This is a genomic window from Enterococcus sp. DIV1298c, assembly GCF_017316315.1.
Taxonomy (GTDB): Bacteria; Bacillota; Bacilli; order Lactobacillales; family Enterococcaceae; genus Enterococcus_B; species Enterococcus_B mangumiae.
Window position 1 is genome coordinate 57,672 of sequence record NZ_JAFLWG010000044.1, and the last position, 42,657, is coordinate 100,328.

General features: G+C 38.3%; 40 protein-coding genes (1 of these 40 cut by a window edge). 25 read left to right on the plus strand and 15 right to left on the minus strand.

From position 1 onward, the window contains the following. The 6 genes from JZO83_RS10660 to JZO83_RS10685 all read right to left on the minus strand — a co-directional run. On the minus strand, positions 1-255 hold the 5' portion of the coding sequence (locus tag JZO83_RS10660) for an ECF transporter S component (RefSeq protein WP_207115724.1). 243 nt of this gene lie to the left of the window's left edge; 255 of the gene's 498 nt are visible here — the first part of the coding sequence; its start codon is at positions 253-255; the stop codon falls past the left edge of the window. Positions 256-259: 4 nt separating this feature from the next. Next, a complete protein-coding gene (locus JZO83_RS10665; protein WP_207115725.1) occupies positions 260-1,051 on the minus strand; it encodes a bifunctional hydroxymethylpyrimidine kinase/phosphomethylpyrimidine kinase in 792 nt (263 codons plus the stop codon). Between the two features lie 230 nt (positions 1,052-1,281). Further along, positions 1,282-2,811: an acyl-CoA synthetase gene (locus JZO83_RS10670; RefSeq protein WP_207115726.1), complete on the minus strand. Its 1,530-nt coding sequence runs from the start codon at positions 2,809-2,811 to the stop codon at positions 1,282-1,284. Between the two features lie 304 nt (positions 2,812-3,115). Next, the gene (locus JZO83_RS10675) at positions 3,116-4,114 is read right to left on the minus strand and encodes a tyrosine-type recombinase/integrase (protein WP_207115727.1); all 999 of its coding nucleotides are present in this window, start codon (positions 4,112-4,114) and stop codon (positions 3,116-3,118) included. Positions 4,115-4,372: 258 nt separating this feature from the next. Next, a complete protein-coding gene (locus JZO83_RS10680; RefSeq protein WP_207115728.1) occupies positions 4,373-5,683 on the minus strand; it encodes a HAMP domain-containing sensor histidine kinase in 1,311 nt (436 codons plus the stop codon). Positions 5,684-5,687: 4 nt separating this feature from the next. Then, the gene (locus tag JZO83_RS10685; protein ID WP_207115729.1) at positions 5,688-6,362 is read right to left on the minus strand and encodes a response regulator transcription factor; all 675 of its coding nucleotides are present in this window, start codon (positions 6,360-6,362) and stop codon (positions 5,688-5,690) included. A 142-nt stretch (positions 6,363-6,504) separates the two neighbouring features. Between JZO83_RS10685 and JZO83_RS10690 the strand changes: the two genes are divergently transcribed. From JZO83_RS10690 to JZO83_RS10720, 7 genes are all read left to right on the plus strand, one after another. Then, positions 6,505-7,230 carry a polyphosphate polymerase domain-containing protein gene (locus JZO83_RS10690; RefSeq protein ID WP_207115730.1) on the plus strand — a complete coding sequence of 242 codons (726 nt, stop codon included), beginning with the start codon at positions 6,505-6,507 and terminating at the stop codon, positions 7,228-7,230. Beyond that, positions 7,220-7,894, plus strand: coding sequence for a DUF4956 domain-containing protein (locus tag JZO83_RS10695; RefSeq protein ID WP_207115731.1), 675 nt, complete (start codon positions 7,220-7,222; stop codon positions 7,892-7,894). The genes JZO83_RS10690 and JZO83_RS10695 overlap by 11 nt, the downstream gene beginning before the upstream one ends. A gap of 15 nt (positions 7,895-7,909) precedes the next feature. Then, the gene (locus JZO83_RS10700) at positions 7,910-9,754 is read left to right on the plus strand and encodes a carbohydrate-binding domain-containing protein (protein WP_207115732.1); all 1,845 of its coding nucleotides are present in this window, start codon (positions 7,910-7,912) and stop codon (positions 9,752-9,754) included. Between the two features lie 279 nt (positions 9,755-10,033). Beyond that, entirely contained in the window at positions 10,034-11,107 is a 1,074-nt protein-coding gene (locus JZO83_RS10705) for an ABC transporter permease (protein WP_207115733.1), read from the plus strand. 4 nt (positions 11,108-11,111) lie between these two features. Continuing rightward, entirely contained in the window at positions 11,112-11,795 is a 684-nt protein-coding gene (locus JZO83_RS10710; protein ID WP_207115734.1) for an ABC transporter ATP-binding protein, read from the plus strand. Positions 11,796-11,814: 19 nt separating this feature from the next. Continuing rightward, positions 11,815-12,432: a TetR family transcriptional regulator gene (locus tag JZO83_RS10715; RefSeq protein WP_207115735.1), complete on the plus strand. Its 618-nt coding sequence runs from the start codon at positions 11,815-11,817 to the stop codon at positions 12,430-12,432. Between the two features lie 178 nt (positions 12,433-12,610). Then, positions 12,611-13,189, plus strand: coding sequence for a histidine phosphatase family protein (locus JZO83_RS10720; RefSeq protein WP_206854112.1), 579 nt, complete (start codon positions 12,611-12,613; stop codon positions 13,187-13,189). A gap of 75 nt (positions 13,190-13,264) precedes the next feature. Here JZO83_RS10720 and JZO83_RS10725 read toward each other — a convergent pair whose 3' ends face one another. After that, positions 13,265-14,146: a MurR/RpiR family transcriptional regulator gene (locus tag JZO83_RS10725; protein WP_207115736.1), complete on the minus strand. Its 882-nt coding sequence runs from the start codon at positions 14,144-14,146 to the stop codon at positions 13,265-13,267. A gap of 211 nt (positions 14,147-14,357) precedes the next feature. Between JZO83_RS10725 and JZO83_RS10730 the strand changes: the two genes are divergently transcribed. From JZO83_RS10730 to JZO83_RS10800, 15 genes are all read left to right on the plus strand, one after another. Next, positions 14,358-15,395, plus strand: coding sequence for a Gfo/Idh/MocA family oxidoreductase (locus tag JZO83_RS10730; RefSeq protein ID WP_207115737.1), 1,038 nt, complete (start codon positions 14,358-14,360; stop codon positions 15,393-15,395). 510 nt (positions 15,396-15,905) lie between these two features. After that, positions 15,906-16,676 (plus strand): SDR family NAD(P)-dependent oxidoreductase, encoded by a 771-nt coding sequence (locus JZO83_RS10735; protein WP_207115738.1) that lies wholly within the window; start codon positions 15,906-15,908, stop codon positions 16,674-16,676. Further along, positions 16,673-17,272, plus strand: a complete 600-nt coding sequence (locus JZO83_RS10740; RefSeq protein WP_207115739.1) for a TetR/AcrR family transcriptional regulator — start codon at positions 16,673-16,675, stop codon at positions 17,270-17,272. Before JZO83_RS10735 ends, JZO83_RS10740 begins: the two co-directional genes overlap by 4 nt. 68 nt (positions 17,273-17,340) lie before the next feature. Further along, a complete protein-coding gene (locus JZO83_RS10745) occupies positions 17,341-18,543 on the plus strand; it encodes an NADH:flavin oxidoreductase/NADH oxidase family protein (protein WP_207115740.1) in 1,203 nt (400 codons plus the stop codon). A 197-nt stretch (positions 18,544-18,740) separates the two neighbouring features. Beyond that, positions 18,741-19,775 (plus strand): LacI family DNA-binding transcriptional regulator, encoded by a 1,035-nt coding sequence (locus JZO83_RS10750; protein WP_207115741.1) that lies wholly within the window; start codon positions 18,741-18,743, stop codon positions 19,773-19,775. Positions 19,776-19,907: 132 nt separating this feature from the next. Beyond that, on the plus strand, positions 19,908-21,242 hold the full coding sequence (locus JZO83_RS10755) for a PTS sugar transporter subunit IIC (protein ID WP_206854101.1): 1,335 nt from the start codon (positions 19,908-19,910) through the stop codon (positions 21,240-21,242). A gap of 12 nt (positions 21,243-21,254) precedes the next feature. Further along, positions 21,255-21,692, plus strand: coding sequence for a DUF3284 domain-containing protein (locus JZO83_RS10760; protein ID WP_206854098.1), 438 nt, complete (start codon positions 21,255-21,257; stop codon positions 21,690-21,692). A gap of 71 nt (positions 21,693-21,763) precedes the next feature. Further along, positions 21,764-24,010, plus strand: coding sequence for an alpha-galactosidase (locus JZO83_RS10765; protein WP_206854094.1), 2,247 nt, complete (start codon positions 21,764-21,766; stop codon positions 24,008-24,010). Beyond that, on the plus strand, positions 24,007-26,058 hold the full coding sequence (locus tag JZO83_RS10770) for a beta-galactosidase (RefSeq protein WP_347401516.1): 2,052 nt from the start codon (positions 24,007-24,009) through the stop codon (positions 26,056-26,058). The genes JZO83_RS10765 and JZO83_RS10770 overlap by 4 nt, the downstream gene beginning before the upstream one ends. Positions 26,059-26,138: 80 nt before the next feature. Continuing rightward, positions 26,139-26,426 carry an rRNA processing protein gene (locus tag JZO83_RS10775; protein WP_206854091.1) on the plus strand — a complete coding sequence of 96 codons (288 nt, stop codon included), beginning with the start codon at positions 26,139-26,141 and terminating at the stop codon, positions 26,424-26,426. Positions 26,427-26,586: 160 nt separating this feature from the next. Continuing rightward, positions 26,587-26,778 (plus strand): hypothetical protein, encoded by a 192-nt coding sequence (locus tag JZO83_RS10780; protein ID WP_207115742.1) that lies wholly within the window; start codon positions 26,587-26,589, stop codon positions 26,776-26,778. 35 nt (positions 26,779-26,813) lie between these two features. Then, positions 26,814-27,158 (plus strand): hypothetical protein, encoded by a 345-nt coding sequence (locus JZO83_RS10785; protein ID WP_206854088.1) that lies wholly within the window; start codon positions 26,814-26,816, stop codon positions 27,156-27,158. Then, on the plus strand, positions 27,155-27,670 hold the full coding sequence (locus JZO83_RS10790; RefSeq protein ID WP_207115743.1) for a hypothetical protein: 516 nt from the start codon (positions 27,155-27,157) through the stop codon (positions 27,668-27,670). Before JZO83_RS10785 ends, JZO83_RS10790 begins: the two co-directional genes overlap by 4 nt. Positions 27,671-27,784: 114 nt before the next feature. Beyond that, positions 27,785-28,729 (plus strand): L-lactate dehydrogenase, encoded by a 945-nt coding sequence (locus JZO83_RS10795; RefSeq protein ID WP_206854082.1) that lies wholly within the window; start codon positions 27,785-27,787, stop codon positions 28,727-28,729. A gap of 115 nt (positions 28,730-28,844) precedes the next feature. After that, positions 28,845-29,084 (plus strand): hypothetical protein, encoded by a 240-nt coding sequence (locus tag JZO83_RS10800; protein WP_206854078.1) that lies wholly within the window; start codon positions 28,845-28,847, stop codon positions 29,082-29,084. 47 nt (positions 29,085-29,131) lie between these two features. Here JZO83_RS10800 and JZO83_RS10805 read toward each other — a convergent pair whose 3' ends face one another. Beyond that, positions 29,132-29,305, minus strand: a complete 174-nt coding sequence (locus JZO83_RS10805; protein ID WP_206854076.1) for a hypothetical protein — start codon at positions 29,303-29,305, stop codon at positions 29,132-29,134. 699 nt (positions 29,306-30,004) lie between these two features. Beyond that, complete coding sequence (locus JZO83_RS10810) at positions 30,005-32,419, minus strand: cation-translocating P-type ATPase (protein WP_207115744.1); 2,415 nt, start codon at positions 32,417-32,419, stop codon at positions 30,005-30,007. Between the two features lie 260 nt (positions 32,420-32,679). On the opposite strand from JZO83_RS10810, the gene JZO83_RS10815 reads away from it, so the two are divergent. Further along, on the plus strand, positions 32,680-33,168 hold the full coding sequence (locus tag JZO83_RS10815) for a GNAT family N-acetyltransferase (protein WP_207115745.1): 489 nt from the start codon (positions 32,680-32,682) through the stop codon (positions 33,166-33,168). 42 nt (positions 33,169-33,210) lie between these two features. Here the strand turns inward: JZO83_RS10815 and JZO83_RS10820 are convergent, their stop codons facing one another. Both JZO83_RS10820 and JZO83_RS10825 read right to left on the minus strand, forming a co-directional pair. Next, complete coding sequence (locus JZO83_RS10820) at positions 33,211-33,525, minus strand: hypothetical protein (protein WP_206854070.1); 315 nt, start codon at positions 33,523-33,525, stop codon at positions 33,211-33,213. 70 nt (positions 33,526-33,595) lie between these two features. After that, positions 33,596-35,767 carry a type IA DNA topoisomerase gene (locus JZO83_RS10825; RefSeq protein ID WP_207115746.1) on the minus strand — a complete coding sequence of 724 codons (2,172 nt, stop codon included), beginning with the start codon at positions 35,765-35,767 and terminating at the stop codon, positions 33,596-33,598. Positions 35,768-36,185: 418 nt separating this feature from the next. Here JZO83_RS10825 and JZO83_RS10830 point away from each other — a divergent pair, with 418 nt between their 5' ends. Both JZO83_RS10830 and JZO83_RS10835 read left to right on the plus strand, forming a co-directional pair. Then, positions 36,186-38,066 carry an RNase A-like domain-containing protein gene (locus JZO83_RS10830; RefSeq protein ID WP_207115747.1) on the plus strand — a complete coding sequence of 627 codons (1,881 nt, stop codon included), beginning with the start codon at positions 36,186-36,188 and terminating at the stop codon, positions 38,064-38,066. Between the two features lie 302 nt (positions 38,067-38,368). After that, a complete protein-coding gene (locus JZO83_RS10835) occupies positions 38,369-38,986 on the plus strand; it encodes a hypothetical protein (RefSeq protein ID WP_207115748.1) in 618 nt (205 codons plus the stop codon). Positions 38,987-39,173: 187 nt separating this feature from the next. On the opposite strand, the gene JZO83_RS10840 is transcribed toward JZO83_RS10835, so the two are convergent. The 4 genes from JZO83_RS10840 to JZO83_RS10855 all read right to left on the minus strand — a co-directional run bounded on the left by JZO83_RS10840 (position 39,174) and on the right by JZO83_RS10855 (position 42,055). Further along, complete coding sequence (locus JZO83_RS10840) at positions 39,174-39,752, minus strand: hypothetical protein (protein WP_207115749.1); 579 nt, start codon at positions 39,750-39,752, stop codon at positions 39,174-39,176. A 20-nt stretch (positions 39,753-39,772) separates the two neighbouring features. After that, complete coding sequence (locus JZO83_RS10845; RefSeq protein WP_207115750.1) at positions 39,773-40,330, minus strand: hypothetical protein; 558 nt, start codon at positions 40,328-40,330, stop codon at positions 39,773-39,775. A 398-nt stretch (positions 40,331-40,728) separates the two neighbouring features. Further along, a complete protein-coding gene (locus JZO83_RS10850) occupies positions 40,729-41,352 on the minus strand; it encodes a hypothetical protein (RefSeq protein ID WP_207115751.1) in 624 nt (207 codons plus the stop codon). An 88-nt stretch (positions 41,353-41,440) separates the two neighbouring features. Next, positions 41,441-42,055 (minus strand): hypothetical protein, encoded by a 615-nt coding sequence (locus tag JZO83_RS10855; protein WP_207115752.1) that lies wholly within the window; start codon positions 42,053-42,055, stop codon positions 41,441-41,443. Between the last annotated feature and the right edge of the window lie 602 nt (positions 42,056-42,657).

The window sequence follows — 42,657 nt, forward strand, 5'->3', positions numbered from 1 at the left end:
TCCTTGTAAACCATGGATCAATAAAGAGAAGATCGCCCATTGGGGATAACCAGCAAGTAAATCAATAAACAAGCCACTTCCTGCACCAACGATCAAGCCGCCCATCGGACCAAAAAGCGCAGCTGCGGTATAAATACCGACTTCACATAGCGTAACAAATCCATTGGTTCCAGGGATTGGGATCAAGATGACTAAAGAGATCCCGACAGTCAAAGCTGTTAACATCGCATAGATAGCAATTCTTTTCGTATTCATTAATTCATTCCACTCCTTTTCCTTGTGACCAAACACTTCCCGTCTGATCCTTCATCATGACACCGTTCAAGATACAGTCATAGACAAAAGCCTTACTGCGTGCAACAGCCTCTGTCAAAGGATAGCCTAAGACAAGATTAGCAGTAATCGCTGAGGCAAACGTACAACCTGCACCGTTGACGGTTTGTTGTTCTAGTTTTTCCCGTCTAAAAGTAATCGTTTCTTTTCCATTGAATAACACATCCAATGCTTCATCCCCGATGATTCCAGTACCGCCTTTGATCACGACGTTTTTCGCACCTAAAGAATGGAGATATTTCGCACAATCCACCATTTGGACAAATGTGTTGACTGGTTGACTATAAAGTAGGGCAGCCTCCTTTAAATTAGGTGTCAAAACATCTGCCAGGGGAAATAGCTCCTGTATCATTTTTTGCATATAGGCTTGATTTAAGGTATCGTTTGTTTCCTTAAATGCAAAGACAGGATCGATCACGATTGGCAGATCTTCAAAATGGGTAAGGAAGTCACGTACAATGTCGATTGCTTCGATTGAATGTAATAACCCGATTTTTATTCCATCTAAATCGGTCATTTGTTTGATCGAATCCAATTGTTTGGCTAACCATTCTGCCGGAATCGTCTCTAAAATAAATGCGCCATCTGAGTCGAGCATGCCGATACAGGTCAATGCACTCATTCCAAAAATATGATGGTTCTCAAATGTCTTTAAATCAGATTGGATCCCACCGCCAGCAAATGGATCCGAGCCGCCGATCGTTAATATTTTTTGCACTTTCATCCCTCCACAAAAAGAGTATACCGTTTTCGAGTTCAAAGAAAAACAGCCAATTGGCAGATTGTTAGGTCAGCCAATTTTTTAAATATGATTGTGATTCAAAATTCAAGTTTGAACGAAAGAAGAGGGAAGAAAAATTAACTCCTTTTGAAGTTTAAAAAGCGATCAAACCATAAAAAAGCAAGCACCTTCTTCAATAGAGGAAGGGTGCTTGCTCAAACTGCTCATTAATTATTTGCTTCTTTGAATTCTTTTTCGATTTGCAAACGTTGCACTTTCATCGTTGCGGTTCTTGGAATATCTTCATAGGCACGTAAGATCGGTTTGTTCAATCGTGGTAATTCATGGACTTGGTTCCACCAGCGATCCCAATCCATCTCTTGATTAGGTGCTAAAGCGATGATTGGTTGTGGTGAATTATCTTTGTCACGAACGATCACGACTTCAGCTAAAAATTCCAAGGAATCTAATAAGTAGTCTTCGATTGCTAACGTACTGTTGATCGTGTCGATCAAATCAACTTGACGATCTTTCAAATGGAGGTGACCTTCATCATCGATGCAACCGTAGTCGCCACTATCCCACCAAACACCATACACGTTTTCTTGGAAGCGAGCATCTTCTTTGTAATAAGTCAATGCACGACCTTTTGAGAGTAAATGGATGTGTCCATCTGTGTTAGCAGGTAGTTCATTACCCGCTTCATCAGTGATCCTTGCTTTCGTCAAGTCGCCTAAACCGACACCCATATCACGTGCATCACTAGTTTTTAGGCTTTCTAACGTATGAGCTTTTAAAATCATTGGCCCACATTCACTTTGTCCGTAAACTTGTAAAAAGATCGCATCTTTAGTCGCTGATGTCTGTAGGAAAACTTCCATTGTTTGATTGTTGATTGCATCAAACGTAGAGTGGTAGTAGCGAATCCCAGAAAAAGCTTCTGGATGCTCTCTAGCAGTAAAGCTCCATTGCACGAAATTATTCGGATGTGTCTCTAAAGCAATTGGCGGATTCTCTAATAATAATTTCACTACATGTTCACCTTGAGGTTCTGCAATCGGCATCATAGGAAAGCCCATTGCCATCAGTGAAGAAATACCGATGTTGAATCGAGAATGAACAGGTGAAATATGAAAAGCAACTAACTTTTTCTCGGCAATTTTAGTAAATACTGTTTTTTGCCATTTTGTCCGCCAGCCCATCGAATGAGCAGAGTGACAAATCAATTTAGGGATACCAGTCGTACCTGAAGTATGAGTCATATAGGAGATCTCATCGTTATCTAATTTCTTTTGTTCTACAGGAGTGGCTGGTTGCTTGATCAAATCAGCGACAGCTAATTGTTTGCTTTTTGTGCCATTCGTGATTCCTGCCACACGTTCGCTTGTAACTTCATCGAATAAGATATAAGGATCTTCCAAGCGATCGACAAATACTTCAAGTGTACTTGTTGGTAAATGGTAAGAAGGCATCACAGGGACAGCACCTAGATAAGACGCAGCGACAGCCATCAAGTACGTGTCAAAAGCAGAACTTTTGTAAATCATGATTTTATCGCCAAGTGATACACCTAAATTCGCAAGTTGATAAGCGCGTGTCAACACTAGCTCATGACATTCCTTGTAAGTGCTTTTAGAACCAAGTTCTGGAAAAGCCACTAAAGTTTGATCAAAAATCATTGGGACATCTGGTGTTCGTTCTGCCGCTTCTTGAAAATTCGTATAAAGATTAAGTGGGGTATAGTCGATTGTTTCCATCTTTCACGCTCCATAAACATATTTGTTAATAAATGTACAAAGTCTTAATTATGATAGCACATCCTTAAACTAAATAACAGAGAAATTTAGTTAATAAGATAGCCGAATGATTGAAAAACATACGATTAAATTTGGCGTAATAAGCTTTAAAAATCTACCGAATATTTTTATATCATCCATAAAATAAGAGTAAATATTTATCTGGTTTTTTCTCCATCTATAGCTCTTTTTTTACAACACTAAGAACTCAAAAATGCAAAAGCGACTTCTTTGAAAAATAAATATTTCTGATCCAACCTGTTTGTCATCGATAGGAGAAGTCACGCATCTTCTCATAAATTTCTTCAAATGAATGAGAACGAACATAGCGATTCCCGCAGAGATAATTCACAGCATCTTTGTCACCTAAATATAGCTCAGTGTAATAGCGGAAAGTTTTTCGACACAATTCCGGTGAAACATTTTTGTACACAGCGATTCGCTCAAGGACCTGGCGGATCGTTCGAGGAGAGATTTGCTCATCGTGAGAAGAGCGGAAAACAAATGACTCACCAGATGATTCTTTTTTATGTTGGTCATAATAATTTGCGAGTATCGGCAGTGCTTCATTGGGAATAGGTACTCGATTCAAGCGGTTCGCTTTTCGATCAACAACCAAAATCTGTTTCGTTAAATCAATGTTTTTCCACTTTAATTCCACAACTTCATGGATCTTCAAGCCACAATAGAGCAGGACAGCCACGATTGCCAGATTTCTTGCACGGTTTTTTCGTTCAAAAAGTGCTTCTCGTGGGGAATTGAATCCTTTTGAAGGAATAAAGAGAGAGTCAAAATCGCTTAATAAAGAAGCATCGATATAACGTGGAGCAGGAGCAGTCGTCTCTGGTAAGCTATCTCCTAATAAGGAAATCTCTTTTTCAATCAAACCTTTTTCATATAAAAAACGTAAAAAATGATTCAAGGCATACTGTTTGCGAGAGATCCCATAATACCCATTTTTAAATTGTTGTTGTGTTTCTTGTGAAGCGGCAGTATGAAAAGCGCGTGTATGAAGGTAAACTTCACTCAAAAAATTTAGATACACTTGTTTTTCCAACTGAATGATCAACTGGTCATCAATCTCTTGTTTATGCGTCTTTCGTAAATAGTCTGTAAATAAATGGAAATCTTTTGCATACTCAAAGCGACTAGCCAACGATAATTTTTTTTGATTTGCTTGTAAAAATTCATTGAAGATCGGAGGCAATTGAAGCATCCGTTGTTTCAATTTTTCTTGTAGCTGTTTTCTTGTTTTCATATCCATGCAAAAAACCTCCATTTCTTATTTGAGAATAGGGAAGAAGCATCTAGTCAAATTTTTCGATAGGATCACTTCAAACCTTTTGCTTATTCGTCTTTTAAGGTAAGCAACAAAATGTATCAATTATTTTTTGCCATAGGTTTATTTTACTACAATTAGCCAATGAATACGAAAAACAAAACCAATAAAAAAACACTTCGTCATAGCATCAGCTATTGATCGAAGTGTCTTTTAACGTGTGATTAAATCTAACAGTGTCGCTTATTTGATAGGCAGCTGGATTTTAAAATCAACGCCTAAAGGTTGATGATCGGCTACCGTCAATTGTCCTTTATGTTGTTCGATCAATTGTTTCGCAATCGCCAAACCAAGACCATAACCGCCAGTTTCTTTTGATCTTGCTTGATCCTCTCGGTAAAAGCGATCAAAAATCCGTTTCTTGTCTTCATCGCTGATCGAAGGGCCGGTATTTTTGACATGGATCACCCAATCTTTGTTCGTGTTCGTTGAGGTGACGATGATTTGATCGTGTGTACTTGTATATTTCAGTGCGTTATCCAACAAAATCACTAAGACTTGATGGAGTTTTTTCGAATCTGCTAAAACGTTGATATCTGCTTGATTATCTAAAAGAAATTCTTTTTGATCAATCGTTGCCATCTCTTGGAAAGGCTTGACCAGCTCGGCAATAAACCCTTTGGTACGTAACTCTTGCTTCGTGAGTGTATCTTGACTTGAGTCATTCCGTGCTAACGTCAACAAGTCCGAAGTCAACCCAGTCAAACGTCTCGTTTCAGACAATGCTTGTGCGATACTTTCAGATTCATCAATGATCGTATGGTTCGGTTTGGTGAATAAATGTTCCAAACTATTTTGGATGATCGTCAAAGGTGTGCGCAACTCATGTGAGGCATTTTCGACAAATTCTCGTTGTCGCCGCCAAGAAGCAAGGATCGGACGCATATTGAGCTTGGATAAATAATAACTGACGCCGATGGAACCTAACCAGAAAACAATCATGCAAAGAATCATGATCGTTTGGAATGTTCGCAAAGAAGAACTGATTTGATTGGTATTTTCTAACACTTGGACATAGGCAACTTCGCCTTGATTTGTTGCTTTTTTGGTGATGGACCGAAAAGTAAGGGGTGTTTCTTGTCCATCTTGCCCCAAATCAATATTTTGGATCGTGTCTAGATGAGTGGTGTCCAGCTTGATTCCTTCGATTTGATTAAACCGTCCGCCGATAGTTTCTTTATTCAATACTTCACCCGAAGCCGACCACAAAATGACTTGCGTATTAAAACGATCACCTTCTGGTAACGAGTCTGCCTGACGAGGCGGGATTTGCGCGTTTAAGAAAGGATCGCCTTGTTGGTACCGTTCGATTTCTAATTGCACCATACGAGAATTGATCGTGCTGTTTTTCAACATCAGATCGGTTTCACGATAGGCGGTCTGGTTCAATAGTTGCAAAATGATTCCGCCAAGCAAAAGAAAGATCACCGCAAATGCTGTCACGTTAGCTGCAAAAAGTTTTTTACGTTGTCTATTTGAAATACTGTCAGTCATAGCATCACTCTCCCTGCAAGATATAGCCAACATTACGTAACGTTTTGATTTCCTTGTCCAAACCCGTTTCACGTAGATGCTTTCTAAGATTACTCATATAGACTTCGACGACAGTGATCGTCGTGTCTGAATCAAATCCCCAAATACGGTCAAAAATCTGTTCTTTTGTCAAAATGATCCCTTTATTTTGCAAAAAATAAACAAGCAGTTCAAATTCTTTCCCTTGGATCGGTAGAAGTTGTTTCTTATATTCGACCGTATTTTGGTGCAAATCGCAGATGATTTCTTGATACGCCAACGAATGTTCATTAAATAATCCCAGCGAACGTTTCAATAATGCTTTGATGCGCATCAGTAATTCTTCCCGATAAAAGGGCTTGGTCAAATAGTCATCCGCGCCGCGCTCAAAGCCTTCGATCTTATCTTCTAAGCCATCTTTCGCTGTCAAGATCAGCACAGGGGTCATCATTTTCTGTTTCCTTAGCTGTGCTAATACTTCATACCCATTCATTTCAGGGATCATCAAATCAAGGACTGCTAGATCATAGACCCCAGATTCTAATTCATATAATCCTTCGCTACCATCATAGACTTGGGTCACTTCACCGATTTCAGAAATGATTTCTTTGATATTCTCCGACAATACGTGATCATCTTCAATCACTAATAATTTAATCATACGTTACACCTCAATTGTTTTAGCATACGTGTTGATTTTACCATGATTAGCATAAAGAAAACTTAAATTTCGGATTAAGTTACGTTTAAGCTAACCTTTGTATGCTAGATGGCATCACTTAAGAAAACCAGGAGGAAAGAAAATGAAATTAAAAAATGTATTTCAACGCAAAGAAACAAAATACCTATTGACTACGACTCAGTTTCATTCGTTTATTGAAGAGTTGAAAAAACAGATGCAGATCGACGATTACGGGTTGCATACGATCTTATCGTTGTACTTTGATACAGCAGACGATCGTTTTATTACAAATTCCATGAATAAGCCGAGATACAAAGAAAAATTCAGGGTGCGAAGTTATGGGGTGCCGACTGATTCATCGCTCGTTTTTTTGGAAATCAAGAAAAAGGTCAATGGCATCGTCTATAAAAGGAGACTTCCGCTAACTTATTCTGAGTATCTAAAATGGCTCCAAACAAAAGACTTTCCTAGCCAAAACCATGAACAGATCCAACAGGAAGTGGATTGGTTATTCAGAAAAAATCCGGATTTATCACCGAAGACACTGATCATTTATGAGCGAATGTCGCTATTTGGCAAAAACGATCCTCACTTTCGTGTTACCTTTGATCAACACATCCGTTTTCGCCAAACAAATCTAAATCTAGCCATCACCGGAGAAGAAAACTTAGTCGCACCAGAGCTTGGCGTATTGATGGAAGTCAAAGCGCTGGGGGCATATCCTTTGTGGTTTGTCGAGTTACTCAATGCGTATCAGCTGAGAAAAGGAAGTTTTTCAAAATACGCAGAAACGTATAAGCGACATTTATTTATTCAAACAAAGGAGGAAAATCAACATGTTATCTAGTTTGATCGAATCAGGTACGACTATTCAACCATTCCAGTTATTGCTATGTATCGCCACCTCACTACTATTAGGTTTATTAGTCGCCTTTATCCATATGCAACGGAATGTCTATACAAAAAGTTTTGTCGTTACTGTTGCAGTCTTACCGATACTCGTTCAATCCGTCATCATGCTAGTAAACGGGAACCTGGGAACAGGGCTAGCAGTTGTTGGTGCGTTCAGCTTGATTCGCTTTCGTTCCGTCGCTGGTGGGTCAAGGGAGATCACGAGTATTTTCTGGTCAATGGGTATCGGGATTGCTACAGGGATGGGCTATGTGACGTATGTACTAATATTTTCAGTGATTGTCGCAATCTTTTTATTAGTACTGTACCTTTCACCATTTGGCAATCAGAATAAAGTAGCTGAAAGAGAATTGAAAGTAACGATCCCAGAAGATTTAGATTATCCTGAACTATTTACTGATATTTTTGAGAAATACACGTATACGCATCACCTCAGTTCAGTCCGAACAACGACAATGGGCAGTCTGTATGAATTACGCTATATCCTCTTATTGAAAGATCACCAACAGGAAAAAGAAATCATTGATCACATCCGCGTTCGTAATGGCAATTTACCGATCGTACTAGGCAAAGTAGCAACAAATCGCGAGGAATTATAAAGAGGAGGAACGCGCATGAAAAAAATCTATTCATTGATTACCGCCAGCCTATTATTGACCGCCTGTTCTTCAGCAGATTCGACTTCTTCGAATCAGGCGAGTACAGACGCGTCCGAAGCAAGTACGGCGACAACGCTGTCTACTGATGCGACAACGACAGAACAACAAACGACTTATGGCACCTATGAGACAGAAGATTTAACAACGAGCTATGAGAAAAGTTCTGCCATCGACATCCAATTAGGTGAGAAGACAGAAGTTACAGGAGAAGGGGTCGAAGTAGTGGACGAACAAGTAACGATCACGCAAGGAGGAACCTATGTGATCAGCGGGACTCTGACTGAGGGTCAATTGATCGTGAATGTGCCAAAAGAAGAAAAAGTTCATCTTATCTTCAATGGTGTAACGATCACCAATTCTAACGGGCCGGCTGTTGCGATCCAACAAACAGAAAAGGCGATAGTAACCCTAGCAGAAAATACCGAAAATCATTTATCTGATGGTGAAAACTATACACTTGCTGAAAACGAAACGGAACCAGACGCAACACTATACAGTAAAGAAGATTTGACCATCAACGGAACCGGTGCATTGACTGTCGATGGAAACTATAGCAACGGCATTCGTAGTAAAGATGATTTGATCTTGATATCTGGCACTTACACGATCAACGCGAAAAATAATGGGTTGAAAGGAAAAGATGCGGTAGCCATCAAAGGAGGAAACTATCAAATCACCACGGAAGAAGGGGATGGAATCCAAGCGACCAACGCAGAAGATGAAACAAAAGGATATGTAGCGATCGACGGTGGGACTTTCGAGATTAATAGCGGAAGAGACGGTATCCAAGCGGAAACTGCTATCAATAGCCAAGAAGCAGAAATCACGATCCAAACCGCCCAAGGAGCAGACAGCACCAATTTAGATACTAATGAAAGTTATAAAGGAATGAAAGCCGGTAACAACGTATTGATCAGTAGCGGAACGTATGTCATCAACAGTGCAGATGACAGTATCCATACAAATAATCTTGCGGAAATAACCGGAGGCACGCTCACGTTAAGCTCTGGGGATGACGGCATCCACACGGACAACGAATTGACCTTCAATGGCGGTATGATCGAGATCCAGCAATCCTATGAAGGAATCGAATCGGCAGTCATTACCTTTAATGACGGAGAAATAAATGTCACTGCCAGCGATGATGGGATCAATGCTGGTGGTGGTAGTGACACAGAAACAACGACTGGTCAATTTGGCGCTGACAGCTTTGGCGGACCACCCGATGCGTCGGATGATAGTAAAAAAGTGATCATCAACGGTGGTACTGTCTATGTCAATGCAGAAGGTGATGGTTTAGATAGCAATGGCACTATCGAGATGTCAGGAGGGACGATGTTGATCGACGGCCCAGTAAATGGCGGCAACGGTGCATTAGATTACGGTGGAACCTTTACTTTAACAGGTGGAACCTTTGTGGCAGCTGGTTCCAATGGGATGGCGCAAACCGTCAGCGATAGTTCCACTCAGGCAACGGTGGCAATCAGTTATGACACTGTCCAACAAGCAGATACACTGATGAGTATCACATCAGAAGCAGGGGAAGCAGTGCTTGCCTATCAACCATCAAAAAATTATCAAACAATCGTTGTCTCCTCACCACAGCTTGCGGTTGGGGAAACGTATACTATTGCTAGCGGCGGAAGCACTCAAACTGAAGCCGAAAATGGTCTTAGTGAGCAGCCGACAGTCAGTGGTGCGAATGATCTAGGGACTTTCACTTTCTCAAATACTTCAATGACGATCTCTCAATCCGGTGAAACAGTCTCCTTTGGTCAAATGGGACCAGGAGGATTTTAAATGTTAAATCTGTAAGGTAAAGTAATAATAGCGACCACCAAAATAGTATGCCAATAAGCACTATTTTGGCGGTCGCTTTTTGTTTATTCCTTTCATCCTATGAAAATCATTGCTCGCATCCAGCTAAGCAGTTCTCAGTGTTTTTTTCTTTAAAAAAATAATAATCTTATGAACTGAATAAGCAAACCAAGCAATTGACTTTTGGTCGATACAAGCGCTATACTTTTCTCCAGTGACACTTTGTCACTCGCAAAGTGATCGAAATGGAGGAATCAAAAAATGTTTTTAGCGATAAAAGAAATGCGCTATGCCAAAATGCGTTATGGACTGATCATTGGGATCATGTTTTTAATCGCCTATGTCGTTTTTATGTTGACAGGTCTAGCAAGCGGACTATCCGAAGAGTTCAAAAAAGCCATCGTTGACTGGCAAGCACAAGAAATCGTATTGTCTGAAGATGCAAATAAAGTATTTGCTGCTTCCCAATTAGTAAGAGGAGACGTGGATCAGGTCGACGCCAAAGATAAAGCACCGATTGGTTTGTTCAGCGGAGCAGTCAAGGCAGAAGAAAAGGAAAATATCACTGTCTTCGGTACGACTAGAGATGCGTTTTTATTGCCTGACTTATTGGAAGGCGAGATGTTCAAACAAAAAAACGAAATCATTATTTCCAAAAATATGGCTGATCTAGGTTTTTCGATCGGCGAAAAAATTAAAATAGGTAGCTATGATGAAGACTTGACGATCGTGGGGATTTTCCCAGAGACTTACTATACCGTGGGACCGGTCGTTTATACGGATCTTGATACATGGACACAGCTGAAATTTGGCGATCAACCGTTTGCCTCTGATGAGAAAAAACCAATCAATGCCATCGTCACCAAACAAGCAGCCACCATTCAAACAGACGGTGGATCAAAAACACTGCAAAAATTGTCGATTGAAGACTTTATCCAAAGTCTACCAGGATATTCTGCACAAAATATGACATTGAATGCGATGATCTATTTCTTGTTCGTTGTCGTTGCAGCTGTTGTCGGCATCTTTATGTACGTGATCACTTTACAGAAAACAGCAATTTTCGGCGTGATGAAAGCGCAAGGGATCAGAAATTCATTTATCGCTCGGTCACTAGTAGCGCAAGCATTCATTGTCGGCTTTGTCGGTGTCCTATTCGCTGTCGGCTTGGCTTACTTGACTAGCTTGATCTTACCAGCAGCCATGCCGTTTGCCATCATTTGGTCGCAATGGCTATTGTATAGCGGGATCTTGATCGTCGTAGCCATGATCGGTGGTCTGTTCTCGATCCGAACAGTCGCTAAAGTTGATCCAGTAATTGCGATAGGAGGATAATGAAATGAAAGAAATCTTGACAATGAAAAAGATCGTCAAAAAATTTGGTAATGGACGTACAGAAGTGACTGCACTAAAAGAAATCGATTTTTCAGTGAAGCAAGGAGAATTTGTTAGTATCATTGGTCCTTCCGGCTCAGGAAAAAGTACCTTTCTAACAATCTCTGGTGGCTTACAAACACCTAGTTCAGGCGAAATAACCATTAACGGACATTCTTTTTCCGAATTAAATGAAAAAAAGCGAGCGGATTTACGCTTTAAGGAGATTGGTTTTATTTTACAAAGTTCGAATTTGATTCCTTTTCTAAAGGTCAAAGAACAATTTTATTTAGTTGATCGTGTCGCTAAGAAAAAAGAAGAGGACAAACGAATCGACGAACTGCTGAAATCACTAGATGTCTACGAATTGAAAGACAGCTATCCGAAAGATCTATCCGGCGGGGAACGACAACGTGTAGCGATCGCGAGAGCATTGTTCAATGAGCCAAGCTTGATTTTAGCAGACGAACCGACAGCAAGTTTAGATACCGACCATGCATATGAAGTTGTTAAATTACTAGTGAAAGAAGCACATGAGAAACAAAAAGCCACGGTCATGGTCACACATGATTCTCGAATGATCCAATGGAGCGATCGTGTCTATCGCATGGAAGACGGTTATTTGACAGAGCAATCAATCACAGAGTAAGCAGTAAGGGAGAATGCTTATGCCGAAAGAGACTTTTTTTAACATTTCTAAAGAAAAGCAGCAATGGATCTTAGAGATTTTACTCGATAAATTTTATGATCGGCACATCAGCCAAGTCAAAGTCTCCGAAATCGTTGAAGCCATGGAAATGTCCCGCGGTGCATTTTATAAATATTTCCAGGATTTGGAAGATGCATACACATTTACTGTACGAAACTACTCCAATCGAGTCCACGGAGATATCATTGCATCGATCAATCGAAATCGAGATCACTTTTTCTTAGGCATCGAAGAATACCTTGCTTGGTGTGGTGGATTAAGCAAGGATAGTCCTTATTGGCGTTCGATCAAATTACTGACCCGAGCGAGTGACCTTGGTTCATCAAAACGTTTACCTACTAACCACGATTCGTCTATGGTCCAACAATGGCTGGATTTATTGAAAATCAACCAGATCAGCATGGACACAACAGAAGAAGCGCTCAGCTTTTTATATTTCGTGATGGCTCTTGTCATGAATTCTTTGACCGATTATATGGTCAACCAATGGACCGCAGAAGAACTGATCGAAGATTTTCGCTATAAAGTCAAATGGTTAGAAATAGGGATAAAAAGCAAGAATGCGAATGAACAATAGAAAGTAAGCATACGAAAATAAGCGTCTCCTTCCACAGATTTATTCTGTATTTGGAAAGAGGCGCTTATTTTCGTCACAAACTTATCGAAAAGGAGATTTTCCTATTGACTTAGAGTTCACTCCAGAGGCTATACTAAAAAGTGAACATACATACACAAATCGATATGGAGGACTCGTGATGAAAAAACTTTATCTTATGCGGCATGGTCAAACGTTGTTCAATCAATTAGGCAAAATCCAAGGCGCTTGTGACTCTCCTTTGACAGAAGCGGGAATCAGACAAGCAGAAGTGGCGAGAGAATATTTCCAGACCAATCAAATCCCTTTAGATGCGTATTATTCATCGACCCAAGAACGAGCATCCGATACGTTAGAGATCATTATCGGACAAAAGGAATACCAGCGGAGTAAAGGGTTAAAAGAATGGAATTTTGGGCGATTTGAAGGGGAAAGTGAAGCCTTGAATCCGAAAAGACCAGTTGGGGAAACTTCCTATGGCGATTCGTTTGTCCCATATGGTGGCGAGTCTGCAAAAGAGCTGCAACAAAGAATGAACGCGACCTTGACCGATATTATGGAAAAAGACCATCAAAACGTTTTAGCAGTTAGCCACGGTGGTGCGATGTACTTATTCATCCAAAAATGGTTGCCTTATGAACAAGTGGCTAAGATAAAATTTGCAAATTGCTGCATTTTAGAATTTGCGTATAGCGATCGTCAATTTAAATTCATACAAGCGATCAATCATCAATTTTAAGAAGTATTTTTGCTCCAGATAAATAGCCTAAAGACAGGAGAATTAGCGCTTCTGTCTTTAGGTTATTTATAATTGCTACAGCTCTTGCTTTTTGTACTCCTTTAACAGTCCTTTTTGGATCAATTCTTGTTTTTCTTTCAAGTTCAATAAATTTTCTTGATAGTTTTGGGCATACATCAAGGAGTACAAGGTATTTAAGACGTAGTCAAAGGCAATTTGAGAAGAAAAGGTGGCTACTTTCGCAAAATCATATTCTTCCTGGGAAACGACTAGCCGCATCGCTGCTTTTTTTGCCATTTCAGACTGTTCATTTCCTGTAATCAATAGACTAGGCGCTCCGATATGGGTTAGATAAGTAAGAATCCGTTCATAATGATGGATGCGCCCACTATAGCTAATAAAGATGGCACAATCATTCTTCGTTAAATTAGCCGCATTCCAAGATGAATCGCTATATTCTTCCGCTAAGATCAAGAACTTATTCAATTTCACTAATTTATTTTGGAATTTCCGTGCGGTTATTTGCGAATCTCCTTTCGCAAATAAAAAGATGCGTTCCGCTTGGTTCAAGACAGTCGCAATTTTTTCTAACGATTGATCTTCAATTTGAAATTGCGCTTTTTTTATTGCTTGAATCGATAAGTCTGCCATTTTTTTGGCAATCATCTTCGCATCATCTTCGACGGTAAAAGGAAAATTGGGATCGATCACTTGATTGAACTGGGCAACCAACTGATGGACTTCTCGACCTAATTCAAAACGAAATTCTTTAAATCCACTATAACCGAGCTTTTTACAAAATCGGATGATGGCCGAGTGGGAGGTGTAGGTCTCCTTTGCAAGCTCTTCGATCGTCATATAAACAGCTGCTTCTCGGTTCAATCGTAGATAGTCTGCGATCCGTTTTTCATTTGTCGTAAATGTTTTCTGTGACACTAATTTCTCTTCAATAAGCATACACAACACCTCACAATCTATCTTACTGAATAACTCGAAAAATAACCACTTCTTTTTACAGTACTTTAATATTGAACATCTTTTTCAGAAATCATGCCCTTCTGTCAGTTTCTTTGAACATTTTTGCCAAAAAAACAAGAAACGATTCTCTTTTTTTCATTCTGTCTTATACTTAAAAATAAGAAACGAATCGAAAGTAGGAGGAAACGACATGTTAACAATCGCATACTTAGGCAATGGCAAAAGTACCAATCGCTATCACTTACCGTTCTCAAGAAGACTACCAGACAAAATCAAGGTCAAAAAAATATTCTCACCATCGGCACCGGCATGGGAAACATTTGATGACATCGAATATACCAATCAGTTGTCTGATTTGTGGGAAGATCCTGAGATCCAATTAGTCGTCATCACGACCCCCAGTCAGTTTCATGCAGAATATGCAAAGCTTGCTTTAGAAAACGGTAAGAACGTTTTAGTCGAAAAACCATTCGCCGAAAATTCAAAAGAGGCGAAAGAATTATTTGACTTAGCAAATGAAAAAGGCTTGTTTATTCAATGTTACCAAAATCGTCGCTTTGATTCAGACTTTTTGACGGTCCAAAAAGTCATTGAAAGCGGTAAGTTAGGTGATATTTTAGAACTGGAGATGCACTATGACTATTTCCGCCCAGAAATCCCAGAGAATACAACAGAATTTTCAGTGGCAAATAGCTACCTTTATGGTCATGCTTGTCATACCGTTGATCAGGTGCTTTCTTACTTTGGTGAACCAGATGATATCCATTATGATGTCCGCCAATTATTAGGCACTGGACGGATGAATGATTACTTCGATTTAGACTTTTACTATGGCCGTATGAAAGTTTCCATCAAATCTAGTTATTTCCGTATCAAAGAACGACCAAGCTTTGTCGTCTATGGCAAAAAAGGGATGTTCGTCAAACAGACGAAAGACCGTCAAGAAGAACACTTAAAAATGTTCTATATGCCTGAAAATGCAGATTTTGGTATTGATCAACCCGAACACTACGGCGTATTGACGTACATGGATGAAGAAGGAACTTATCATGAAGAGAAAGTCGTTTCTGAAGTCGGTGATTATCGTCGTGTGTATGAAGGGATTTACGAAACATTGATCAACGGCGCAGAAAAAATCGTTAAAGATGAAGAAACGTTGTTGCAAATGAAAATACTCGAAACAGGCATCCAGCAGATTGAAGAAGCAAGAAAGGTATTTGAGGATTGAATATCTACAAAAACTCAATAGATACCCACAGCATCATTAAAGAAGCACTGAAATCCCAAGCTATTTTTTGGGGTTCAGTGCTTCTTTCCTTTGAGGTATTTTTTTAAGTATTTCACCTTGAAACTATTTGATGTAAAGCAGCCTAATTTATTTTATTTGATCTTGCTTTACGTATTTTAATAAGATCAATTAATATGTTCAGGTATAAATTCAAAATATGAATCCAGATCAATCCACTTAAAGTACCAGCTAATTAACATTTTTGATCTTATATTAATATAATAAGCAGTTCTCTAATTTTCGACACGAGAGGGCTTGTTCTATTTATAGTTGCTTCAGCTTTGTTACAAAGTGCTTAGTTAAATTATCATTACCACTTTTGCAATTATCAAAAAATGCAAAGATATTTTCAGTACGTAAATTTTGATGATTGCTATTTGATTGGGTAGCAAATATAGTTAACTTAGACAGATGGAAAAATACAGTCATTTGAAAAGGAGAATATAACATATGAATATTGCTGTGATTACAGGCGCATCTTCTGGTTTGGGAAAAGAATTCTTTAAACAAGTGATTAAACGTTATCCTAACCTTGACGAGGTATGGTTAATTGCTCGTCGTGAAGAAAAACTGAAAGAACTAGCAGGTGAATATCCAAATAAAAATATTCGCGTAATAGCACTTGATTTGTCAGATTTAAGAAGTTTTGACATTTTGGATACTGTTTTACAAAAACAAAAACCAAACATAAAAGTTCTGATTAATAATGCTGGATTTGATCGAGCTGGGCTTTTCCGCGAAATGAATACCTCAGATATTCTTTCCATCATTAATTTGAATGTAACAGGTATGACGATAATAAATCGATTGTGTTTACCCTATATGAATAAAGGCAGTTACGAAATTATTTCTGGATCAATAGGAGCATTCGTACCAAATCCTTGGCGAACAGTTTATAGTGCGAGTAAAGCATATACTCGATTTCTTGCTAGATCGTTACGGGAGGAGGAAAGGAAAAGAGGTATAAATATCATGCTTTTGAGTCCGGGAAATATGGATACTGAAATGAATGATCGCAGTAAGTCTAAGGGAAAACTTTCACTATTTCCCTATCTGGATCTTGAAAAGGAAACAATAAAATCCATGAAAAAAGCAGAAAAAGGTGTTGCTGCATATACACCTCGTCTAATTTACAAAATCTATCGAGTATTTGGTAAAATCGTCCCAAGTGCCCTTGCTGTGAAAGTGGCTAGTGTTGAAAGCAGTGTGAAAGACCAATGAAATATGATTTTAAAAATAAAACAAATCGGTTTTCACAAAGGACATTATTCGCTTTTTCGACTACTTTGATGGACCTTTTGGAGAAAAAATCTTTTGAAAAAATAACAATTTCTGAGTTGTGTGAAGCATGCAATTATCCTCGAGCTACTTTTTATAATTATTTTGATGATAGCTATGACTTATTAAATTACTGTTGGATCATCATGATGCAGGAAATTAAAATAGACGATTACTTATCGGTGAATCAAGACGAAATTATCTATGTACTATTTGATCGTATTTACGACTACTTTGACTCCTATCGAGATAGATTGGAAAAAATCATGCGAAACAATTTGCTGGATGGCGTTTTAGCCGCGTCTTTTAATCAATTTATTAAACAACAATCTAGTCGGATCATGAGGCAATTTATGTGTAATAATCAGCAAGTGATCCCTTATGAGCTAGTATCTGATCATTATAGCAATACGCTTCAGCTCATTATGGAATGGATTTTTTTAAGAGAGAAAAACGTAACAAAAGAGGTAGCTCATAACTACTTAAAGTATCTCTTAAATAATTTCGGAATAGAAAATCAAGCAAATATAGAAAAATAATTGTTTCATCTTTTTTATCGAAATGCTACGCCAAAGAGTATGACTTAAATTTTCAGTTAGGAGTGGTTATGATTTCAAATACTATTGTTTTACCAAATGGAATAGAGTTAAAAAATAGAATCGTCAAAGCAGCAATGAGTGAAGCGTTAGCCGATAAAACAAATCAGCCGAATACCGATCATATTGCCCTTTATGAGCGTTGGGCAGAAGGAGGGGCAGGGGTATTGATTTCTGGCAATGTGATGATTGATCGATCTCAATTAGGAGAGCCTGGAAATATTGTTCTAGATAATAAAACAGATAGAAATGCTCTAATCTCATGGGCAAAAGCTGGTACCTATAATGATACCAAATTCCTCTTACAGATAAACCACCCTGGTAAGCAAGCCCCTAAAAGTATGTCTAAAAAACCTGTCGCACCTAGTACTATCAAATTATCTAAGGAATTTTCTGCATTGTTTAATGAACCAAGAGAACTAACAACTGATGAAGTCAGGGAATTGATTGAAAAGTTCGTCTTAGCTGGTAAAATCGCAGAAGAAACTGGTTTTTCTGGCGTCGAGATCCATGCGGCCCATGGCTATTTAATCAATCAATTCTTATCACCGGCGGACAACAAACGCAAAGATGAATATGGTGGAACATTAAAAAATAGAATGCGTTTTATGGTAGAAGTTTTTCAAGGTATTAGAAAAATCACTTCACCAAAGTTTATTATTGGATTGAAGTTAAATTCATCGGATTTCACAGAAGATGGTTTCAGTGAGAAAGACTCATTAAAAGTAATCGTACAAATGGCTGAATTAGGTATCGATTTCATTGAAATATCTGGTGGAAATTACGAAAAAGCAAAAGTGATGGATGTTGGCCAGGGTGTTTTCTTTTTAGACTTTGCAAAAAAGGCTCAGAATAGTGTTGATATACCAATCATGTTAACTGGCGGTCTAACTTCAAAGCAGGGAATAGAAGATGTGATTCATAAAGAAGGTATATCCCTAGTAGGTTTAGGTAGAAGTCTTATAATGAATCCCAATATACCAAATCAACTGATTTCCGATGCTTTCCAATCGGTACAACTCCCTAGGCTATCAACTGGAATCAAAACGCTGGACAAGAAAGTTGGAGGAGCGATAGGTATAGCTTACTATGAACAACAAATAGAAAAATTAGTAGCAGGAAAACAAGCAAAATATACGACCAACGCTTGGGGGCCTCTACTGCATACTGTTTTCAGACATGGTCTGCACAGCATTACTGGTAAAAGAAGATAAATGGTGTTACAGCAATGAAGTCTTTCGTAAGATCAGGAATCTTTTTAAAATAGTTCGATTGTTTTTACTAGTCAGACTATTTAGTGAAAAAAATATTATAATTTTTCGAATGCTCCACCATTAAACGCTAAATCCTCATTCGCCTTTTCCTCGTTATTCTGGTACTATTTAGTAAACAGTAAACAAGAGGTGAGAGGATGGCGTCTATACGTGATATTGCAAAAATCGCTGGGGTTTCAGCAGCTAGTGTTTCTCGTATCCTGAACGAAGACCCGACATTTAGTATCAATGAACAAACACGCGTGCGAGTGATTGAGATCGCCAATCAATTAAATTATTCTGTCGATAAAAATAAACGTGGAACTCGAAGTTTAGGTGACGAAATGACGATTGCTTTGATCGTGCGACATCAAGAAGAGGCAGAATTGGACGATCCATATTTTCGCAAGATTCGTGGTGGTATCGAAAAAGAAGCCGCCAAGTGGCGTTTTCGCACGATACGTGCTTTTCACATGAGAGATGCGCATAAAGAATGGAAAGAGTTAGCGAAGTATGGGGCTGTCATCATGATCAGCGAAATGACGATCGAAGCAACAAAAAAGATCGCTGCAATCAATCCGAATTTGATCTTGGTAGATAATTATTCCAATTCCGAAGAATTTGACTGCATCCAGACAGACTTCCAACAAAAAACAGTCGAGGTCTTGGAAGTACTCCATCGCAAAGGGCATCGGAATATCGCATTTATCGGCGGACACAGCAGTCGAGTGGCTGAAAACGGAGAAGTCCATAAAAGCAAAGAAGAGATCCGCGCGGAGTCGTACTTGAAATGGATGAAACTAAATGGACTCCAACAATATGCTACGGTGTATCAAGGAAACTGGAAACCCGAAGATGGTCTTCGCCTAGGTAAAGAGATGTTGGCCCAACAATCACCACCAACAGCTGTCATCGTTGCCAGTGATCCGATGGCGGTCGGTGTTTATAAAGCCATCAGTGAAGCAAATAAAAAAATCCCTGAAGATATCGCTGTCGTAAGTTTTGACGATATCGAAATGGCGCAGTTCATGACGCCAAGCTTATCAAGCATCAAAGCGAATCCTGAAGAAATGGGCCGCTTAGCGGTGCGTTTAGCAAAAGAGCGCATGTTGAAAGAACGGACGATGCCGATCCGAGTGATCTGTCGCAGTCAGCTCGTTTTACGAGATTCCATTGGGCATTCATCTGATTAATACTATGCTAAAAAGTTCGAGAAAGAAAGTTTCTTGAACTTTTTTTCTTTTTCTCTTGTGTAAACATTAAGTAAACAATTATACTCGCAAAGTAAACGTTTGCATAAAAATGAATAAAAGGAGTTATCAAACATGAAGTTTGTCGATAAATTAGCTGAAAAAATGGTTCCTGCTGCCACACTGATCGCAAATAATAAATATCTGCTTAGTCTCCGAGACGGTTTTATGATGGCTTTTCCTGCAACAATGTTTGCTTCGATCATGATCATTATCCAAAATTTGCCAACAACGTTTGGCTTCGCTACATTTCTACCGGAGGCTTTCAATACTTTCTTAAATGAATTTTTTGGTCCTGTAGGAAATGCGACAATGAGTATTTCTGCACTTTTTATCGTTTACGGGATCGGCTATCAATTAGCTGGTCATTATAAACAGCCGCAAGTCTTTGCTGGTGCCATTTCACTTTCTTGTTTCATCATGCTTTTACCATTTGGAAGTGACGAAGCAATGGGGACCTTTATTCCTTTATCTAAACTAGGCGCTGAAGGAATGTTCGTTGGTATTTTGACAGCGATTGTCGCGACAGAAATTTATAGCCGCATCAGTCGTTCAGGATTTACGATCAAAATGCCAGAATCTGTTCCGCCGATGATCGCTGAATCTTTTGTGGCAATCATCCCTGGTGCTGCTCCTTTATTTTTATTCAACATCATCCGTTACTTGTTTACTTTTACGACATGGGGAAATGCAGTCGATTTCGTTTATCAGATGTTGCAACAACCTTTGATGGGGCTAGGCGGGACTTTGCCAGCTGTGTTGATTGCTGTCTTCTTTACGCAACTTTTCTGGTGGTTCGGTATCCACGGTACATTAGTTGTCAATGCGGTGATCGATCCGATCATGGGAGCATTGGCGATTGAAAACTTTGAAGCGTATAAAGACGGCGTAGAGCAGTTGCCACATATCATCAATACGACGTTTATGGGCGTTTTCGTCAATCAAGGGATGCAACTTGGGATTTCGATCACGATGGCGTTCTTTATTGCTCGTTCGATCCGTATGAAGAAAACGATGAAAACGATCATTGCACCAGCTATTTTTAACGTATCCGAACCAATGACGTTTGGCTTACCCGTTGTATTGAACCCTGTAGCATTCATCCCTTGGATCCTAGCGCCGCTGGCTTCCACGACGATCTCATACTTTGCTATTTACTTTGGTTTGGTTCCTCGTCCAATCGGAGCAACAGTAGTCTGGACTACTCCAATTTTACTTTCAGGTTGGTTGGGGACAGGTTCGATCACCGGCGCTCTTTTACAAATCGTAACAGTAGTAGTAATGACACTGATCTGGGTACCATTCTTAGTTGCGATGGACCGTGAATACTTGAATGAAGAACGTCAACAAGTAAAACAAGAAAAAGAAAATCAATTGATGGACGGGAAGATCACCATCGAAGAACAGTAGGGAGTGAGCTTTGTGCGAATCGATACATTGAACTACCGAAAGAAGATCCCGACAAAAGCCGCAGAATTTTACCAAGTACTACTTGAGGAACAATTGAATTATTTTCAAAGCAAGGATGCTTCGATTATAGAGCTGACAGAAGGAACAACTGTCATAACTGCCTTGCAAACGAAGCTAGGACAAACGAGCGTTGAAAGTACGATGACGATCCGCCGATTGGTCAAGGATGAATTACTTGAAATGACGACTGATTACGCAGGAGGAAAAATCATTCAAACGTACCAACTGAAAAGTCAAGAAAACGACCAATTCACGTTGTTGTATTCCGAAAGAAATGAATTGGTCGATGCTAAAACTCAGTTAAGCTTGCTGTTTGTCCTGCCTTTTTACAAATTCTTTTACAATCGGAATTTAGCAAAACGAGTCAATTATTTGCTGCAAAAGATTTAGTCTTTTGGTAAACAACCAAGCGACGTATATCCTTTTTTCTAACTATAAATAAAGAAATGGTGATGCCTCACATGATTGAACAACTAAATGATCGCTTATTTCATATGAGCAATCCTCACACTAGCTTTATCCTCCATGTCATGCAAAATGGACAGATCGAGCAAATTTATTATGGAAAACCTTTACGCGGTTTAACTGACGAAGAGATCGACTATTTAGTCGCAGAACAGAATAAATCGGCTGGAACAGTTAAGTTTTTTGAAGATGATTCGAACTTTACCTTAACCGATCATCCACAAGCATACCCAGTGTATGGTACTTCTGATTTTAAAGAGGGGGCTATCGAACTTTCGAGTAATCAAGCGCCTTATTATACAGATTTTCGTTTTGTCGAAGCAACGACTAAAAAAGGAAAGGCAAGAAACCTAGATTGCCCAACAACTTATGGGGATAAGGAAGAATCGGAAACACTTTCTTTAAGATTAATAGATCAAGAACGTCAACTAGAGCTGATACTTCATTACACACTGTTTTGCGATTCTACTGCAATCGTTCAAAGTCAGACATTGACGAACCAATCTAAAACCGATTTGCAGATCCACCGCATGCTTTCAGGCGTGTTGAATCTTTCTACTAAAGCCTACGATTTCACCCATTTTTCAGGAGCATGGCTGAAAGAACGTCATGAAAAGAAGCGTCCGCTTGAGCAAGGGATCGTCTCAATCGGTTCACTAAAAGGAGCAAGTAGTCATCAGCACAATCCCTTTATCCGTTTAGATCATCAACAGTCAACGCTTGACCATGGCGAAGTTTACGGGTTGAATCTCGTTTATTCCGGAAATTTTATTGCTCAAGCAGAAGTGGATGAGTGGGATAAAACGAGAGTGATGATCGGCATCCATCCCTCACAATTCAGGTGGACTTTAGCTCCTGAAGATTCTTTTACAACACCCGAAGCGGTCTTGATGTATAGTGATGCGGGGACGAACGGTCTAGCGCAACACTTTACGCATTTTATCGAAAATCATCTGATCGATCGTAAATGGCGAGATACACCACGACCGATCGTATTCAATAACTGGGAAGCGACTTATTTTGATTTTACTGAAGAAAAACTTTTATCTCTTGCGACCATTGGTAAACATTTAGGGATGGAATGTTTTGTTTTAGACGATGGCTGGTTTGGTAAACGAAACAATGACCGTTCCTCTTTAGGTGACTGGACAGTTGATAAACAAAAATTTCCGACTGGACTTGCTTCCTTTGCAAATAAGCTAAAGAACATGGGGCTTCAATTCGGCATGTGGTTTGAACCGGAAATGATATCTCCTGACAGCCAGCTGTTGAAACAACATCCTGATTGGGTAGTCAAACATCCTTATTCACGCATCTCAGTCGGACGTGGGCAATATGTCCTTGATTTTTCAAATCCAGACGTGGTAGCAGGCATCTATGAGCAAATGGCAGCCATTATTGAAGAAACGAACTTAACTTATATCAAATGGGATATGAATCGAAATATCACTGAAGCCTATTCTGCTTATTTAGAGAAACAAGCAATCCATCAGCAGGAGTTCTTCCATCGCTATGTTCAAGGGGTCTATGCGCTTTATGGCAAATTATTGACCGCTTATCCTGATCTTTTGATCGAAGGGTGTGCTGGTGGCGGCGGAAGATATGATTTAGGCATACTATTTTATAGTCCGCAAATCTGGCCTAGCGATAACAGTGACGGGGTGGAACGTTTAAGTATCCTGAGTGGAACGTTGGCAGGCTATCCGCTTTCCAGCTTTAGTAATCATGTTTCTGCTTCACCTAACCATCAAGTATTACGTGAGACTTCTTTAGCCTTCCGCCAAGATGTAGCGATGTTTGGGCCTCTAGGGTATGAATTAGACCTCTTGGCTTTGACAGACGAAGAGAAGCAACAGATCAGCGAGCGTATCGCTTTTTACAAAGCACATCGTCACTTGCTGACTCATGGAAAATTTGTTCAGATTTTGCCAAATCGTCCGTATGATAATGAAATTTGCTGGGGTGTTTTTAGTCATGATCGATCCGAGGCGATCATTGGGTTTTATCAAAAAATGGCACGAGCAAATCCAGCCGCAAAAGCTTATCTGCCTTTTCCAGATTATCTGAAAAAAGATCGTTATTATCAAATCAATGGACAAGAGACGGTCTCTGGCAATCTTTTGAAGAATGTTGGCTTGAAAAAACCTCGTTTGTTCACAGGAGTCAATCATGCGACTTACCAGCTTGCCGGGGATTGCCAATCATTCATTTATCATATCGTAGAAAGGAAGGATACGAAGTGAAGACGTATAACGATACTCGTTTGCTACATGGCGGCGATTATAATCCAGAACAATGGTTGGCTCATCCTGAAATATTAAAAAAAGATTTCGAGTTGATGGATAAAGCCCATGTCAACACAGTGACTGTCGGTATCTTTTCGTGGAGTACATTAGAGCCGGAGGAAGGGGTTTATCACTTTGAGTGGCTAGACAAAGTATTTGAAGCGATGCACAAACGAAATGGTCGCGTCATTTTAGCAACACCAAGTGGCGGAAGGCCCCAATGGTTGAGTGAAAAATATCCAGAAGTCAATCGGACCAACATTCTTGGACAAAAGCATCATCACGGCTTTCGACACAACCACTGCTACACGTCACCAATCTATCGAAAAAAGGTCCAACAAATCAATCGACAATTAGCCGAGCGCTATGGCAATCATCCGGCATTATTGATGTGGCATATCAGCAATGAATACTCTGGTGAGTGCTATTGTGACTTTTGCGCAGAGAAATGGCGTGACTGGGTCAAAGACAAATATCAGACACTAGACGCGGTGAATGACGCATGGTGGATGACATTTTGGAGTAATAGTTATTCCAGTTGGTCTCAAGTCGTTCCGCCTTCACCTCTAGGAGAGCATAAAGTACATGGCATGGACTTAGACTGGAAACGATTCGTGACGGATCAGACGATTGATTTTTTCCTCAATGAAATTGAACCGATCCGAGAAATCACTCCTAATCTTCCAGTTACGACTAATTTTATGGCAGAAGGACATGATCAACAGGACTTTATCCCACTTGAAGGACTGGATTATTCCCGCTTTGCAGAAGTCGTTGATATCGTTAGTTGGGATAGTTATCCTGACTGGCATAATCCGTATGAGCCCTTACACCTGACTGCGATGAAATCGGCTTACGTCCATGACCAATATCGTTCATTGAAAAAACAACCTTTTCTTGTCATGGAATCAACACCTAGTTACGTGAATTGGCACGCATACAACAAAGCAAAAAAACCAGGAATGCACATTTTGAGTGGGATGCAACAACTTGCACACGGTTCAGATAGTACACTCTATTTTCAATGGCGGCAATCACTCGGAAATTCCGAAAAATTCCATGGTGCAGTTGTAGGACATGATAATTCAGAGAAAAATCGAGTCTTCCAAGAAGTAGCTACCTATGGTAAACGTTTAGACTCGCTAGCTGCGATCAAAGGTACACCAAAAGAAGCCAAAGTAGCTATTTTATTTGACTGGGAAAGTAACTGGGCATTGAAACGTGGAGGCGGGTTTGGACGACCAACTCGTCGCTATATCCAAACGTTGCAAGAGCATTATCGATTCTTTTGGGAAAGAGATATTGCGGTAGATATCCTTACACCGAAGCAAGACTTCTCTGATTACGCGTTAGTCATCGCGCCTATGCTCTATTTGATGCAAGAAGATACGATGAACGAACTTTCGGAGTATGTGAAAAAGGGCGGTATCTTGATCGGTAGCTATTTTACCGGGATGGTCAACGAAAATGATCAGTTACATCTTGGCGAATGGCCACAAACGCTACAAACCATTTTCGGGTTGCTTCCACAAGAGCTTGAGACCCTTTATCCAGGGGAACACAATCAAGTTCTTTACCAAGGGAAATCTTATCAAACTAAAGATTACTGCGGGATTGTCCAAGAAACGACAGGAAAAGTGATTGCTACCTACAGCCAAGATTTCTACGCCCACACACCTGCTTTAGTTGAAAATCGCCTAGGACAGGGAACAGCTTATTACTTGGCTGCTCGTACAGATCTTGATTTTTTAGAAGTGTTCTATCAGCCGATGATTGAAAAATTAGCGTTACAACAAGAGATCGTCAAAGACACACAGCCAAAAGTATCGATCCAATCTCGAACAGATGGGCAACACAACTATTACTTTCTCATGAATTTTTCTGAAGAGAGACAACAGCTTGAGTTGCTTCAACCGTTCTTGGACCTTGAAACCAATCAAACGCTTACTGGCTTACTCACATTTGCCCCTTATGAAGTAAAAATTTTAAAGAAAGCAAATTTATAACTTCAATCTCACCTTTATATTTTGACAGTTATTTTATTCTTGTTGTAGGATAGAGATAGAGCAACAAGGAGGACAAGCATATGACTAATTATGATGGAGAAAAAGAAAAACGATTAAGAGGGTCAATGGCGCCTAAAACGGACGATGAAGTCGCGTTAGCCGGGACTAACTCAGGGGAGACAACCGACAAAGAAGAGGCTTTAGCTGGAACTAACTCTGGCGAAGCAAAAGAAGTCGCAATGTCTGGTTCAAATGCAGTAGAAGAAGAACCTACACCTGAGAAACATCCCTTAAAAGAAGAAATCGAAGAAGTAGTGGAAGAAGCAAAAGAAAAATTTGATGCGTTTAAAGCCAAACATAAAGAATAATCAATCAAAAGAACTTACATCTATAAGAGCCTCACTGACGGCTTGTGGATGTAAGTTCTTTTACTTTTTTTCCAGTATCTGTCAAAAAAAGTTTTATCGAACCTATCCTTTCATTATAAACTATGATTGCATATGTATTTTTTAAAGGAGGTGATAAGTAATGAACGGGCAACTAGATATCATTCAATTAGTTACGAAATATTTCGCCAAAAATTCTTCAATGATCATTGGTATTGCAAGTCTTGCCATCGTTTTAAGCGTTTTTATCTCAGTAAAAATGGTTGCACAACCAAAAGTAGGGAAACCATCAAAGCAAGCAATCGCTAAAGAGCGTTATAAAATTAGAAAATAGTCGCTAGATCTTAGAGGAGTAGGGGGAAAAAGAACATGGGGATGTTTTGGGTTTTACCTTTCATTGCACAACAGCAAGAAAACTTTCCATCAGCTAGTCAAGCAGGTAGGATTGCTGCCTTTCTGTTGTCGTTTATTATTGAGTTTGGCTTTTCTGGTTTTTTTACGATCTATTTACTTGTCGTGATCATTTGGCAATTATTTAAATTTATAAAAAGAGTGAGTCGGAAAGATCGCAGGCACTTCAAAAAAGAAGTCGCTGCTTCCTACAAAGCTCAAGAAGAAACAATTAGGATAAACATAGAAAAAGAAAAAGCACGAGCAAGTAGACAAAGAGACGTGTTTGAAACATGGGAACAAAATGAGGAGGACGATTATTGAAGGATTTTTTACTCTATCAGATACATAGATTTTTTAATACAAATACTTATCGAGAAAAGCTACTCGTTCGAATGAATAAAGCAATCGATGAGACTTATAACGCTACTAATTACCCGACCTATACTGGTCAAAATGAAATCGAGCGTTTAGCCGATAAACTACAGCGAAGTCAGAGAAGAAAAAATTGGTTACCTAAAATCGGGGACCCACTATATAAGAAACCTTATTCAAAAATCTATCTTGAAGATTTGCAATTAAAAATTTCTGATAAACGATTAGATAGTGATGCTAACGACAGTCAATTCTCGCGACAGACCAGTACGAATTCACTTCCTAGCGAACAGCAGACAAGCGAAACATCGAAATCAGAACTTCGAACTTCAGAATCTAAAGTGATCGATCTCTCAGCGCATTTGGCAAATTTATCAAAGAAGAATGATCCATCGTTAAAAGGTTCACGCAAGGAGATACCTAGAGTAAGAAGGACGCAATCTGATTTTGGTCGCTACTGATTTTCTATAAAAAATTATCATAGTATGTATAATTTCTATATTATTGAAAAATGATAACAACCGATTTATAATTTTCATGAAAATAACAAAGAACGGATGAAAGGTGTGTTAGACATGAAAAAAACAAGTCGTAAAGTTGTTATCGTGGGTACAGGTTTTGTAGGTACAAGTATTGCTTATGCGATGATCAATCAAGGTGTTGCCAATGAACTTGTCTTAATCGATGTCAACCAAGAAAAAGCAGAAGGAGAAGCGTTAGACTTACTAGATGGAATGGCATGGGGCGAAAAGAACGTTTCTGTGTGGTCTGGTGATTACAACGAATGTAAAGATGCTAACCTAGTGATCTTAACTGCTGGTGTCAACCAAAAACCTGGTCAAACACGCTTAGATTTAGTGAAAACAAATGCGATGATCACACGTCAAATCGTGAAAGAAGTAATGGATTCAGGCTTTGATGGCATTTTCGTCGTAGCTTCAAATCCTGTTGATATCTTGACTTACTTAACATGGAAAGAATCTGGCTTACCAGCTTCTCGAGTGGTAGGAACTGGAACAACATTAGATACAACACGCTTCAGAAAAGAAATTGCATTAAAACTTGCAGTCGATCCACGTAGCGTTCATGGATATATCTTAGGTGAACATGGGGATTCAGAGGTTGCTGCTTGGTCACATACAACAGTTGGTGGCAAACCAATCATGGAATATGTAGAGAAAGATCATCGTTTAGAAGAAAATGATTTAACAGTGCTTGCTGATAAAGTAAAAAATGCAGCATATGAAATCATCGATCGTAAAAAAGCAACGTATTACGGTATCGGTATGAGTACTACTCGAATCGTCAAAGCAATCCTAAATAATGAACAAGCTGTCTTACCAGTTTCAGCTTACTTAAATGGCGAGTATGGGGAAGAAGATATCTTTACTGGTGTACCATCGATCGTAGACGAAAATGGGGTAAGAGAGATCATTGAATTATCGATCACTCCTCAAGAAAAAGCAATGTTCCATCAATCAGTTAGTGAATTAAAAGCAGTACTTGATACAGTACGCTAAAACAACAATCAAATAAACAAAAGGACGGGGAAATCGGAAGGTAGCAGAAATCATTTCCGAGTATCCCCGTTTTTTTATTAATATGGAAGAAATATGCGAATAGAAAGGAGAGTCTATGGGGATAGCCATTATCAATGAAAAAATTATGCCATTGGTTGGCATTGCATTACTATTATGGGTCGTGATTCTCAGTTTATTACTTATATCTTTACTATGGAAAAACAAAAAGACGAAATACAGCTGGGATAAAAAAGGAGCACGTGTGGTTCCAATTATTATCGCTATCGTCGTACATATTATATTTGGGATATTTATTGGAGTCATATTTTATCATACTTCTGTCATTCGTTTTTAAATGTGTAGATAGAGAAGAGGGCACTAAAAAAAGAGCCTGTCAGACTCTTAGAACTTGTTGAACTTGTCAACAAGTTTTTGTTTTTCTGTAGCAATTTTCTCTAAGTCTAAAATCGCTTTCTTTGCACGCATTAGTTCGATCAACTCAATCATGTCTTGTTCAGTTGCTTCATTCAATATGTAATGTTTGATTTTTGCTTTATCCAGTTTAACAATTTTCATTTTTTCACCTCAAATTTATTCTAAACATAACATATCACATGAAATAAAGTTCAAGAGAACAAAAAAAGCGATTTTAGGCAAAAACAGGTACTTATGTAGATATGTTATGTGTAGCGATAATTACTGAAAAATGTTAGTGACAGATTGGATGAAACGATCAGCAAGACTTAAATACAGATAAATCATAAATGATCTATAAGTAACGACAGATCAAACAATATAAATCTAACGCTAGCAGATTGATTGAACTAACATTTGTTGAAAAAATTATTTCTTACGGGAATGTCGATAGTAAAAAAATTAATCAGTTAAATATGTAATTATGTGCATGAAAAAAGTAAACAAAACGATGCAAAATAATTTTAAAATATTGTAGAAGAGAAAAAAACGGTTTTTGAGGTCAAAATCGAATGATTTAGGTTGGAACATAGGTTTAGTTCTTTTTGAATCTACTTTGTATAATATATATTATGTAAACTAGAATAAATAAAAAATGATTAATTGCATAATTCCTCGTTCTAACCCCTCTTATCAATCGTAAATCACCATAATTCTCTTGTTTTTTTAGTTGTCTGCATTTATTTTTGTCATTCGCGCTTTTTTTGGTCATTTTAATAAAAGTTCGTCTGCAGCTTTGGGAAAAATAAACTACAGACGAACATAATCAGACTTAACTAAGAGAAAATTTTCAGGTACTCGTTAAAACAGATGTGTCCATTTTTTTATTTCGATATAGATGACTGGAATTAGAGATAAACCAAGGACCCATAACCAGTTCGTGAGACCAATCGTAACAAACCCAAAGATATGCTGTGTAACAGGGATTGTTACTAACAAAACGATGATCAGTGCGCCAATCATTGTTGTTAAGACAAGCAATGGATTACCTAGAAATTTTAAGCGTAAAATCGATTGTTCACTGCGACAGTTATACATATGGCTGATCGTTGATAAACCTAATACTATAAATGTCATGGTTTCAGCAATAGCAACTGATTGTGTGCGTCCAATAACTATAGCCAATAAAGTTACGATCGTAAACACAACAGAGATTTCAAGAATCTTAACTGCCAATCCTTGAGAAAAAATACTCTCGTTTTTATGGATCGGTTGTTTTTCCATATTTTTTTCTTCTGAAGGTTCTACACTTAAACTAAAACCAGGAATTCCGTCTGCGACTACTTTGATGATCAATAATTGAATGGCGGTGACTGGCGCTCCCCAACCGAAAAGCAAAGAAAGCAATACGACCGTCAGAGCCGAAATATTACAACCTAACATGGCATAAAGTGATTTTCGGATATTTTGATACACTCTCCGCCCCTCTTCTACTGCTTGGACGATCGTGACAAAATGATCGTCTACTAAGATCATATCAGATGCTTCTTTTGCCACTTCAGTGCCGCTTCCCATAGCAATGCCGACGTCTGCTGCTTTCAGCGCTGGGGCATCGTTCACTCCGTCCCCGGTCATTGCAACGATTTCGTCATTTTCTTGAAAGGCTTTAACGATCCGTATTTTATCCTCAGGTGACGTTCGAGCGAAGACACGGTACCTATCGATCCTTTTAACTAAGTCTCTATCACTGATTTTTTTCAGTTCAGCTCCTGTGATTGCTTCGTTTCCTTCCTCCAATATCCCCACTTCTTTAGCAATACGTGAAGCGGTCAATAAATGGTCGCCAGTGATCATAATGGTTTTGATTCCAGCTTGTTTAGCTACTCCCAAGACACGATACGCTTGGTTAGCAAGTTGATCATGTATCGTTAAATAATGTTCATTGGGATTTGCCAATTGTAATCGGTCAAACGCCCCTTTTGTTACCGAAACATATTCTTTACCGATCTGATAGACGTCCGTCATACGTTTTCTTTTTGAATCAAACGGCAATTCTTTGATTTTTTTCAAGGGAGAAAGATGTTCCTGTAATTCCTTCTCTGAAAACCGAGTATCTATTGCCTTTTTTATGGCTGATTCAGTTGGATTGCTGCCCCCTTCACTTTCAGAAAAACTACTGGCAAGATAAAACAGGAAAAGGAGATTTTTTTCTTGATCTTCTGTGAAAGATAGCAGAGCAGGCATTTCTGCTAGAGGAGCAATTTTTTTCACTGTCATTTTATTTTCAGTGATCGTCCCCGTTTTATCTGAGCAAATCACTGACACGCCCCCCACTGTCTCAACAGTCGATGGTGTTCGCACGATCGTTTTCTTAATTGCCATGTTTCCCATACCTACAGCTAGAGAAATGGTTACAAAAACAGGTAACACTTCTGGTATTGCCGCAACTGCCATTGAGATAGCCGTCATAATACTAGTTTCTACGCTCAATCCTTTCGTAATTCCTATGCCAATTGCAAGGAAACCGGCAATGATCGCCACGATTCCCAGTATTTTCCCAAGTTTTTGCATTTTGATTTGCAGAGGTGCGACATTGGTGATTTCATTCGAGATCAAGTGAGAGATTTTTCCGATTTCCGTCTCATTTCCAGTTTTTTCTACTAAGATCGTCGCTTTACCTGTTACGACTAATGCACCAGAAAAGACTAAATCTTTACGATCGCTCAATCCGTCAGTCTCACTGGCTTGATAAGAAGCATCCTTTTCGTTTGGCTCGCTTTCTCCCGTCAAGAATGATTCGTCAACAAAGAAATTAACACACGAGATTACTTTCGCGTCAGCAGGTACACGATCACCTAATGTTAGTTGAACGATATCGCCAGGTACGATCTCCGAGCTATTGATTTCTTTGACGACACCTTCTCTTAAAACACTACTAGTTGGAGTACTCATTTTTTTTAATTGTTCCATCGATTTTTCTGCACTTTTTTGTTGCCGTATCGACAAATAAAGATTTAATAAAACGATTGAAAAGATAACGACCGGTTCTGTAAAGTCATCTGGATGTGTTTGATACGCAATATACGTGGACAGTCCAGTAGCAACTAATAAGATCAAAATCGTGATATCTTTCATTGCTTCTTTCACATAGGTAAAAATACTTTTATTTGCTTGAGTATCAATCGAATTTAATCCATAGTATCGTAATCGCTCTTGCGCTTCTTGCTGTATTAATCCTTTTTGTACATCTGTCTGTAAGTTTTCGATTTTTTTCATTCTGCCTAATACCTCCCAAAACAAAAAGGAGCCAGACAAACGAACCATTAAAGCCTACGGTTCGTTTGTCTGACTCCTGCAAGATCGTTCCGGCGAACGCTCTTAAGTCATAATTTTTTATGAGGTTATTATTTCACAGTTCAAGCAAAGGGTCAAGAAAGAAGTTGATTGAACATTCAATACTTCTACAAAAAGCAAATTGACGTTGACACTTAAATCGATTACGATAAATGAACACTAAAGAAAAGGAGCCACGTTCTATGCGAATAAGAGAAATCACCCCTCAAGATGACTTAGCAATAAAAGAAATCATTCAAAATTCCCTCGAATCACTCGGTTTAGCAATTGAAGGCACGGCGTATTTCGATCCTCAATTAAGTCATTTATCAGACTATTACCAATCGTTACCTCATGCAGCTTATTGGGTCGTTCAAATCGATGATCAAGTGGTTGGCGGAGTTGGAATTGCGCCCTTCGACGAGCAAAAGCAGATATGCGAATTACAAAAATTATACTTAGCACCAGAAGCTGTTGGTTTAGGGATTGCGAATCAATTGATGGAAAAAGCATTATCTTATGCAAAGCAAAATTATCGCGAGTGCTATTTGGAAACGATGCACGCCTTAACACCCGCTTGCAAACTATATGAGAAATTTGGTTTTCACTTGATGTCTGCCCCACTACCTGGCTCTGACCATTCAACAATGGATGCCTGGTACATCAAAAACTTGAAAAAAGACAGTGAATAAGATGTTTTCTCTTACCACTGTCTTTTTTTACTCTAAATCTATTTATATAAACTTTTGAACAAATTGAGTGATCACCGGTAAGAAATAAACAACTCCCGCCGCTACTAAGACGAAAAACAACTGTTTTCGTTGTTTCTTTCTTTTCAGTAAGTTGCTAGTCGTATGCAACAAATAAGTACCACTCTTAGCTGCTGCTGTCACCGTGGTTAAGATCACAGTCGGTGAATAGCCAGTAGGATGTTTCGTAATAGCTAACAACTTCGTGCCATATTCCGGATAGGCGATCACCGCTTGATATAAAGCAACCAACGTCAATAACCCCATTGCATAATTCAAAAGTGAATTGATTTTTTTCACGTATAAGTACTCCTATTCATTACTTAGGTATTTATAATTAAAGCATATTGACTTTTCGGAATATATATCATTATTCTTGTTTCTCCATCCAGGGGAATGAAAAACCGATCGTTAAATCCTCTTTCAATACTAGAACAGCGTCAAATTTCCCTTTTTTACCAGTGAAGCCTTTGACCACTTTACTAGTCTTCCCTTTTGATAGTAGCTCTCTAAGATTCGTTTTGGTCAATTTTTTCTTGGCAATCGTGGGCCATAATTTAAAATCGCATTCCTTATTCGTACATGTCGCAATCTTTGGATATAACATCACGATCCCTTTTTTACATTTCGGACAGCGCCCTATTTGATCATTCTTCTTTTCCATCGCTTCGATTTGCATCAAGCCACTTTGTTCTTCCGATAAATCGACTTTTTTCACTTGTTCTGGCACGACTTCTAATAAATGGAGTATAAACTTTTTGATATTTCCTAAAAAGACTTCTGGTGTCCCCTGACGTTCACCGATCTTCTTCAAATAGCTTTCCCAACGTGCAGTCATTTCAGCACTTGTCAATAAGGACTCCCCTGCGACAGCTTTACACAAAGTAATTCCTTTAGCAGTCACTTGGATATCGTTTTTATTGACTTCTATATAGTGTCGTTGCTTCAAGTTTTCAATAATACTTGCTCGGGTAGCTTCTGTTCCGATTCCTTCGACTTCTTTTAAGATCTCTTGCGCTTCTTCATCGTCTAAGGTCTTCCCTGCTGTTTTCATCGCAGTGATCAACGTTCCTTCATTGTATGGCTTAGGCGGCTGAGTTTCTTTCTCAAGACTCCTTAGATCAACCGTAACCACTTCTTGTTCACTGACTTTAGGCAAAAGTTGACCATCTGATTTTTTCTTGCTTTTGACAGACAAGATTTGTTGCCACCCTTCTGCGATCGGACGTTTCCCGACACTCTTCAAACGTAATCGTTGCACCCCTGTAAGTATCACCGTTTCTTCGTAGCGATAGTTTTCAGCAAACATTGCTAAAGTCGTACGCAGCACTTGTAGATAGATCGCTTGTTCCAGCCGAGAAAGCTTCGCAAAACGTTCCTTCGTCGGTAGCGTTTTCGTTGGAATGATCGCATGATGCTCTTGGACTTTTTTGGCATCGACATATCTTTTTTTAGGAAATGTTTCTGGCGTTGCTACCTCTTGGATTCCTAGAAACGCTTTATACCGATCAAGATTTTGAACAAGATACTGGTGTTCACTTTCTGTAATATAAAAAGAATCTGTCCGAGGATAACTCAAAAACTTACTTTCATACAACCCTTGGACGGCATCAAGCGTGGCTTTCGCACTGACTTTCATCAACTGGTTCATTTTCGATTGTAAACTAGATAAAGAAAACAACCTTGGACTACTCTGTTGCTTTTCTTTTTTCGTTACTTGTAAGATCGTTCCTTGCTGGGTACCTAAATGAGCGCCTTTATCTTCAATCGCAGCAACTAATTCGTTCGCAGTCTTAAAGGTTTGTTTCGGCTCGATTTTACCGACAAACTGCCCATGTTGACTTTTGATCTGTGCTTCCCCTTCGAAATAAGGCTCTTTTTTGAACTTCCTGATTTCTTCTTGTAACTGATAGATCATATAAAGCGTTGGCGTTTGGACACGACCTAATGAAAAACTTCCAGAGATCCCCTTTTGTTGCAAAAGTAAACTATATAATGGACTACCATTCATCCCAATTAGCCAATCCGCATGTTGACGCGCTTGCGCTTCTTTATATTTTGGATAAAACTGCTCCGCCGGTTTTAGTTGCTTGAACCCTTGATAAATAGCTTCTTTTTCCAATGAATTGATCCATAAACGTAAGTACTGCTTTTGCTTTGTAAATGCGTTGGCTTGCTGGATGATCGACCAAGCAATCGCTTCACCTTCACGGTCACTATCCGTTGCGATAACAATCGTATCCGCCGCTTGTAATTGCCGTTTAACGATCGCAAATTGCGTCCGTTTCTCTGGAGGGACCGTGTATTTGAACTGGTCTGGAAATATCGGTAAGTTAGGCAGTGACCACTTAGCCCAACGTTCTTCATACTCTCCAGGAGGAACCATTTCAACTAAATGACCAAATCCATACGTAATCGTTACTTCCCCTGAAAATAATGGATCACTGATTTCAAAATAGCCCTCATGCTTTTTCCTTTTTTTGAATGTTTCCGCATATGCTTTTGCTTGAGAAGGCTTTTCAGCGAGTATCACTGTTTTCATGTTATCCATCCTCCTCTTGTTAAAATAAGAATTCTTTAACAGTTTACCAAATGGTTTTCAAAAAGAATAGCGAAAAAATTGAAGATGTTTTTGCTAAATGAAAAAAAGCGTAACAAAAAAATAACTATAATCATCCAAAGAAGAACATCCATCTTTTTATTATTATTATCACGTTATTTTTATATAAGAATACAAGCACTGATAAAAGAACAGCATAACTTAACATATAATTAGTATTTTCAAAGAAAATAACTATATAAAAAAATGAGTTTTTTTATAATTAATATTTTAAATAAGCTTGCAGTTTTTTGTTATATTTTAGAAAATATAATTAAGTAATCTACGACACAAATAAGGAGGTTTTTAGCAATTGAACTGTTGGTAGTCACTCAAGCTATTTGATAAAAAGGAGAAAAAAATGAAAAAATTTTATCGCCTATTACTTGTTGGTCTGTTGCTTGCACCTTTTACCACTTTGCCACTTGATGTCCACGCCCAAGAAACGATCGCTAGCGAAATCACCCAACCTGACGAAACCGTCGTTCCGATCGATACCACCTCACCGATTCCTACGTCTGCAGAACCACAAAATGCAGCAGTCGCCTTAAATGTCTTTAATGGCATGAGCATGTCTGCTTTTGCTTCTGGATTATCAGGCAGTACACTTAGCGCCGGTTTACTCTCGACCACAGCCGCTGCCGTCCTTGCTCCTGCATTACTAGGCATTGGCCTAGGTGTCGGGTTTTATCAGCTCGGTGCCTCTTTAGGAGTTGCAACAGCTGATTTAGCGAAAACAAACAGCGGCTTATTTGAATCGATCGGTAGCAGTGCCGCCACTCAAAATGAACTGAACGCTTTTGCAATGTCTGGGATCGATTCTACAACAAATACCTACAATTTCTCCGCAGCCTTACAAAGCCGCTACGCACAAGATGTAACAAGCAATGCGTTGATGCGTGAGTACTTGACTGGCGAGAGCGACCACGGAATCTTTTCTTTCAATGTCAGTGACCGTGTCGAACTTCATCGTCGCTATATCAATTACACCATTCCTTGGGCTTTACGAGAGCAAGCAGCAGTAGTCGGACGCAACACGTCACTAGCCGATTCTTTCTCCAAGAATGAGTTCTTTGTTTTAGAAAGCATCCAGTATGGCGAATCCGTTCGAGGAGCAGATGATGCCATCTTGAACATCACCGGTTCTTCATACTACGGCTATGATTTCCCAGAACCTTTTAACTATCAAGTCAAGCTTGATACGAGCATTTCTACACTCTTAACGGAAATCACAACAAAAGAACAATTGCTCGACTATGTTCAAGCAACCACTCCATTTGAATTTGGGGTCGTCAATGAACCTTCTAAAGCCTTAGCCATCGAGACCGCCAAAGAAATGGCTGTCGCGTACTATGAACGAACCAGCGAAATCAGCCAAAGCTTAAGCGAAGCCCTCGCTCCAAACAACAACGGATTAGACTTTGATCCATCAGGAATGATCGCTACATTATACGGTGCGGCTGTCGTATTGGATCGTGCTGGAAACTTCATCTATGCTCAAACGCAGCAAGCAGTTCCGTCACATTTAGTTGGGGCAATTGAGTTTTCTTATAGTGAAGAGTCAATACCTTATGATAATGCTCTTACGATTAACGGTAGGCGAGGGGTATTTGATCCAGAAACAGGAAGCATAATCAATGAAGGCACAAATGAAACTTTAATTGATTCGGCATTAGGAGATTGGACTATCGCTAACTACAAAACTCTGGTGGCTGAATTACGTAAATATGACGATAACGAAGATGCTTGGTATACCCCCCTCGACTTAATCTATGATGAGTACTATGCTCATGGTGGCAAAGGCCATACGATTACAGATCATGTTATTCAAAATTGGGACACTTTGTTGGCTAGAATAAAAGATGACTCCGAACTAAAATATACCACAAGCTTTCATAACGCCCTCCAAGCTTTATTAATGGCCAACTATGCCATTTGGACAGCAAAACATGAAAACTTATTAGCCGGAGATAAAGGGTTCGACTTAGGTTACTGCAATTTACCAGAAAATAGCAATTCGATTTCTTATCGATCCTATGGTCAATTGTCATTAGGGGTTTCTCTAGGTTTTGGTTTATCAGTATCTCCAATATCTGAACAATTTGATCGGCATGAGCACATCCCTTATGCAAAGGTCATGATCCGAAAAACCAAACAAGCAGTCCGAAAAAATAGAAAATATTTTATTGTTACTGCATTTCCTGATTTAGAAAGAACGGTTGGAGGATGGCGTCCTAGTTGATGGAAACTCTTTAGAAGATAATGCGAAAAAGGTGGACTTAAAAGTTCATCTTTTTCAGATTTAAATCTGATTCTACAAATAATTATGAGAGGTTTTATCAAATAAGTAACAAAAGAAATAAAAAATGAATAATTTTTAAATATATATCTAAAAAAAAAAACGAAATTATATCTGTAGAAATTATTAAAACCTTTAAAATTTCTGTTCTTTTATAGATATAATAAAGAATGATTGCAAACATTCCTGAATTTTTTAGAAATCAATTCGGGTTAAAAGTACTTTTTTATTAAATGGAGGACAAAATGGAACTATTGGAAAAAGAAACACTAGCATGCCGGGATAGGAATGGAGAAAATATACCAAATTATGTTAATTATAGCTTCTTTAATGAACCTTATTATCAAGGAATTCACAGTCACCAGCAAGCTATACTAGGATATCTAGAGTTTTTACATCGAATCGCACAATGTAACCGCTGGGCAGCAGACCTCAATGTAAAAACTGGGAACCCTGCAAGTACAGAACAATTCAACGAGTATTTCTGTTCAATAAAAGGTAATCCGCTCATCTATATCAAAAGAGACCCTGATTACTTAGGTTGGAAAACAAACCCGATTTATGTCAATAAAGAAATGATGAAAGCAGAAAAAATCAATCCTGAAATCTTATTTAAAAATAGAGGAATCTATGAAAAAGCCTTTTTCCATGAAACTCAAACAACTACAGTGAGTAAAGAACAATTTTTAGTGCTTAATCAACGATTCTTTCCTGAAAGAGAGCATTTAAAAATCTACGAGTGGGATGCATCCTTCTCCAATCGTTTTAATCGTGCGCGTGATTGTTACGGTGTCTATTTGTGGAGTATTTACGATAAAAAAAGAAAGCGAATTACAGTAATCAGTGTTTTTTTGAATCCTTAGTGATGAACCCGAATTTGAAAAATACTATTTCCTCGTTTATTTATATATGCCACTGAAAGTCATTACATAGCTTTCAGTGGCATATTATTTTATTTGATTGCTTGTTTCATTTAATCGGCTACGCAGGATGAAAAAAAGATAGGTATACACAGATTGATAACTACTTGCACTATTTTTCACGTATTGTTCAAAATCTCATCGAAGCACCTATCACTGTAAATTTTTCAGTTTTCCTCTCATAGATCGTCCATAAATAAGCCCCATATTCTTCTCTACCTATTGAAAAATAATTTGACCAATCATTGTTCCATTGATAGACAATTAGGTTCTCTTGCATAGGAAATAGATACTCATTGGCTTTTAAAAAAATCTCTTCTCGCTGAGGTTTATATATCTGTGAAAGTATGGAATAAGCACAAGAGGATTCATATTTTCCATTCTCACATTTAGTAGAGAAGAAGGAATAGGGCAATACTGATTTCGCATACATCAACTCTGGATTCACGGCATATGGATAACCCACAGACTTAATAAAAATAGGTAAATCATCAAAATAATGTAAATCTGTTAAATGAACACATGAGTACCCTAGTCTTTTTTCGTTCATCACCTTTATAAATTCGATCGCTGCTTGTTGATGACTCTCCACATTTCGATAATCCTTCTCTTTAAAGTAAACAAAGTCTAAATTTAAACGTCTTATAAATAATGCTTTCTCCTCTAATTTTTGGCTCAATATTTCTGTTTCCTGTTGTAAAAACTCCATATTATAATTTTCTCCTAATCTCATAAAATACTTGCATTGATCACTATAAACTTATTTCTTTTAGGATCATAGATTGTCCATAAAAAAGCCCCTCTTTGCTGCCTTCCATCATGAAAATAATCTGACCAAGTATTATTCCACTCGTAGATGATCAGTTGTTTCTTTTCTGGAAAAAGGATATCATTCATTCGAATGAAATGGTCTAATTTCCCAAGATAATCTGAAGACATCTGAAAAAACGCATAAGCATAATTTGAAAGAAAAGGTTTTTTAGGTTCCCGAGAAATTGAGAAAAAAACCTCGTAACTTAAACGTCGAGCGGTCATGAGCGTAGGATTTATTGTATATTCTTGTATCCGATTATGTAATTGTTCATGCTTAGTCCAAGTGTTCATGGGATACTTTTTTTTCTGGTTCGCAAACTTAACAAGCTGAATTGCTGCTTGTTGATGACTGCTATCATCCTCGTCATCTTTCTCATGAAAGAATAGATAAAGAAGCGGGATATTTTTCATGGGGATATTATTCTCCATCATAGTCAAAGGGAATCGATACGTCTCTTCTTCTAATAATTTCATATTGATCTTTCCTTTCTTTTTTGAGTTCATTTCTTTACTATTATGTAGTTAATAAAGCATCAGGCACTGCAATCTGGGCAAATTCCCATAGTTGAAATTTCTCTGCATACATTTCACGATTGTCAGATTTTCTGTTTCCTTATGTTCTATTACTCAATTATTTGCTTTCACAAAAGGAAAAAGTATTTTCTTTTATATTTTCATTACTAATGATTCAACCATTTAACCTATCTGTAGTTTTGTTATTACCTTATCCCTGTTCTGCTAAATAAATTTCGCCGATCGTAAAGATTGGGGTTCTAGGATCATAAACTCTCCAAAGATAGGCGCCCCAGCCCACACGCGCATAATTGAAATAAATTTTAAGTTATAAAATTTATGAATAGAAATTGCATTTTTTAACCTTCATATCCTAAATAAATATCAATGACTGTAAATCTCTTTGTATTCGTATCGTAAATACTCCATAAATAGGCACCGATGCATGCTCTAGGATAGTTAAAGTAATTTGTAAACTCTGAATTCCATGAATAGATGATTAATTTGTCTTTTAAAGGAAAGAAACGTTCATTTACCAGATTAAACTCTGTCTTAGATAACTTTGTACCATGAAATTCATCAAAAAAAGCTTCCTCATATACCCCGCCATCCATAAACAATTCTTCTACAGTAAGTTCAGTGCCTTCCATCATTTCTTCGTTGACTTCAATGGGGTAGCCATCTAAGTTTAACGTAGTAGGATCAATATCTGTGTAAATAATTGAATCCGAATTTAGTTTACGAAATTTCGCTACATACATTTCACGGGTAACAGATTTTCCAGCTTCTTTGCGTTTTTTTGATGACCAAAGATTTGTTCTTATTAAGCGACTTGTATAATTTAAGTAAGCCAAAATTGCCTCTTTATGGGTGACCTTTCCTTGGTAATCACTTTCCTTAAAGAACGTATAACCAACGTAATGCGGAAAAAGTATATCCCTTTTTTCCCCTAATGCTAATGTTTCTTTTACCAATAATTCCATGTCTTTTCCTCCTCTAAAAATAGTGTATGTACTTAATAGCTATTTTTCACATGCTTAAACAATAGATGTAACCAAAAATTATCCTTCCCTAACCCTGAATTACCAGAGCTATACTTATCACTGTAAATTTATTTCTTTCGCTATCATAGATGCTCCACAAATATGCACCATGTCCTTCACGCGCAAAATTATAGTAGTTGGTAAAATCTGTATTCCACGAATAGATGATCAACTTATCTTTCTTCGGAAAGAACAATTGATTTAGTGCTTCAAAGTCAAGTTTTGATAATTCTGTTTCTTGAGAATTATCAAAAAAAGCCTGTTCGCAAACTCCTCCGTCCATAAAGAATTGTTTTGGACTTATTTCAGTTGATTCCATCATTTTTTTATTCACAAGCGTTGGATATCCATTATTTATAAGTGAACTTTGATCTGAATAAATGATTGTCTCATCTACGCTAGAAAAGAATTGCTGCTCCAACATGTTAACAGTGATGACTTCATGTCTATTATTACGATGTTTTATTGCCCAAATATCGCACTTCCAAATGCGATTAGTAAAATTTAAAAACTCTAGAACCGCCTCCTGATGGCTTTTTTTCCCTTTGTAAGTTTTCTCTTCAATAAATGCATAATTTACATAATAAGGGACGATATCCTCCCTCCATTGTAGTTGCAAGCTTTCTTTCTCCAATAATTTCATTCTCTTACCTCCCAGTCATAGTTACCCATAATTAATATATTCTATAAATTAAAACAGCCATTTATATATCACTTATTATTTTTTCAATTGTCTACTCTAAAAAAATCTGTAAATACCGCTATTTCTATATTTCTCATCTCTGCTTTCTATATGAAATTGATTCTATTTCTTGTTTTAAATATTATTATGTATTGAAACACTTTGTCCTATTATCATCGTTTTCTATGTGTTAATAATATTAACTATACCTGTTCTTTATTGCACGTCATTCTCCCTAGCTATTCAAGATTTCACTACATCAGTTAAATTTGCTATTACTTTTTATTATTGCTTCTTTAGCGAAAATAATTACCAAGGAGTCTGTAGTTGCTAGCAAGACGTAAATAAAAAAATATATCACTTCTTTTCTTAATGCTAACATTTCTTTTGCCCATAACTCCATGGATTACATCTTTAGAGTTTTACTATTGCCATTTTCTTAGTAATATAATCGCATATTTATTATCCTACGTCTCAGAATATTCTTCTGTTTTCACGATTGATTAGAAACTCAAATAGAGATTTTTCTAAACCTCTCAAATGTCTTATATAAATTAAAATGT

What these genes read in the sequence shown, in the direction of transcription:
- JZO83_RS10780 (WP_207115742.1), top strand. Translation starts at nt 26,587, where the DNA reads ATGAACGGGCAACTAGATATCATTCAATTAGTTACGAAATATTTCGCC.
- JZO83_RS10675 (WP_207115727.1), bottom strand. Translation starts at nt 4,114, where the DNA reads ATGGATATGAAAACAAGAAAACAGCTACAAGAAAAATTGAAACAACGG.
- JZO83_RS10855 (WP_207115752.1), bottom strand. Translation starts at nt 42,055, where the DNA reads ATGAAATTATTGGAGAAAGAAAGCTTGCAACTACAATGGAGGGAGGAT.
- JZO83_RS10715 (WP_207115735.1), top strand. Translation starts at nt 11,815, where the DNA reads ATGCCGAAAGAGACTTTTTTTAACATTTCTAAAGAAAAGCAGCAATGG.
- JZO83_RS10785 (WP_206854088.1), top strand. Translation starts at nt 26,814, where the DNA reads ATGGGGATGTTTTGGGTTTTACCTTTCATTGCACAACAGCAAGAAAAC.
- JZO83_RS10825 (WP_207115746.1), bottom strand. Translation starts at nt 35,767, where the DNA reads ATGAAAACAGTGATACTCGCTGAAAAGCCTTCTCAAGCAAAAGCATAT.
- JZO83_RS10705 (WP_207115733.1), top strand. Translation starts at nt 10,034, where the DNA reads ATGTTTTTAGCGATAAAAGAAATGCGCTATGCCAAAATGCGTTATGGA.
- JZO83_RS10795 (WP_206854082.1), top strand. Translation starts at nt 27,785, where the DNA reads ATGAAAAAAACAAGTCGTAAAGTTGTTATCGTGGGTACAGGTTTTGTA.
- JZO83_RS10755 (WP_206854101.1), top strand. Translation starts at nt 19,908, where the DNA reads ATGAAGTTTGTCGATAAATTAGCTGAAAAAATGGTTCCTGCTGCCACA.
- JZO83_RS10685 (WP_207115729.1), bottom strand. Translation starts at nt 6,362, where the DNA reads ATGATTAAATTATTAGTGATTGAAGATGATCACGTATTGTCGGAGAAT.
- JZO83_RS10750 (WP_207115741.1), top strand. Translation starts at nt 18,741, where the DNA reads ATGGCGTCTATACGTGATATTGCAAAAATCGCTGGGGTTTCAGCAGCT.
- JZO83_RS10850 (WP_207115751.1), bottom strand. Translation starts at nt 41,352, where the DNA reads ATGGAATTATTGGTAAAAGAAACATTAGCATTAGGGGAAAAAAGGGAT.
- JZO83_RS10845 (WP_207115750.1), bottom strand. Translation starts at nt 40,330, where the DNA reads ATGAAATTATTAGAAGAAGAGACGTATCGATTCCCTTTGACTATGATG.
- JZO83_RS10720 (WP_206854112.1), top strand. Translation starts at nt 12,611, where the DNA reads ATGAAAAAACTTTATCTTATGCGGCATGGTCAAACGTTGTTCAATCAA.
- JZO83_RS10805 (WP_206854076.1), bottom strand. Translation starts at nt 29,305, where the DNA reads ATGAAAATTGTTAAACTGGATAAAGCAAAAATCAAACATTACATATTG.
- JZO83_RS10690 (WP_207115730.1), top strand. Translation starts at nt 6,505, where the DNA reads ATGAAATTAAAAAATGTATTTCAACGCAAAGAAACAAAATACCTATTG.
- JZO83_RS10740 (WP_207115739.1), top strand. Translation starts at nt 16,673, where the DNA reads ATGAAATATGATTTTAAAAATAAAACAAATCGGTTTTCACAAAGGACA.
- JZO83_RS10670 (WP_207115726.1), bottom strand. Translation starts at nt 2,811, where the DNA reads ATGGAAACAATCGACTATACCCCACTTAATCTTTATACGAATTTTCAA.
- JZO83_RS10800 (WP_206854078.1), top strand. Translation starts at nt 28,845, where the DNA reads ATGGGGATAGCCATTATCAATGAAAAAATTATGCCATTGGTTGGCATT.
- JZO83_RS10840 (WP_207115749.1), bottom strand. Translation starts at nt 39,752, where the DNA reads ATGGAGTTTTTACAACAGGAAACAGAAATATTGAGCCAAAAATTAGAG.
- JZO83_RS10700 (WP_207115732.1), top strand. Translation starts at nt 7,910, where the DNA reads ATGAAAAAAATCTATTCATTGATTACCGCCAGCCTATTATTGACCGCC.
- JZO83_RS10775 (WP_206854091.1), top strand. Translation starts at nt 26,139, where the DNA reads ATGACTAATTATGATGGAGAAAAAGAAAAACGATTAAGAGGGTCAATG.
- JZO83_RS10830 (WP_207115747.1), top strand. Translation starts at nt 36,186, where the DNA reads ATGAAAAAATTTTATCGCCTATTACTTGTTGGTCTGTTGCTTGCACCT.
- JZO83_RS10710 (WP_207115734.1), top strand. Translation starts at nt 11,112, where the DNA reads ATGAAAGAAATCTTGACAATGAAAAAGATCGTCAAAAAATTTGGTAAT.
- JZO83_RS10735 (WP_207115738.1), top strand. Translation starts at nt 15,906, where the DNA reads ATGAATATTGCTGTGATTACAGGCGCATCTTCTGGTTTGGGAAAAGAA.
- JZO83_RS10835 (WP_207115748.1), top strand. Translation starts at nt 38,369, where the DNA reads ATGGAACTATTGGAAAAAGAAACACTAGCATGCCGGGATAGGAATGGA.
- JZO83_RS10745 (WP_207115740.1), top strand. Translation starts at nt 17,341, where the DNA reads ATGATTTCAAATACTATTGTTTTACCAAATGGAATAGAGTTAAAAAAT.
- JZO83_RS10765 (WP_206854094.1), top strand. Translation starts at nt 21,764, where the DNA reads ATGATTGAACAACTAAATGATCGCTTATTTCATATGAGCAATCCTCAC.
- JZO83_RS10815 (WP_207115745.1), top strand. Translation starts at nt 32,680, where the DNA reads ATGCGAATAAGAGAAATCACCCCTCAAGATGACTTAGCAATAAAAGAA.
- JZO83_RS10725 (WP_207115736.1), bottom strand. Translation starts at nt 14,146, where the DNA reads ATGCTTATTGAAGAGAAATTAGTGTCACAGAAAACATTTACGACAAAT.
- JZO83_RS10730 (WP_207115737.1), top strand. Translation starts at nt 14,358, where the DNA reads ATGTTAACAATCGCATACTTAGGCAATGGCAAAAGTACCAATCGCTAT.
- JZO83_RS10695 (WP_207115731.1), top strand. Translation starts at nt 7,220, where the DNA reads ATGTTATCTAGTTTGATCGAATCAGGTACGACTATTCAACCATTCCAG.
- JZO83_RS10810 (WP_207115744.1), bottom strand. Translation starts at nt 32,419, where the DNA reads ATGAAAAAAATCGAAAACTTACAGACAGATGTACAAAAAGGATTAATA.
- JZO83_RS10680 (WP_207115728.1), bottom strand. Translation starts at nt 5,683, where the DNA reads ATGACTGACAGTATTTCAAATAGACAACGTAAAAAACTTTTTGCAGCT.